This is a genomic window from Nocardia sp. NPDC059240, assembly GCF_042753865.1.
Classification (GTDB): Bacteria; Actinomycetota; Actinomycetes; order Mycobacteriales; family Mycobacteriaceae; genus Nocardia.
Genome location: NZ_JBHZAC010000001.1, coordinates 622,704 through 678,966 on the forward strand (window position 1 = coordinate 622,704; position 56,263 = coordinate 678,966).

The 56,263-nt window shown below is 66.8% G+C and carries 57 protein-coding genes and 1 pseudogene (2 of these 58 only partly in view); 24 read left to right on the forward strand and 34 right to left on the reverse strand.

Annotation, left to right across the window (positions count from 1 at the left end):
* The 3 genes from map to ACFXHA_RS03060 form a co-directional block, all read left to right on the forward strand.
* Positions 1-67, forward strand: partial view of a type I methionyl aminopeptidase gene (gene map / locus ACFXHA_RS03050; protein ID WP_379352339.1) — the 3' end only. It extends 701 nt beyond the left edge of the window; 67 of the gene's 768 nt are visible here — the last part of the coding sequence; its start codon lies beyond the left edge, outside the window; it ends in the stop codon at positions 65-67.
* 271 nt (positions 68-338) lie between these two features.
* Complete coding sequence (locus ACFXHA_RS03055; protein ID WP_379352340.1) at positions 339-1,037, forward strand: hypothetical protein; 699 nt, start codon at positions 339-341, stop codon at positions 1,035-1,037.
* Positions 1,038-1,181: 144 nt separating this feature from the next.
* Positions 1,182-1,844 carry a TetR/AcrR family transcriptional regulator gene (locus tag ACFXHA_RS03060; RefSeq protein WP_379352341.1) on the forward strand — a complete coding sequence of 221 codons (663 nt, stop codon included), beginning with the start codon at positions 1,182-1,184 and terminating at the stop codon, positions 1,842-1,844.
* A 6-nt stretch (positions 1,845-1,850) separates the two neighbouring features.
* Here ACFXHA_RS03060 and ACFXHA_RS03065 read toward each other — a convergent pair whose 3' ends face one another.
* On the reverse strand, positions 1,851-2,456 hold the full coding sequence (locus ACFXHA_RS03065; protein ID WP_379352342.1) for a glyoxalase: 606 nt from the start codon (positions 2,454-2,456) through the stop codon (positions 1,851-1,853).
* 113 nt (positions 2,457-2,569) lie between these two features.
* Between ACFXHA_RS03065 and ACFXHA_RS03070 the strand changes: the two genes are divergently transcribed.
* Complete coding sequence (locus ACFXHA_RS03070; protein ID WP_379352343.1) at positions 2,570-2,950, forward strand: PPOX class F420-dependent oxidoreductase; 381 nt, start codon at positions 2,570-2,572, stop codon at positions 2,948-2,950.
* A gap of 88 nt (positions 2,951-3,038) precedes the next feature.
* Here the strand turns inward: ACFXHA_RS03070 and ACFXHA_RS03075 are convergent, their stop codons facing one another.
* Positions 3,039-3,578: a hypothetical protein gene (locus ACFXHA_RS03075; RefSeq protein ID WP_379352344.1), complete on the reverse strand. Its 540-nt coding sequence runs from the start codon at positions 3,576-3,578 to the stop codon at positions 3,039-3,041.
* 339 nt (positions 3,579-3,917) lie between these two features.
* Entirely contained in the window at positions 3,918-7,553 is a 3,636-nt protein-coding gene (cobN, locus tag ACFXHA_RS03080; RefSeq protein ID WP_379352345.1) for a cobaltochelatase subunit CobN, read from the reverse strand.
* Between the two features lie 321 nt (positions 7,554-7,874).
* On the opposite strand from cobN, the gene ACFXHA_RS03085 reads away from it, so the two are divergent.
* The 3 genes from ACFXHA_RS03085 (at position 7,875) to ACFXHA_RS03095 (ending at position 10,602) form a co-directional block, all read left to right on the forward strand.
* A complete protein-coding gene (locus ACFXHA_RS03085; protein ID WP_379352346.1) occupies positions 7,875-8,105 on the forward strand; it encodes a hypothetical protein in 231 nt (76 codons plus the stop codon).
* A gap of 253 nt (positions 8,106-8,358) precedes the next feature.
* Positions 8,359-9,558 carry a precorrin-3B synthase gene (cobG, locus tag ACFXHA_RS03090; protein ID WP_379352347.1) on the forward strand — a complete coding sequence of 400 codons (1,200 nt, stop codon included), beginning with the start codon at positions 8,359-8,361 and terminating at the stop codon, positions 9,556-9,558.
* A gap of 492 nt (positions 9,559-10,050) precedes the next feature.
* Complete coding sequence (locus tag ACFXHA_RS03095; protein ID WP_379352348.1) at positions 10,051-10,602, forward strand: hypothetical protein; 552 nt, start codon at positions 10,051-10,053, stop codon at positions 10,600-10,602.
* Here ACFXHA_RS03095 and ddaH read toward each other — a convergent pair.
* Positions 10,571-11,443 (reverse strand): dimethylargininase, encoded by an 873-nt coding sequence (gene ddaH / locus ACFXHA_RS03100; RefSeq protein WP_379352349.1) that lies wholly within the window; start codon positions 11,441-11,443, stop codon positions 10,571-10,573. The genes ACFXHA_RS03095 and ddaH overlap by 32 nt on opposite strands.
* A gap of 156 nt (positions 11,444-11,599) precedes the next feature.
* Here ddaH and ACFXHA_RS03105 point away from each other — a divergent pair, with 156 nt between their 5' ends.
* From ACFXHA_RS03105 to ACFXHA_RS03120, 4 genes are all read left to right on the forward strand, one after another.
* Complete coding sequence (locus ACFXHA_RS03105; protein WP_379352350.1) at positions 11,600-12,037, forward strand: Lrp/AsnC family transcriptional regulator; 438 nt, start codon at positions 11,600-11,602, stop codon at positions 12,035-12,037.
* Positions 12,038-12,262: 225 nt separating this feature from the next.
* Entirely contained in the window at positions 12,263-12,898 is a 636-nt protein-coding gene (locus ACFXHA_RS03110) for a precorrin-8X methylmutase (RefSeq protein WP_379352351.1), read from the forward strand.
* On the forward strand, positions 12,895-14,610 hold the full coding sequence (gene cobJ / locus ACFXHA_RS03115; protein ID WP_379352352.1) for a precorrin-3B C(17)-methyltransferase: 1,716 nt from the start codon (positions 12,895-12,897) through the stop codon (positions 14,608-14,610). Before ACFXHA_RS03110 ends, cobJ begins: the two co-directional genes overlap by 4 nt.
* Positions 14,611-14,642: 32 nt before the next feature.
* On the forward strand, positions 14,643-15,191 hold the full coding sequence (locus ACFXHA_RS03120; RefSeq protein ID WP_379352353.1) for a PadR family transcriptional regulator: 549 nt from the start codon (positions 14,643-14,645) through the stop codon (positions 15,189-15,191).
* Positions 15,192-15,207: 16 nt separating this feature from the next.
* On the opposite strand, the gene ACFXHA_RS03125 is transcribed toward ACFXHA_RS03120, so the two are convergent.
* The 4 genes from ACFXHA_RS03125 to ACFXHA_RS03140 form a co-directional block, all read right to left on the reverse strand.
* Entirely contained in the window at positions 15,208-15,939 is a 732-nt protein-coding gene (locus ACFXHA_RS03125) for a cobalt-precorrin-6A reductase (protein WP_379353432.1), read from the reverse strand.
* On the reverse strand, positions 15,936-16,511 hold the full coding sequence (locus ACFXHA_RS03130) for a hypothetical protein (protein WP_379352354.1): 576 nt from the start codon (positions 16,509-16,511) through the stop codon (positions 15,936-15,938). Before ACFXHA_RS03130 ends, ACFXHA_RS03125 begins: the two co-directional genes overlap by 4 nt.
* A gap of 203 nt (positions 16,512-16,714) precedes the next feature.
* Positions 16,715-17,500 carry a GNAT family N-acetyltransferase gene (locus tag ACFXHA_RS03135; protein WP_379352355.1) on the reverse strand — a complete coding sequence of 262 codons (786 nt, stop codon included), beginning with the start codon at positions 17,498-17,500 and terminating at the stop codon, positions 16,715-16,717.
* A gap of 58 nt (positions 17,501-17,558) precedes the next feature.
* Complete coding sequence (locus ACFXHA_RS03140; protein ID WP_379352357.1) at positions 17,559-17,693, reverse strand: hypothetical protein; 135 nt, start codon at positions 17,691-17,693, stop codon at positions 17,559-17,561.
* A gap of 8 nt (positions 17,694-17,701) precedes the next feature.
* Here ACFXHA_RS03140 and ACFXHA_RS03145 point away from each other — a divergent pair.
* Positions 17,702-17,845 (forward strand): annotated as a pseudogene (locus ACFXHA_RS03145) (SDR family oxidoreductase); the annotation flags it as partial.
* A gap of 341 nt (positions 17,846-18,186) precedes the next feature.
* Positions 18,187-18,612 (forward strand): response regulator transcription factor, encoded by a 426-nt coding sequence (locus ACFXHA_RS03150; RefSeq protein ID WP_379352359.1) that lies wholly within the window; start codon positions 18,187-18,189, stop codon positions 18,610-18,612.
* 46 nt (positions 18,613-18,658) lie between these two features.
* On the opposite strand, the gene ACFXHA_RS03155 is transcribed toward ACFXHA_RS03150, so the two are convergent.
* Positions 18,659-19,336 carry an HD domain-containing protein gene (locus ACFXHA_RS03155; protein ID WP_379352361.1) on the reverse strand — a complete coding sequence of 226 codons (678 nt, stop codon included), beginning with the start codon at positions 19,334-19,336 and terminating at the stop codon, positions 18,659-18,661.
* A gap of 152 nt (positions 19,337-19,488) precedes the next feature.
* Between ACFXHA_RS03155 and ACFXHA_RS03160 the strand changes: the two genes are divergently transcribed.
* A complete protein-coding gene (locus tag ACFXHA_RS03160) occupies positions 19,489-20,559 on the forward strand; it encodes a GlxA family transcriptional regulator (RefSeq protein ID WP_379352363.1) in 1,071 nt (356 codons plus the stop codon).
* Positions 20,560-20,577: 18 nt separating this feature from the next.
* Here ACFXHA_RS03160 and ACFXHA_RS03165 read toward each other — a convergent pair whose 3' ends face one another.
* From ACFXHA_RS03165 to ACFXHA_RS03180, 4 genes are all read right to left on the reverse strand, one after another.
* On the reverse strand, positions 20,578-21,387 hold the full coding sequence (locus ACFXHA_RS03165) for an SDR family oxidoreductase (RefSeq protein ID WP_379352365.1): 810 nt from the start codon (positions 21,385-21,387) through the stop codon (positions 20,578-20,580).
* Complete coding sequence (locus ACFXHA_RS03170) at positions 21,387-21,812, reverse strand: heme-binding protein (protein ID WP_379352367.1); 426 nt, start codon at positions 21,810-21,812, stop codon at positions 21,387-21,389. Before ACFXHA_RS03170 ends, ACFXHA_RS03165 begins: the two co-directional genes overlap by 1 nt.
* A 142-nt stretch (positions 21,813-21,954) precedes the next feature.
* Positions 21,955-22,587 carry a VOC family protein gene (locus ACFXHA_RS03175; protein ID WP_379352369.1) on the reverse strand — a complete coding sequence of 211 codons (633 nt, stop codon included), beginning with the start codon at positions 22,585-22,587 and terminating at the stop codon, positions 21,955-21,957.
* A gap of 174 nt (positions 22,588-22,761) precedes the next feature.
* Entirely contained in the window at positions 22,762-23,229 is a 468-nt protein-coding gene (locus ACFXHA_RS03180; protein ID WP_379352371.1) for a VOC family protein, read from the reverse strand.
* A 111-nt stretch (positions 23,230-23,340) separates the two neighbouring features.
* Here ACFXHA_RS03180 and ACFXHA_RS03185 point away from each other — a divergent pair, with 111 nt between their 5' ends.
* A complete protein-coding gene (locus tag ACFXHA_RS03185) occupies positions 23,341-24,330 on the forward strand; it encodes a helix-turn-helix transcriptional regulator (protein WP_379352373.1) in 990 nt (329 codons plus the stop codon).
* Between the two features lie 17 nt (positions 24,331-24,347).
* On the opposite strand, the gene ACFXHA_RS03190 is transcribed toward ACFXHA_RS03185, so the two are convergent.
* The 5 genes from ACFXHA_RS03190 to ACFXHA_RS03210 form a co-directional block, all read right to left on the reverse strand.
* Complete coding sequence (locus tag ACFXHA_RS03190) at positions 24,348-24,773, reverse strand: hypothetical protein (protein ID WP_379352375.1); 426 nt, start codon at positions 24,771-24,773, stop codon at positions 24,348-24,350.
* A gap of 139 nt (positions 24,774-24,912) precedes the next feature.
* Positions 24,913-25,578 carry a sigma-70 family RNA polymerase sigma factor gene (locus ACFXHA_RS03195; protein WP_379352377.1) on the reverse strand — a complete coding sequence of 222 codons (666 nt, stop codon included), beginning with the start codon at positions 25,576-25,578 and terminating at the stop codon, positions 24,913-24,915.
* Between the two features lie 378 nt (positions 25,579-25,956).
* Positions 25,957-26,244: a hypothetical protein gene (locus ACFXHA_RS03200; protein ID WP_379352379.1), complete on the reverse strand. Its 288-nt coding sequence runs from the start codon at positions 26,242-26,244 to the stop codon at positions 25,957-25,959.
* Between the two features lie 67 nt (positions 26,245-26,311).
* Complete coding sequence (locus ACFXHA_RS03205) at positions 26,312-27,034, reverse strand: YitT family protein (protein ID WP_379352381.1); 723 nt, start codon at positions 27,032-27,034, stop codon at positions 26,312-26,314.
* 30 nt (positions 27,035-27,064) lie between these two features.
* Positions 27,065-28,822 (reverse strand): amidohydrolase family protein, encoded by a 1,758-nt coding sequence (locus ACFXHA_RS03210; RefSeq protein ID WP_379352383.1) that lies wholly within the window; start codon positions 28,820-28,822, stop codon positions 27,065-27,067.
* Between the two features lie 152 nt (positions 28,823-28,974).
* Between ACFXHA_RS03210 and ACFXHA_RS03215 the strand changes: the two genes are divergently transcribed.
* Complete coding sequence (locus ACFXHA_RS03215) at positions 28,975-29,874, forward strand: LysR family transcriptional regulator (RefSeq protein WP_379352385.1); 900 nt, start codon at positions 28,975-28,977, stop codon at positions 29,872-29,874.
* Between the two features lie 17 nt (positions 29,875-29,891).
* On the opposite strand, the gene ACFXHA_RS03220 is transcribed toward ACFXHA_RS03215, so the two are convergent.
* The 4 genes from ACFXHA_RS03220 to ACFXHA_RS03235 are packed head-to-tail and all read right to left on the reverse strand — an operon-like array spanning position 29,892 to position 35,255.
* The gene (locus ACFXHA_RS03220; protein ID WP_379352387.1) at positions 29,892-30,818 is read right to left on the reverse strand and encodes a glucosyl-3-phosphoglycerate synthase; all 927 of its coding nucleotides are present in this window, start codon (positions 30,816-30,818) and stop codon (positions 29,892-29,894) included.
* On the reverse strand, positions 30,815-32,368 hold the full coding sequence (locus ACFXHA_RS03225; RefSeq protein WP_379352389.1) for an ArnT family glycosyltransferase: 1,554 nt from the start codon (positions 32,366-32,368) through the stop codon (positions 30,815-30,817). Before ACFXHA_RS03225 ends, ACFXHA_RS03220 begins: the two co-directional genes overlap by 4 nt.
* Entirely contained in the window at positions 32,365-33,852 is a 1,488-nt protein-coding gene (locus ACFXHA_RS03230; RefSeq protein ID WP_379352391.1) for an MFS transporter, read from the reverse strand. The genes ACFXHA_RS03225 and ACFXHA_RS03230 overlap by 4 nt, the downstream gene beginning before the upstream one ends.
* Positions 33,849-35,255 carry a condensation domain-containing protein gene (locus ACFXHA_RS03235; RefSeq protein WP_379352393.1) on the reverse strand — a complete coding sequence of 469 codons (1,407 nt, stop codon included), beginning with the start codon at positions 35,253-35,255 and terminating at the stop codon, positions 33,849-33,851. The genes ACFXHA_RS03230 and ACFXHA_RS03235 overlap by 4 nt, the downstream gene beginning before the upstream one ends.
* A 256-nt stretch (positions 35,256-35,511) precedes the next feature.
* Here ACFXHA_RS03235 and ACFXHA_RS03240 point away from each other — a divergent pair, with 256 nt between their 5' ends.
* Entirely contained in the window at positions 35,512-36,543 is a 1,032-nt protein-coding gene (locus ACFXHA_RS03240; protein ID WP_379352395.1) for an alpha/beta hydrolase, read from the forward strand.
* 16 nt (positions 36,544-36,559) lie between these two features.
* On the opposite strand, the gene ACFXHA_RS03245 is transcribed toward ACFXHA_RS03240, so the two are convergent.
* Complete coding sequence (locus tag ACFXHA_RS03245) at positions 36,560-37,177, reverse strand: TetR/AcrR family transcriptional regulator (RefSeq protein WP_379352397.1); 618 nt, start codon at positions 37,175-37,177, stop codon at positions 36,560-36,562.
* A gap of 145 nt (positions 37,178-37,322) precedes the next feature.
* Here ACFXHA_RS03245 and ACFXHA_RS03250 point away from each other — a divergent pair, with 145 nt between their 5' ends.
* The 3 genes from ACFXHA_RS03250 (at position 37,323) to ACFXHA_RS03260 (ending at position 40,538) form a co-directional block, all read left to right on the forward strand.
* A complete protein-coding gene (locus ACFXHA_RS03250; RefSeq protein WP_379352399.1) occupies positions 37,323-38,213 on the forward strand; it encodes an SDR family NAD(P)-dependent oxidoreductase in 891 nt (296 codons plus the stop codon).
* Between the two features lie 140 nt (positions 38,214-38,353).
* A complete protein-coding gene (locus tag ACFXHA_RS03255; RefSeq protein WP_379352401.1) occupies positions 38,354-39,574 on the forward strand; it encodes a PucR family transcriptional regulator in 1,221 nt (406 codons plus the stop codon).
* Positions 39,575-39,674: 100 nt separating this feature from the next.
* Positions 39,675-40,538 carry a MerR family transcriptional regulator gene (locus tag ACFXHA_RS03260; protein ID WP_379352403.1) on the forward strand — a complete coding sequence of 288 codons (864 nt, stop codon included), beginning with the start codon at positions 39,675-39,677 and terminating at the stop codon, positions 40,536-40,538.
* A 175-nt stretch (positions 40,539-40,713) separates the two neighbouring features.
* Here the strand turns inward: ACFXHA_RS03260 and ACFXHA_RS03265 are convergent, their stop codons facing one another.
* Together ACFXHA_RS03265 and ACFXHA_RS03270 are read right to left on the reverse strand one after the other, a co-directional pair.
* Positions 40,714-42,039 carry a cryptochrome/photolyase family protein gene (locus ACFXHA_RS03265; RefSeq protein WP_379352405.1) on the reverse strand — a complete coding sequence of 442 codons (1,326 nt, stop codon included), beginning with the start codon at positions 42,037-42,039 and terminating at the stop codon, positions 40,714-40,716.
* A gap of 89 nt (positions 42,040-42,128) precedes the next feature.
* A complete protein-coding gene (locus tag ACFXHA_RS03270) occupies positions 42,129-43,583 on the reverse strand; it encodes an aldehyde dehydrogenase family protein (protein ID WP_379352407.1) in 1,455 nt (484 codons plus the stop codon).
* A gap of 301 nt (positions 43,584-43,884) precedes the next feature.
* Between ACFXHA_RS03270 and ACFXHA_RS03275 the strand changes: the two genes are divergently transcribed.
* The gene (locus ACFXHA_RS03275; RefSeq protein WP_379352409.1) at positions 43,885-44,199 is read left to right on the forward strand and encodes a hypothetical protein; all 315 of its coding nucleotides are present in this window, start codon (positions 43,885-43,887) and stop codon (positions 44,197-44,199) included.
* 341 nt (positions 44,200-44,540) lie between these two features.
* Here ACFXHA_RS03275 and ACFXHA_RS03280 read toward each other — a convergent pair whose 3' ends face one another.
* Together ACFXHA_RS03280 and ACFXHA_RS03285 are read right to left on the reverse strand one after the other, a co-directional pair.
* Positions 44,541-45,119 (reverse strand): pyridoxamine 5'-phosphate oxidase family protein, encoded by a 579-nt coding sequence (locus ACFXHA_RS03280; protein ID WP_379352411.1) that lies wholly within the window; start codon positions 45,117-45,119, stop codon positions 44,541-44,543.
* A gap of 206 nt (positions 45,120-45,325) precedes the next feature.
* Complete coding sequence (locus ACFXHA_RS03285) at positions 45,326-45,724, reverse strand: hypothetical protein (protein WP_379352413.1); 399 nt, start codon at positions 45,722-45,724, stop codon at positions 45,326-45,328.
* 251 nt (positions 45,725-45,975) lie between these two features.
* Here ACFXHA_RS03285 and ACFXHA_RS03290 point away from each other — a divergent pair, with 251 nt between their 5' ends.
* Positions 45,976-46,212 (forward strand): hypothetical protein, encoded by a 237-nt coding sequence (locus tag ACFXHA_RS03290; protein WP_379352415.1) that lies wholly within the window; start codon positions 45,976-45,978, stop codon positions 46,210-46,212.
* A 331-nt stretch (positions 46,213-46,543) separates the two neighbouring features.
* On the opposite strand, the gene ACFXHA_RS03295 is transcribed toward ACFXHA_RS03290, so the two are convergent.
* From ACFXHA_RS03295 to ACFXHA_RS03320, 6 genes are all read right to left on the reverse strand, one after another.
* On the reverse strand, positions 46,544-47,215 hold the full coding sequence (locus tag ACFXHA_RS03295) for an alpha/beta fold hydrolase (protein WP_379352417.1): 672 nt from the start codon (positions 47,213-47,215) through the stop codon (positions 46,544-46,546).
* Between the two features lie 405 nt (positions 47,216-47,620).
* On the reverse strand, positions 47,621-48,676 hold the full coding sequence (locus ACFXHA_RS03300) for a DegT/DnrJ/EryC1/StrS family aminotransferase (protein ID WP_379352419.1): 1,056 nt from the start codon (positions 48,674-48,676) through the stop codon (positions 47,621-47,623).
* Positions 48,663-50,390: an ATP-binding protein gene (locus ACFXHA_RS03305; protein WP_379352421.1), complete on the reverse strand. Its 1,728-nt coding sequence runs from the start codon at positions 50,388-50,390 to the stop codon at positions 48,663-48,665. Before ACFXHA_RS03305 ends, ACFXHA_RS03300 begins: the two co-directional genes overlap by 14 nt.
* A complete protein-coding gene (locus tag ACFXHA_RS03310) occupies positions 50,387-51,199 on the reverse strand; it encodes a hypothetical protein (protein ID WP_379352423.1) in 813 nt (270 codons plus the stop codon). Before ACFXHA_RS03310 ends, ACFXHA_RS03305 begins: the two co-directional genes overlap by 4 nt.
* The gene (locus ACFXHA_RS03315; protein WP_379352425.1) at positions 51,196-52,488 is read right to left on the reverse strand and encodes a hypothetical protein; all 1,293 of its coding nucleotides are present in this window, start codon (positions 52,486-52,488) and stop codon (positions 51,196-51,198) included. The genes ACFXHA_RS03310 and ACFXHA_RS03315 overlap by 4 nt, the downstream gene beginning before the upstream one ends.
* The gene (locus ACFXHA_RS03320; protein WP_379352427.1) at positions 52,485-53,438 is read right to left on the reverse strand and encodes a hypothetical protein; all 954 of its coding nucleotides are present in this window, start codon (positions 53,436-53,438) and stop codon (positions 52,485-52,487) included. The genes ACFXHA_RS03315 and ACFXHA_RS03320 overlap by 4 nt, the downstream gene beginning before the upstream one ends.
* Positions 53,439-53,904: 466 nt before the next feature.
* Here ACFXHA_RS03320 and ACFXHA_RS03325 point away from each other — a divergent pair, with 466 nt between their 5' ends.
* On the forward strand, positions 53,905-55,320 hold the full coding sequence (locus tag ACFXHA_RS03325) for a hypothetical protein (RefSeq protein ID WP_379352429.1): 1,416 nt from the start codon (positions 53,905-53,907) through the stop codon (positions 55,318-55,320).
* The gene (locus tag ACFXHA_RS03330; RefSeq protein WP_379352431.1) at positions 55,317-55,715 is read left to right on the forward strand and encodes a hypothetical protein; all 399 of its coding nucleotides are present in this window, start codon (positions 55,317-55,319) and stop codon (positions 55,713-55,715) included. The genes ACFXHA_RS03325 and ACFXHA_RS03330 overlap by 4 nt, the downstream gene beginning before the upstream one ends.
* A gap of 21 nt (positions 55,716-55,736) precedes the next feature.
* Here the strand turns inward: ACFXHA_RS03330 and ACFXHA_RS03335 are convergent, their stop codons facing one another.
* Positions 55,737-56,263, reverse strand: partial view of a hypothetical protein gene (locus tag ACFXHA_RS03335; protein WP_379352433.1) — the 3' portion only. The gene runs 433 nt beyond the window's last position; only the last 527 of its 960 coding nucleotides appear in the window; the start codon falls outside the window, past its right edge — the gene reads right to left on this strand; it ends in the stop codon at positions 55,737-55,739.

Sequence of the window (56,263 nt, forward strand, 5' to 3'; positions counted from 1 at the left end):
GGCCCATTCCGAGCACACCGTCGCCATCACCGACACCGAGCCGCTGGTGCTGACCCGCGCCTCCTGACGCGTTCGCAGTTCTCCCGGAACCGAGTACTGCCCTCGGTTCCGGCTCTCGAGCGCGTCTTCGCGCCGGTTTCTCGTCATCGATCCCCTCGGTGAGCGGCCGCTTAGCAATGTGGGCTTGACCACACCGCTGTGATCCAGCTAACGTCTCGCCGCGAACTAAGCGCCCGCTTAGTTTACCTGTGACCGGGACCACGTCCACTCCGACGGAATCCCGACCGGCTCTGCTGTCCACCTGGTCCGGCCAGGTGCCTGCTCGTGAAGGAACGCTGATGAAGATCGCCGCCACCTCCGCCCTGCTGATCGGCTCCGCCGTGCTCGGCTGCGGTACCGCCCACGCCGCCCCCGCCGACGCCGCGCCCGTGCACTTCACCGCGGGCGCGACCCAGGACGGCACCGCGGTGATCCACACCGACGCGGGCTCGATGCGCGTCGACAACGGTGTCTTCAAGATCGAGGGCGCCGACGGCAGCCTGCTCGCCGGGACCCAGTTGTCGTTCCGCGTGGACGATTTCGTCTTCCCGATCACCGCGGACATCGCCGACCACACCGCCACCCTGACCCCGCAGTTCGACGTCGCGCACGCGGTCTACCAGCCGGTGGCCCAGGCCGTCGCCCTCGACGACGGTTCGCAGCGCGAGGCCCTGGCCTGGCAGAAACTGACCAGCACCATCCTCACCGGCGGCGCGCTGGGCACCGCGACCGGCGCGGTCGGCGGCGCGGCCATCGGTTGCCTGGCGGGCGGCATCATCGCCGGCGGCGGTGCGACCCTGGCCACCGGCATCATCGGCGGCATCTTCTCGTTCCTGCCCGCGGCCGCGGTCGGCTGCCTCGCGGGTGCGGCGGCCATGTCCGCGCTCGGCACCGTCGGTGGCGCGCTACTGGTGACCATCCCCGTCGCGATCGGCGCGGCGATCCAGTACTACTCCACGATCAACGCCCCGCTGCCCCCGGCCAAGCCCGCCAACTGACCCCCGACCCGCGCCGGATCCCCCGCGCCAACAGCGGATCCGGCGCTCCTCGCACCGGCCGGGCGTCCCTCGCGCCCGGCCGGTGGCCGGACCGGATACACAGCCGGTGACCGGATGAAATACTCACTGGGAGATACTCATTCGATGGGTAACGACGACGTAGCGCCGAACGCCGAAAGCGGCAGCCGCGACACCGCCTCGGTGGCGCATCTCGAGCTGTCCCAGCGCCGCTTTCCCGAAGGCCAGCGCCGGATCTTCCTCGCCGCCATCGACGCCTTCTCCGAGCGCGGCTTCCACGCCACCACCACGCGCGATATCGCCGCCCGCGCCGGGCTCAGCCCCGCCGGGCTGTATGTGCACTTCGGTTCCAAAGAGGAAGTGCTCTACCGCATTTCGCTGTCGTCGATGCGCCTGACCCACCAGGTGGCCACCGCCGCGGCGGCCGGTTCGGGCAGCGCCGCCGAGCATCTGACCGCCGTGGTCCGTGATCTGACCGTGTGGCACGCCGAGCACGCCGCCTCGGTGAAGGTCGTGCTGCACCACCTCACCGACCTCACCGCCGAGCACCGCAACGAGGTCATCGAACTCCAGATCGCCATCCACCGCCTGGTCCGCGACCTGGTCGCCCAGGGCGTCGCCGACGGTGTCTTCGACGTCCCGGACTCCCACGCCATCACCCTCGCCCTGATGTCGCTGTGCGTGGACACCTCGCGCTGGTACCAGCCCGACTACCGCCGCACCCCCGACCAGATCGGCGCGGACTACGCCGTCCTCGCCCTCCGGATGGTGGGCGCGAACCCCGCCTGACCCGGGTCAGGCTTCGCCGGAATCGCCTGCCGCAGCGGATAACTCGGCGAGCATAGCCAGGGCGCGAGCTTTGTCTTCGGCGGACGCGTCGGCACCGAACCGCCGCAGACCGGTCTCGAGCGCCCGGACCGCCGCCTTGTCGTCACTCTTCATCACGCTGAGGATGCGGGCGTTGTCGAGCACGCGGGCCAGGCCCTCGAGCTGTTTCGAGCCGCCGTATTCGACATCGGGTTCGTCTCGCTGGATATAGATGATGGTGTTGCCGACCGGGTCGACCACGGTGAAGCGGGTCTGGCCGGGCCGGAATCGCGTGATGCGCGGCGCGCCCTTGTCCGGGATCCGGCCGTAGCGGGCGCGCAGCGCGGTCTTGAACTCGGTGTGCCAGCCCTCGACCTCGTCGACCAGCACCAGGCAGCAGACGTGGGCTTCCTCGGCGGACGGCAGGTCCTTCGGGGTCGGCCCGAAGTGCAACTCGAAGCCGTCGCGTTCGACCACTCCATAGGTATAGGGCCGGGTCATCTCACTGGTGACCTGGTAGCCCAGGGTGCGGTAGAAGTCCAAGGTCTCGGGGAGATTCCCGCCCCAGAGCACCGGAATCGAAACTGCCACCATCGTTCCTCCTCGCCGATCGGGTTCGAAATCCAAGCTAGCGATCGAGAGGGGGTACGCGCCTATGGCTCGGCGCGTGATCCACGTCGCGCCCGCACAGCGACTAGGCTGCGCACGTGGACAACACGTTCGAGCCATTGGGCAAGGCGAACTATGTACAGCTGACCACCTTCAAGAAGGACGGGACGCCGGTCGGGACGCCGGTGTGGGCGGTCCTCGACGGTGCCAAACTCTATGTCTGGACGGTCACCGACAGCTGGAAGGTCAAGCGCATCCGGCGCAATCCGCAAGTCACGGTGCAACCGTGCGATGTCCGAGGCAACACTCGCGGCGAGGTGCTGAAGGGTTCGGCGCAGATCCTCGACGCTCCCGGCAGCGCGCGGGTGCGAGATCTGATCAAGCGCCGCTACGGAATTCAAGGTTGGCTGGTCCTCCTCGGCAGTAAGCTCCGGCGCGGCGACAGCGGCACCATCGGCATCGAAATCACTCCCGCATAACAGTTTTCACGCACGACCCAGCCGCCGAACCGACGGGGACCGGTCCGGCGGCGGTCGTGCCCACTATCGGGTTTGGGACGAATCGGGCCTAGGGCTGATCTCCTGCGATGATCGCACCGAGCAGGCCGCCGACACCGCAGCCGATGATCGCGCCGACCAGGAAGAACCAGATCCCGATCACGATGCCGACGATGCAGCCGATGAGCGCACCGGCCACGATCGACCCGGCATTGGCCACATTCTGCAGCGCCGCGACATCACCGTTGGGTGCGGCGATATCGGCCGGATTCGACGGTCGCACCGTCAGTTCGGTGGCGGCCGCGTTCACCTCCGGGACGACGGTCAGTGTGCGGTCGGCGGCTTGATAGGTGAGCGGTAGCGAGGCGATGACCTCGCCGGAGGGCGCGATGATGTTCACCGCGCCGGGTGCGAGTTCGAAGTGTCCCGCCGTGAGCGTGGTGGTGACCGCGGAGCGGTCGGGGGCCAACGCGACGGAGTAGTCGACACCCCGATCCACCCCGTTGATCCCCGGTTGCGCGACGGCGGGTTCACCGTGTGCGGTCACCGAGGCGATGCACAACGCGGCGACGGAAAGTAAAGCGGTAGCGGCAATCTTGGCAATTCTCATGATTTTTCCCTGCCATCGAAGAGCCGATTCACCGCAGGGTCGAGCAGGCGAATCCCGAGAGATCCGCCCGAACACTGCAACTCGAATTCGCGGACGCGAGGGCACGGCGAATCGGGGAATTCCCACATCGAATTATCGGTCCCGATAACGTCATCGGACGTTCACGGGTGACCCCGCGCCGTAAAAACCTGTGATGGTCTCCCCGAGTACGACGCCGGGACATTCTTATGATGCTCTCAGAATCCTGAACAGGGAAGACCCAGGTGCCGGGGTTGTCCGCCTTTGTCCTGCGCGTCACCCCGACACGCCGCCACCACCCGGTGGACCGGTCGAATTCGATTACTCCAGTTCGCCTTCGGTCTCCAGATACACCTGCCGCAGCCGATCCAGGGTTTCGGCTTCGGGCGCTTCCCAGAGTTTCCGCTCCGCCGCCTCCAGCAAACGCTCCGCAATACCGTGCAGCGCCCACGGATTCGACTGCTCCATGAACTTCCGATTGGTCTCGTCGAAAACATAGGACTCGGCGAGCTTTTCGTACATCCAGTCCGCCACCACATTGGTGGTGGCGTCGTAGCCGAACAAATAGTCCACGGTGGCGGCCATTTCGAACGCGCCCTTGTAGCCGTGCCGGCGCATGGCCTCGAGCCAGCGCGGGTTGATCACGCGCGCCCGGAACACCCGGGTGGTCTCCTCGGAGAGCGTGCGGGTGCGCACCGCGTCCGGGCGGGTGCTGTCACCGATATAGGCCTCGGGGTTCTTGCCGGTGAGCGCGCGCACCGCGGCCACCATGCCGCCGTGGTACTGGAAATAGTCGTCGGAGTCGGCGATGTCGTGTTCGCGGGTGTCGGTGTTCTTGGCCGCCACCGCGATTCGCCGGTAGGCGGTGCGCATATCGTCGGCCGCGGGCGCGCCGTCGAGATCGCGGCCGTAGGCGAAACCACCCCAGGCGGTGTACACCTGGGCCAGATCGTCGTCGGTGCGCCAGCTCTTGGAGTCGATGAGCTGCAGCAGGCCCGCCCCGTAAGTACCCGGCTTGGAGCCGAAAATCCTTGTGGTGGCACGACGTTCGTCACCGTGCTCAGCCAGGTCGGCCTGCGCGTGGGCGCGCACATAGTTGGATTCGGCGGGTTCGTCGAGCTCGGCGACCAAGCGGACGGCGTCATCGAGCAGCGCCAGCACGTGCGGGAAAGCGTCCCGGAAGAAGCCGCTGATGCGCACGGTGACATCGATGCGCGGACGGCCCAACTCGTCGAGACCGATGGCCTCGAGCCGGGTCACGCGGCGACTGGCCTCATCCCACACCGGCCGCACACCCAACAGCGCGAACACCTCGGCGATATCGTCGCCGGAGGTCCGCATGGCCGAGGTGCCCCACACCGACAGACCCACCGAGCGCGGGTACTCGCCGTGGTCGGCCAGATACCGCTCCAGCAGCGAATCCGCCATGGCCTGACCGGTTTCCCAGGCCAGCCGCGACGGCACCGCCTTGGGATCGACGGAGTAGAAATTCCGCCCGGTCGGCAGCACATTGATCAGCCCGCGCAGCGGCGACCCGCTGGGCCCGGCCGGAATGAATCCGCCGTTGAGCGCGTGCAGGATTCGCGCGATCTCGACGCCGGTCTGCCGCAGTCGCGGCACCACCTCGGTGGCCGCGAAGCCCAGCACCCGGCGCACCTCGGTCAGCGGGCCGGCGATGTCGGTGAGTCCGGCGGCCTCGGCGAGTTCCCCGCCGAGCATGGTCTCGGTGACCGCGTCGATGGAGTCGACATCCCAGTCGACCTCCTGCATGGTCAGCACCAGTTCGCGGGCCAGCTTCTCGAAGGCGTCGACCCGCTCGCGCGACTCGTCCCCGGCCTCACTGAGCCCCAGCGCTTCTCGCAGTCCCGGCACATTGACCTCGCCGCCCCACAGCTGCCGGGCACGCAGCATGGCCAGCACCAGATCGACTTCGGCCTCCCCCGCCGGGGCCTGCCCCAGCACGTGCAGGCCGTCGCGGATCTGCACGTCCTTGATCTCGCACAGCCAGCCGTCGACGTGCAGCAGCATGTCGTCGAACACGTCCTCGTCGGGCCGCTCGGCCAGGCCCAGATCGTGGTCCATCTTGGCCGCGCGCATGAGCGTCCAGATCTGCTGGCGGATGGCGGGCAGCTTGGCCGGGTCGAGCGCGGAGATATTGGCGTGCTCGTCGAGCAGCTGCTCCAATCGCGAGATGTCGCCGTAGGTTTCGGCGCGCGCCATCGGCGGGATCAGATGGTCGACCAGGGTGGCGTGGGCGCGGCGCTTGGCCTGGGTGCCCTCGCCCGGATCGTTGACCAGGAACGGGTAGATCAACGGCAGATCACCCAGCGCGGCATCGGTGCCACAGGACGCCGACATGCCGAGCGTCTTGCCCGGCAGCCACTCCAGGTTGCCGTGCTTGCCCAGGTGCACCACCGCGTCGGCGGCGAAGCCCTCGGGTGCGGCCAGCCAGCGGTAGGCGGCCAGATAGTGGTGACTCGGCGGCAGATCCGGGTCGTGGTAGATGGCGACCGGGTTCTCGCCGAACCCGCGCGGCGGCTGCACGATCAGCACCACATTGCCGAAACGCAGTGCGGCGATGACGATTTCGCCTTCAGGATCGGAGGAGCGATCCACGTAGAGCTCGCCCGGGGCCGCGCCCCACGCCTCGGTAACGCCGTCACGCAGATCCTCCGGCAGGGTGTCGAACCACCGCCGGTAGAGGTCCGCGCCGATACGAATCGGGTTGCCCTCCAGCTGTTCGGCGCTCAACCAGTCCGGATCCTGGCCGCCCGCGGCGATCAGCGCGTGGATCAGCGCGTCGCCGTCACCCTGCTCCAGGCCGGGGATCTCCCCCTCCGCGCCGAGATCGTAACCGGCAGCACGCATCTCGGTGAGCAGCCGGATCGCACTGGCAGGAGTATCCAGACCGACCGCGTTGCCGATGCGGGCATGCTTGGTCGGGTACGCCGACAGCATGATCGCGATCTTCTTGCGCTCGACCGGAATATGGCGCAGCCGCGCGTACCGCACCGCGATGCCCGCCACCCGGGCCGCGCGCTCGGCGTCGGGCACATAGGTCGACAGTCCGTCGGCGTCGAACTCCTTGAACGAGAACGGCACCGTGATGATGCGGCCGTCGAATTCCGGCACCGCCACCTGGGTCGCCACATCCAGCGGCGAGAGGCCGTCGTCATTGGCCTCCCACTGCTCGCGGCCACTGGTCAGGCAGAGTCCTTGCAGGATCGGCACATCCAGGTCCGCGAGCGCTCCCACATCCCACGCCTCGTCGTCGCCACCGGCCGAGGCGGTCGCGGGCTTGGTGCCACCGGCGGCCAGCACGGTGACCACCAGCGCGTCGGCGGTACGCAGCGCGGCGAGCAGGTCCGGTTCGGCCGTGCGCAGCGAGGCGCAGTACAGCGGCAGGGCGCGTGCGCCCTTGTCCTCGATCGCCTTGCACAGCCCGTCGATGTAGCCGGTGTTCCCCGCCAGGTGCTGGGCGCGGTAGTAGACGACCGCCACGGTCGGGGCGTCGGCGGCGACCGCCCGCGAATCCCGTTCCAGTTCACCCCAGCTCGGCATCTCCACCGGCGGCTCGAATCCGTGCCCGGTCAGCAGCACCGTGTCGGAGAGGAAGTTGTGTAGCTGCAGCAGGTTTCGCGGCCCGCCCGCGGCCAGGTAGTTGTGCGCGTCGGCGGCCACGCCGCCCGGCACCGTCGAGCACTCCATGAGCTCGGCGTCCGGCGCGATCTCGCCGCCGAGCGCGACCAGCGGAATCCCGCTGGCGCGCACCGTCTCCAGCCCGGTCTCCCAGGCGCGCTTGCCGCCGAGAATGCGCACGATCACCAGCTCGACGCCGTCGAGCAGGCCGGTCAGATCCTCCGGCAGCAGGCGCGCGGGATTGGCGAGCCGATACTCGCCGCCGCTGGCTCGCGCGCTCAGCAGATCGGTATCGGACGTGGACAGCAGCAGAATCACAGGTTTCGGCCTTCCTCGGGTGACGCGCCCAGCACGGTATGGCGCTCATCGGAAGGTCTGACTGTCACAGTGGCGCGACCGCACCGGAATTGCACCGGTTTCTTCCGTTCGACGAGCTCGCCGATGCTATCGCGCCCGCCGCAAGGCCCCCGCAACCCGCCCGGATCACAGTGCGGCAAAGGCTCGTCCGAGAACCTGGGAGACCGACCGGTCCGCCCGTAAGCTGCGGGTATGCCAACCACTCCAGGATGGGTCAGGCGGAACCGCTTTGCTGCCTGGTCGGGATACTTTTGCGCACTGGTTGCCTTCGCAACGCTGGCCATGGCCCTCACGGCCGCCGGCTCCGGTCATACGCAGTGGGCCATGCTCTCCGGCATCATCTGCGCCGCCACCGTCCTCTTCGGCATCACGATCATGACCACCACCATCCACCGCGACCACGTCGAACACCACAATGTCCCCAGCCTCATGAACGACACCTGGGAGGTGTCCCCCGCCTTCGCCCGCCGCCGCGGCGCCCCGAAGTCCATCGAACCCCACCAGGCAGGCTGACCCCCGGCCTGGCCGGAATCACCAACCGCTTCGCGGATTCACCCAACCCATCAGAATTCACCCAACCCACCACAACCTGTGCCGAATAGATTCCGGGGCTCGATGCCCCGGAATCTTTTTGTCTCCCACCATCCCGCGCAATCAATGCATAGATTGCAATATCTCTAGATTTGGATATCGGACACAAGCCATTCCGCTGCACTCACGGCCCGCGCATGCCCGACCTCGGCATCCTCCGTAGGCTGGGGACGTCATGACGCGATCCGATCCCGATTCCTGCCCGGGCGTGCTGCGCCTGCACGAAGCAGCCGACGGTCCCCTCGCCCGCATCCGCGTACCCGGCGGCCGCCTCTCCCCCGAACAGTTGCAGTCCCTCGCCGCCGCGGCGGTCGACCTCGGCGACGGCAACATCGAACTCACCTCGCGCGGAAACGTTCAGCTACGCCAGGTCCGCGACGCCGCCGCGCTCACCGATCGACTCACCGAGGCCGGGCTGCTGCCCAGCGCCACCCACGAGCGGGTCCGCAACATCATCGCGTCTCCCCTCTCGGGCCGGCTCGGCGGCTGGACCGATGTGCATCCCCTGGTCCCCGCCCTGGATGAGGGCCTGCGCGCACATCCACGCCTGGCCGAACTGCCCGGCCGCGTGCTGTTCACCCTCGACGACGGCCGCGGCGACGTCAGCGGCCTCGGCGGCGACATCGGCGTGCACGCCCTGGACGCGAACACCTACGCACTCCTGTTGGCGGGCAAGGATACCGGCGTCCGCGTGCCCGCCGCCGAGGTGGTGGATCTCATGCTCGCCGCCGCCCACGGCTTCCTGGAATTGCGCGACGGCCAGTGGCGGCTGCACGAAATCCCGGACGGCACCACCCGATTGACCGAGCATCTCCTGACCGCTCGCAACGACCTGGACGCGTCCGGCGAACCCCTCGAAGTGGCTCCGCGCCAGGACATTCCGATCGGCTGGCTCACCCAGGATGACGAAAAGGTGGCCCTCGGCGCAGGCGTGCGCCTGGGCTCGCTGCCCGCCCGCACCGCGGAATTCATCGCCGCCGTCGAGCGCCCGGTCTTCCTGACCCCGTGGCGCAGCCTGGTGATCACCGACCTCGACGACTGGACCGCCGAGCAGGTAGTCCGCGTACTCGCCCCCATGGGCCTGATCTTCGACGCCAACTCCCCCTGGCTGCTGGTCAGCGCCTGTGCGGGCATGCCCGGCTGCGCGAAGTCACTGACCGACGTCCGCGCCGACGTCGCCGAGGCGGTCGACACCGGCCGCGTGGTCCCCTCCGGCGCACCGCAATTCGCCCGTGAGGGCCTCGACCCGGCAGAGATCGTCGCGACGGGCCGCCAGCACTGGTCCGGCTGCGACCGCCGCTGCGGCCGCCCCAAGGGGGCGGTCACCGACGTCATCGCCACCACCGACGGCTACCGGGTCATCCCCACCGACTGACCACCCCGACACGGGGGAAGGGGAGGCCACCGCGGTGCACCCTCCACCTCGGGACCACGTCGCGCTACCGCAGACGCATCCCTCGGTTGCCCGCCCCCCGAACCATGCACCCGAACAAAACCAAGATCAGGGTGCAATCAGCGCGGGGAATCGGACAAATTTCCGCAGTGAGTACACCTTGATCTTGGTCGAGTTGGGGCTGCACCGGTGACGGTCCAGGTTGCGGCGATGGACATTCCGGCCAGCGGCTGGAAACCAGATTCCACCGTCGACGGCGACTCCGAGGCACGGGGACATCTCGTCGACGCGCGGCGGTTATCGTGCTGACCGGCTATCCGACCCCGTCCGCACTCATGAGGACGGGCTCGATCAACCCGAGCGCGCGACATTCCGGCGACTGCCGGTGCGCTGACCACCCGACTCGGTGCAGAGTGGGTTTATCCAGCGCGGTGGCCGACATCGCGGTGGCGAGTTCACATCCGGGAGGCGGCCATGACGTTCGCAAAGCTCAGTGATGAGGAGATCGCGGCGATGTCCGATGAGGACCGCCGGGCACTGATCCGCCGCCTGCAACTGCCGCCGGAACGGGTGCTGCCACGTCCGGAGGTGGTCCGGGTGCATCGACGAGTCCGCCTGGCGTTCATGGTCGGCGGCTGTATCGCCTTGATTCCGTGGATGGTCTATCTCGGTCTCACGCTGCCCGACGACTACCATGCGCGCAATTGGTCGCTGGCCTGGATCGGCTTCGACGTCGGCCTGGTCCTGATGATGGCGACCACCGCTTATCTGGGCTGGAAACGTCGAATCGTACTGATCCTCCCGGCCTTCGGCACGGGCCTGCTGCTCCTCGTCGATGCCTGGTTCGACATCGTGACCGCCGAGCCGGGCGATATCTGGGTGTCGACGGGGACCGCCCTGCTCGCCGAGATCCCGCTGGCGCTGCTCCAGATCACCGGCGGGATCCTCCTCCTGCGCTTCCTGATCCTCGCGCATCCGCTGCACGATCCGGCGGTCAGTCCTTTCCGGACCCGACTGCCGTTCTGACCTGGTGCAATTCGAGCGTGCAGCATTTCACGCTGCCGCCGGCTTTCAGCAGCTCCGACAGTTCGATACCGACCGGTTCGTAGCCGCGCTCGCGCAGCTGTCCGGCCAGCGCGGTCGCCTTGTCGGTAAGGAAGACGTGGTAGCCGTCGCTGACCCCGTTGAGGCCCAGCACTTCCGCGTCCGCATCGGTGGCGATGACGGCGTCCGGGTAGAGGCTGGCGAGCAGCCGCGCGCTGGGTCCGCTGAAGGCGGCCGGGTAGTAGGCGATGGTGTCGTCGAGCACCATGAGCGCGGTATCGAGGTGGTAGAAGCGCGGATCGACGAGATCCAGTGAGACGACCGGCATTCCGAAGAACTCGGCCACCTCCTCGTGCGCGCCGCGCGCACTGCGGAACCCGGTGCCCGCCAGGATCCGCTCCCCGGCGATGGCGAAATCGCCTTCGCCCTCATTGGTTTCGCGGGCGGCCAGCACGTCGGCGAAGCCTTGCGCGGCCATCCAGTCGTGATAGGCCGGACCTTCTTGGGCGCGTTCGGAATTGGCGAATCGGGCCGAGAGCGCTCGGTCACCGATGACCAGTCCGCCGTTGGCGGCGAACACCATATCCGGCAGTCCGGCAACGGGTTCGATGACCTCGACCCGGTGGCCGTGCGCCTCGTAGGCGGCGCGCAGGCCGTCCCATTGCGCGAGGGCGAGCGCGCGGTCGACGGGGTCCGCGGTATTCATCCACGGATTGATGGCGTAGGTGACCTCGAAGTGCTCGGGTCGGCACATCAGATAGCGGCGGGGTATCGGCCGACGGGCGGCATCATCGCGGGCGGGCAGGGTGGCTACGGATGTCAACGAGACTCCCTCGGAAGTGGCGCGGACCGGGCTGAACCGAAGGTATGTGGCGTACCGTTGCGCAGGAAATAGCGAATCATTGCGTTGATCATGGACTCAGCGGCGATTCGTTGCGTCAGAGCGGTGCGAGTGCACGATTGCGAAAGGAAACGGCTCGTGGACGATCTCGACCGGCGGATCCTGGCCCACCTGCTCGACCACGCCCGCGCCTCGTTCCAGGAGATCGGCGCGGTGATCGGCCTGTCCGCGCCCGCGGTCAAACGCCGGGTCGACAAGATGGTGGCGGGCGGGCAGATCACCGGATTCACCGCGGTGGTGAATCCGGCCGCGCTGGGCTGGCGCACCGAGGCGTACGTCGAAGTCTTCTACCGCGACAACATCTCTCCGAACGAGCTACGCCGCAGCCTCGAACCCATCCCGCAGGTGGTGGGCGTGTGGACGATCGCCGGGGAAGCCGACGCGTTAGTCCACGTGATGGCCACCGACATGGCCGAGATCGAGGCCACCGTCGAGCGCATCCGCGAGAACGCCCGGGTCGGGCGCACCCGCAGCAACATCGTCATGTCCCGCCTCCTGGAACGTCCCCGCACCTGACCGGACCCCTGAGGCACTTGACCGCAGCCGGACCATGCCCGGCCGCAGCCCCACGATTCCCGGCCGAAGCCCCCACAGTGCCACGCCGCAACCCATGTTCTGGCCAATCGCAGCCCGTGCCATGGCCGATTACAGCCGCTGGCTGTGGCCGACGGCTGCCCCTGCTGTGGCCGGGCGCACTACCCGCCCATGGCCGGTGCGACGGCGAAATCTAAGGTGGGAGCCATGTCCGACGTACGTGCCAGCTACCTCACCGACGGGGCCGAGATCTATCGGCGCTCGTTCGCGACCATTCGGGAGGAGGCCGATCTGGCCCGGTTCCCGGCGGACGTGTCGCAGGTGGTGGTTCGGATGATCCACGCCTGCGGGCAGGTGGATCTGGCCGGGGACGTGGAATTCAGCACGGACGTGGTGGCGAAGGCGCGGGCCGCGATGCGGGCCGGTGCGCCGATCCTGTGCGACGCCAATATGGTGGCGTCGGGTGTCACGCGCAAGCGGTTGCCCGCCGCCAACGAGGTGCTGTGCCTGCTCGGCGATCCGCGGGTGCCGGAGCTGGCGACATCCATCGGCAACACCAGATCCGCTGCGGCGCTGGAACTTTGGCGCGATCGCCTGGAAGGCGCGGTGGTCGCGATCGGCAATGCCCCGACGGCACTGTTCCACCTGCTCGACATGCTGGATGCGGGCGCCCCCCGCCCGGCGGCGATCCTCGGCATCCCGGTCGGCTTCATCGGGGCCGCCGAATCCAAGCAGGCGCTGGCCGAATACGGCGATATCGAGTTCCTGACCGTGCGTGGCCGGCGCGGCGGTAGCGCCATCACCGCCGCCGCCCTCAATGCGATTGCGAGCGAACAAGAATGAGCAAGCTCTGGGGTGTCGGGCTGGGTCCCGGCGATCCGGAACTGGTGACGGTCAAGGCCGCCCGCGTCATCGGCGAGGCCGATGTCATCGCCTTCCACAGTGCCCGGCACGGGCGCAGCATCTCGCGCGCCATCGCCGCCCCGTACATGCGCGCCGACCAGCTCGAAGAGCACCTGGTCTATCCGGTGACCACCGAGACCACCGACCACCCGGGCGGCTACCAAGGCGCGATCGACGAGTTCTACGAGCACGCCGCCGCCGTCCTCGCCGAACATCTCGCGGCGGGCCGCACCGTGGCCCTGCTCGCGGCCGGTGACCCGCTGTTCTACAGCTCGTTCATGCACATGCACCGCCGCCTGGCCGACCGCTTCGACACCGAGATCATCCCCGGCGTCACCTCGGTCAGCGCCGCCTCCGCCGCCCTGGCCACCCCTCTGGTCGAGGACAAGCAGGTCCTCACCATCCTCCCCGGCACCCTCCCCACCGAGGAACTCACCCGCCGCCTGCGCGAAACCGACGCGGCCGCCATCATGAAGCTCGGCCGCACCTACCCCGGTGTCCGCCAAGCCCTTTCCGACTCCGGCCGCCTCGACGACGCCTTCTATGTCGAACGCGCCAGCTCGACTCGCCAGCGGGTACTACGCGCCGCCGACGTCGACGAAGCAAGCGTCCCGTACTTCGCGATCGCCATCGTTCCGGGCCCACAGCCCGCCACGCGAATCCCGTTGACCGAGCAGGGCGCAACCACCACAGCCACCGCGAGCGAACGCAAAGCGCAGACAGCCGCCAGCGAAATCACCCGTGTCGCAGCCACTCCCGGCACTGACGTCGCGGTGGGCACGCAGGCGGCCATGGCCGGTGTCGACGCGGAAACCTCCGCCGTCCCCCGGGTCACTGATGTCGCGCGGGGCGGGGCGGGCATCGCCAGCGCTGCCGGGAGCAAGCCGGTTGCGGCGCAGGCGGAATCCGTCGGCGAGGTCGTGGTGGTGGGCCTGGGCCCCGGCGCCGAGGGCTGGACCACGCCGGAGGTGGCGCGGGCGCTGGCCGAGGCGACCGACATCGTCGGGTACACCACCTATGTGAACCGGGTGCCGGTGCGGGCCGGGCAGCGGCGGCACGCCAGCGACAACAAGGTCGAATCCGAGCGGGCCGGAATGGCTTTGGATATGGCCAAGGCCGGGGCGAAGGTGGTCGTGGTTTCCTCCGGGGATCCCGGGGTATTCGCCATGGCGGCCGCGGTGATCGAGGAGTCGGCGGATCCGCAGTGGCGTGATGTGCCGGTGCGGGTGCTGCCGGGGGTGACCGCGGCGAGCGCGGTGGCCAGCCGGATGGGTGCGCCGCTGGGGCACGATTTCGCCATGATCTCGCTCTCGGATCGGCTCAAGCCGTGGGAGACGGTGGCGCAACGGATTTCGGCGGTGGCGTCGGCGGATATGGCGTTCGCCGTCTACAACCCGGCGTCGTCGCAGCGGCAGTGGCAGGTGGCCGCTATGCGCGAGCTGGTGCTCGAGCATCGCAAGGCGGAGACGCCGGTGGTGATCGGCCGCGATGTGGGCGGGCCGACCGAGTCGGTGCGGGTGGTGACGCTCGGTGAGCTGGATCCGGCCGAGGTGGATATGCGCACGCTGCTGATCGTCGGCGCGTCCACCACCACGGTGTTCGACGCGGCCGGTGGACCCCGGGTGTTCACATCGCGCCGATACGGTGACTAATATTCCACAGTAGAACGTAGCTGGAAGGGGTAGTGGTGCCAGAAGACAAAGCTCGACGGCCGCTCAACTCGACGGCAGCGTCCCTACTCGGGTTCCTACACCGGGGCGAAATGTCCGGGTGGGATCTGGTGGCGCAGGCCCAGGACCGCATCGGCGACTTCTGGACCATCACCCAGAGCCAGGTGTACCGGGAGCTCGCCGCAATGCACCAGCTCGGCCTGGTCGAGAAGGGCGAGTCCGGCGCCCGCGACCGCACCCCCTACCGCATCACCGAGGACGGCCGGGAGGCGTTCGCGGAGTGGATCGCCCGCGACCCGGGCGCGGAAACCATCCGCGTCCCACTGCTGCTGACGCTGTCCTTCGGCGAATTCGTCGACCCGCTCCGCCTCGAACGCATCGTCGCCGCCAATCGCGGCGTCCACGAGCAACGCCTCTCGGGCTACCTCTCCGGCCAGGACGAACAGCGCATGTCCCCATTCGAGCGCGCCACCCTCGACTTCGGCATCCGCTACGAACGAGCGGTCCTGGACTGGTTCGACCGGCTCCCCGAACTCCTGGACCGCACCAGCCGCCTGTCCTGAGACGGTCGGTTACCGGTCAGCGGGAGCGCAGCCAATCCCAGGCCGCCGCAACGGTTTCCACCTGTACCGCGCCGTCCGGTAGCGCGGGCCGATCGATCATCACGACCGGGATGCCAAGCTCACGCGCCGCGGTGAGCTTGGCCTCGGTCAGCGCTCCCCCGCTGTCCTTGGTCACCACGACATCGATCCGCCGTTTCCGCAGCAGCGCGATCTCCTCGGCAACACTGAAAGGCCCACGCGCGAGCAATAATTCGTGCCGCTTCGGCAACGCTCCCTCGGGTGGATCAATAGCCCGGATCAGGAACCAAGCGCCCGAGTCCGCGAACGCCGCCACACCCTGTCGACCGATCGTCAGGAACACGTGATCACCAAGCCCCGCAAGGGCTTCCGCCGCCGCCCCCAAATCAGGCACGCGGACCCAACGATCCCCGTCGCGCTCATGCCACCCCGGCCGCCGCACGTGCAGCACCGGCAATCCCAGACTCGCGGCAGCCACCGCCGCGTTGGCGGTAATCCCCTCGGCGAACGGGTGCGTGGCATCCACCACGGCTTCGATCCGGTTCCCTACCAGCCACTCCCGCAGCCCGTCGACTCCCCCGAATCCCCCCACCCGCACGTCCCCGACCGGCAGGACGGGTTCGCGCACGCGCCCGGCGAGCGAGGAGACGATCTCGAATCCCCGCTCACCGGAAGCGATATCGGCCAGGTCCCGGGCTTCCCGGGTCCCGCCGAGAATCAGCGTTTTCAGTTCTGCCCGCTGAGCATGGCCGAACCCGAATCGATCAGCGGCTGCCCGCCGACGACCAGTAGTCCGATGATCGCGCCCGGAATCGCGCCGATCCCGAACAGGAACGCGCCCAGGATGCCGCCGATGATGCCGCCGATCGCGGCATGCTGCAGCTGCCCGAAGAAGTCGCCCGACGCATCGATGTCCTTGGCCGAGGCCAGCGGCGCCGACACCGAGGTCAGCGTCAACCGGGAGCCGGCGGTATCGATGGCGGCGGTCAGCCCGTACTGCTTGCCCGCGAGCACCCCGTTCAACGGCACCCGCGTCACCACGTCACCGGCCTGGTTCTTCAACAGCACGGTCTGTGCCGCCGAATCCAGGCTGAACTGTCCACCACTCACCTGAGTGACGATAGCGTTCGCATCGTTCACCACCACGCTGTAGTCGACACCCTGCTCACTACCGCGCAGCGTCGAATCCGCCGGCTGCACCGCCGGAGCCGGATCCACCGGAGCCGCATAACCCGTGCCCGCGGCAATCCCGGTAGCCGCCGCAGCGATAAATGCAGTGGCGACAAACTTCGTGTAACTCATGAATCTCCCAATAGCGCTCGAACCGAACCCGACAACATTCGGATTCCAGCAGGTCACCCTACCGTTGACGCAACGATGTTTCAGTCTGAATGACTCACTGGCGCCACCCATTCCATTCCGGCCTCCCACAACAGCGCCCCAACGCCACCTGCCCACCATCGGAATGACCCAATTGCGCACCGGCACGCCGCTTATCACCTGCCTTACCTGCGACATGGGTCGCCACCGCCCGGTCGAGCGTCGAGCTCGCCGCTGGTCATCTGATGCGTGGTCGTGTAGCCCAACCGCAGGTAGAGCCGCCGCGCAGGCTCGTTGGGGTGCCAGTGATGCAACGCGCAGAGCCGGTCACCCGCCGAGATCGAGCGACGCGTCAGTCGGGCACCGACCGCCGCACCGATGCCCCGCCCGCGTGCCGTCGGCAGGGTCGCGATGGAGCCCAACCAGCCCACACCGCCGGCGCGCCTGCAGTACGCCCCGCACCCGACAAGGGCACCCGCGGAGTCACGGACAACGGCCCAGACGTCGATCCCCGGGTCCCCGGGATGCAGCGAGTACGTCGGGTTCGCGAGTGCCAGCAGATCACGAATTTCGTCGTCCGCCAATGTATTCGGCGCTATCTCGACAACGCACTCGTCACCGGGCACGAGGGGCTCGGCCCCCACAGTCCGGGCCCTCACCATTTGATCCCATTGCTCGAGGCAGGTCACACGAAGGCCACTCAGATCCGTGCCCCTCGGAACCGATATTCCTTGCGGCACAGTGGGAATGTCCGCCAAAACATGCCGCAGCAACTCCGATGCGTGCGGCCCGATCACCGTCAGCCAATCGACGAGACCGGGACCCCGATCAGATCCGCCGAAAGCAGCAGTGCCATCAGCTCCCACCCAGGCGGCGACATCCCCGTACGGCTCGACGCTCGACAACAGCAGATGATCCGCGGTCGCTGCCGCCGACAGACCTGCCAGGGATTCCAGACGCCGCACCCACATCGCTTCAGTGTTGCGCCGACCGTCAGCTCGAGCCAGTCATCCCAGCGGTGGCCGCGCGTTACAGTCCGAGCAGGGTCGACAGCGTGGCGACCGCCAGTTCCTCCGGCGCGGCGTCCAGTCCGAACCGCTTGTTCGGTTGACGCAGCATGAGTTCGGCGATGCCGTGTAGCGCGGCCCAGATCGATCGGGCCATCAATTCGGCGCGCCGCGGCAGGATCGGTCACCGGCAGATTCACCCGCCCCGACGAGATCGCTGACCTCGCAGTCTTCCTCGCCAGCCCCCGTGCCGCGAACATCACCGGGTCGGATTTCGTCATAGACGGAGGACTGCTCGCAACAACCTGACGTTCGCCCCGATGAGCTCAGGATTGGACACGACGAATCCATGACGCCGCCAACGGGTCTCGTCGGCAACAACTCGTTTCGCCGTTCGATCGTGCAGGTCGCGGGTGGGTCGCGGTGTGGTCACGTCGATGTGTTGAGGTCTCGAAGCGGTCTCGCAGCAGTGAACAGCGGCCGACGTGTGCGGGACAATTCCAACATTCTGATTGCCGATCGATTGCTGTCGGCTTAGTCTCAAGGCCCGGTTTTAGCGCACAGACCAGTCGGTTCTTGATTGACCTGCGGAGGCGTTGGAAGCGGGACGACACAACGGGTCGGGGGATCCGGTCGATAGGGGTTAACCCATGAACACTCATCAGCTCTCGATCACGCGTGCCCCGCACCCGCCGATCCCGCCGTCCCCGCCTGTACCGACTTCCAGGGTGCTCGTGGTCGAGCAGCACGCCACGACCGCCGAGATGGCCCTCCTCGTGCTGGCGGCCGCGGGGTACGACGCCCTCCACGCCGGCTCCGGCACCCAAGCGCTGGCCCTCAACTCACGGTGGCATCCCGACCTGATCCTGCTCGAGATTCTGCTCCCCGACCTCTCCGGCATCGAGGTCTGCTTGCGGCTGCGCGAGAGCTCCTCGGCCCCGGTCATGATCGTGTCCGCCGAAACCGAGCCCGCCGTCATCGATCTCGCCTTGACCGCAGGCGCATGCGACTACCTGCCCAAGCCCTTCCGCACCGCCGAACTGATGACCCGCATCCAAGCCTGTCTCACTCGATAACCGAGATCGATTTCAATCATTCTGGCGCGGAAGACAATTGCCACGTTCAGCCTCTCGGTTTGTCGGCCCATCCCGAGGCGTCGAGGATGTCGTGCCAGGTGAGCGTGGGGGCATGGTCGGGGTACTGCAGTTGGTACACGTGGGCGGGGAAGCTCATCGGGGAGGCCATCTTGGCGGGGTTCGCGTGGATCTGGTCGGCGATCGTCTCGGAGAGGGCGTAGCCGAGGTTGTAGCGGGGATACGCCGTGTGGACCCGGTCGGCGAATTCCGGTGGGAGCTTGTCGCGGAAGCGGCCGATGATGTCGGCTCCGATACCCATTTGGGTCACGGCTTCGGTGGGCCCGAAACGATGACACAGGCCGTCGCTGGTGTGCAGTGCGATCGCATTCCACACCGGCTTCACGCGGTCGGGATCAACTCCTCGGCTGTCGAGGAATTCCGCAGCGGCGTCAGCGCCGTCCACCTCGAAACGTTGGTTACCGTTGGCGTGCTCCGTGGCTCCGAGGTCGTGCAGGATGGACGCGACGAAGACAAGTTCGTCGTCGTAGTCGGCTCCGGCGCGCATGCCCATCGCGGCCGCGATCTCGCGTCCGAACAGGTAGCCGCGCATTGCGTGGTTGTAGATGAACTCCGGCGACACCGACAGAGCCAGTTCGTCGGCGGCGATCGCCAATTCCGTTGTCGGCACGTGGAATTCCAATCGTGCACCAGCATCGATGGTCATGTTTCTCCTCGAGTGTCAGTGGTTGAAGAACGGGTGGTCGATGGCGTAGCGCCATCGGCCGTCGGGTTGGCGGCGTTCGGCGCCTTCGATTCTGGTGGGGTCGCCCATACCTCGACAGTGGCCAGAAAGACTAATGTCGCTATGATCTGGCCATGAAGATCGTGGCGGTTCTCGCGCTCGACAACGTGGTCGCCTTCGAGCTCGCAGTCCCCGGCCAGGTGTTCGGCGCGGCCAACCTCCTCGCAGCCACGCCAACCTACGAAATCCGCATCGTCGCCCCCGGACGCCGGGCACGCACCGATTCTGTTTTCGGCGCAGTCGATTTGCGCACCGACTGGGACCTGGACGCGCTCACCGAGGCACATACCATCGTCGTTCCCGGCCGCGCGCCCACCCACGCCGATCCACCGGCCAAAGTGCTGAACGCGCTATGCGATGCGCACGCGCGCGGCGCACGCATCGCGTCGGTGTGCACCGGGGCTTTCATCCTGGCCGCCGCCGGTCTGCTCGACGGCCGCCGGGCCACCACGCATTGGGAGCACGCCGACCTCTTGGCGCAGCGGTATCCGCAGGTCGAGGTGGATCCCGCTGTGCTGTACGTGGAAGACGGCACGGTGTGCACGTCCGCGGGTGTGGCTGCCGGACTCGACCTGTGTCTGCAACTGGTGCGCCGCGATCTGGGTGCCGCGACCGCCACCGACACCGCACGCCACACCGTGATGCCACCGCAGCGTCAAGGCGGGCAGGCCCAGTTCATCGCCCACCCCGCCCCGGCCGATACCGATGTTCTGCTCGGCGACACCTTGCAATGGATGAATGCCAATCTGCACCGTCCGTTGACACTCGCTGATATCGCCGAGCATGCGTCGCTGAGCGTGCGAAGCCTCAACCGGCACTTCCGATCCCACTTCGGGACCACTCCGTTGCAGTGGCTGCTCAACGCGCGGGTCCGCTATGCCCGCGAGCTGCTCGAAACCACCGACACCACCGTCGAAATCGTCGCTCGCCATGCGGGATTCGCCAATGCCACCGCGATGCGCCCGCAGTTCGTCCGCCAGACCGGCGTGCCACCGCTGACCTATCGGGCGAACTTCCGGGCCGCGCACCCACCGGCTCCAATATCAGCACAGAACCCAGCCGCCCTGTCCTCGACCGCCACCGACTCAACGTGGACCCAGCGGGGCAGCCGTACGGGAAGACTCCGACTTCCCTTGCGCCCCTGAGTGATAGCGGTGTCGGCGCTACTCCGAGATGACTTGGCGAGTCCAGGCGTCCTGTTGGACCTGCTTGACGAGCTCCTCGGTCGCCAAGGGCCACACGGTGCGGTAGTTGCCCTTGTCCGCGCCGATGACTTCGACCATCTTGTCGATCATGTCCTGCGGATCGTATTGCCGCTGCATGATCTCGGAGAACACCTTCTCGATCGAGGACCTCGAGGTGAAGTTCACCGCGTCGTCCTGCCAGTGAAAGGTGCTGTCGCCCAGTCGATCGTTGAATCCGGTGTCGTAGGCCCCCGGGTTGATGGTCTGCACCGTGATCCCGGTTCCACCCTGCGCCAGTTCATCACGCAAGGTCGCCGCGATCCCTTCGATGGCATGCTTGCTCGAGCAATAGGCACCGAGCCCGTACGCAGTAAGCATGCCACCCATCGAACTCACGATCACGAGGCGGCCGCGGGTACCCGCATCGACGAACTTGCGGATCGCCCGCTGCATCAGATTCAGATTCGAGAACACATTGGTTTCGAATGTCTCCCGCACCAATTCGACCGGAATCTCGGCCAGCGGGCCACCGAAACCGGTACCGGCGTTACTGACGAGGGTATCGAAGTCGTACCGCATGGCACTGTCGACATCGCGCTGGTCGAGGATGTCCAGCTTGTCCACGGTGACACGGTCGGCCAGACCGAGTTCCTCGACCTGCGCGCGCAACTCGGAGACCTGTGGCCAGATCTGCGTGGTCGCGATCACCGCATGGCCCGCCCGTGCAAGCCCGATCGCTGTCCCTTTGCCCAAACCGCTGCCCGCACCGGTGATCAGAACCTTCTTCATCACTTGGCCTCCTGGAACAGCTGGGCGACACCGGCCCTGGCGACGTCACCGTCTTGTACCGGCAGACCGCCGGACACCCCGATCGCGCCGAGCAAGCTACCGTCTTCGTCATTGATCGCCACACCACCGGCATACGGGATCAAGCCTCCGTTGGTGAGCTCCGTGGCTGGTGCGGGCCCACCCGGTTTGCAGAATTCCCACAGGTTCTCACTGGGGCCGTTGAACAGAACCGATGTCTTCGCTTTCGCCAGCGCGATATCGATCGAACCGAGGATCGCACGGTCCATGCGGGCGAACGCGAGCAGATGACCGCCGCCATCCATCACCGCGATATTCATCGGCACACCGATCTGCCGCGCCCGCTCCTCGGCAGCGGCGACAATAGCCTGCGCCTGCTGGAGTCCAATAGACACCTCATCCTCCAAATCGCCTCGCGCCCAATATCTTCAACCGGGATCGATTCGATTCTGCGGAAGATTCCATCCGCCGAGAAGCGCCTGCAGGGACCCATATCGCTAGGTTCTGGCCAGCCGAGAGTCCGGATGACCATGTGCACGATGTAATTGGCTACCGCGCCGTGTTCCAGGCTTTGCAGACGAACTCGAGGCGGTTGCCGTCGCTATCGCGCACGTTGGCGGCGTAATAGCCGGACGCGAAGTAGGTCCGGTCGGCCGGTACGCCCTCGTCGATTCCACCTGCCTTGATGGCAGCGGCATACGCTGCGTCGACCATTTCGTTGCTGTTGCACACGATGCCGAGGTAGAGGCCCGTCTCGCCGGGTTCGCGCCGGCGCAGCCAGATGCTCGAGCCGACCTTCGTGCCGGAGATGTAATCGGCGTCGCCGAGACCGAAGAGGTCGGGCACAGTGTCCGGCCCGGACGTGGCGCTGTAGTTCCCGAATGCGCTCCAGCCCACGGGGGCAAGGGCTTCGAGGTAGAACGTGAGCGCCTTGTCGATATCGGTGACGGAGATGTAGACGTGGTCGATCACTGTGCGTCCTCTTTCCACGCGGAGGTGTTGGCCTGGTCGAAGGTTCGTGCCCGACGCCACTGTTTCGGTGAGTCGGCGCAGCACAGCACCGTACTCGGCGGGGTTGCCGGTGGCCAGCACACCGGCAACCCCTGTGTCGCGGTCAAGATCCTGGTGAACGATCGGCTGGCCGGTGGCTCGGCAGATACCGTGCGCGCTCAGGAACGACACATGCTCTCATTCATGTGATGCCGTCCTTTGCACTTGGTACCAGCGTGTACATTGAGCCGAGATGGTCTCTGCCCGTTGATGCGTCGATTCAACCCTTCGGCGGCGGGCAACTTCGGGTCGTCTCGCTGAACGATCCCGAAAGAGACTTTCTCATTGTGCGCCAAGAGGTTCAGCTCAGGACGGGGCGTATTCGGTTGCGACGTCGAGGATCCAGGTGATGTGGAAGCGGTCGCGGAGCATTCCGAAGCCGGGTGCCCATTGGGCCGGGCCGAATTTTTCGATGATGGTCGCGCCGTCCGAGAGGCGGTCCCACAGTGTGGCGATTTCCTCGACGGTGTCGCCGCGCACCGAGAGGAAGAAGGGTTCGGTGGTGACGGTGGTGCCGTGCTCGCGGCGGGTGAGGGGCGTGTCGTGGGGGCTCGGGGCATTTGCGCCCGGTACGTCGTAGGCCATGACCCGGAAACCGTTGTCGGCGATGATCTGCCCGAATACCACCTTCGTGGCGTCGGGCAACTCCGCGGGCATTCCGAAGTCTCCGTACGTGGCGATGATGAGCTGTCCTCCGAACACCGACTGGTAGAACTCGAGGGCTGCGCGGGCCTGACCGTGGAAGTTCAAGTGGGTGACAGTGTTTACCGACATGGTGATCCGGTTCCTTCGCGGTGATTGGTGGCCGGAGGGTTCCGGCGACGAATTCACCTTCGCAGCGGTACAGGTCAGGGAATGTCCGCTTCTTCTGGCAGTCTGGCCACTATGCCGATCGCGTCGTCGAAGGTGACCTCCCGCCGTTTGCTCTCGTTGTTGTCGCTGTTGCAGGTTCGTCGGGACTGGCCGGGCATGCTGCTCGCGCAGCGGCTGGCTGTCAGTGAACGCACTGTTCGCCGTGACATCGATCGGCTGCGCGAGCTCGGTTATCCGGTTCACGCGGTGAAGGGACCGGAGGGTGGTTATCGGCTCGAGGCCGGTAGCGAGCTGCCGCCGCTGCTGTTCGATGACGAACAGGCGGTCGCGCTCGCGGTGGCATTGCGGATAGCGGTCGGGACGGGAGCGGGTATCGAGGAGGCGGCGGCCCGCGCTTTGGCGACCGTGCGGCAGGTGCTGCCGTCGCGGCTGCGGCAGCGCGTCGACGCGCTCGAGGTGACCGCCGTCGAATCGCGCGGCACCGATTCCCAGGCCGACACCGCGGTGCTGCTGGCGTTGAGCGCCGCGGTCCGGTCCGCGGAGGAGGTGCGATTCGATTACCGGTCGGCAGGCGGTTCGGATGACCTCGGGTCGCGCCCGGCCCGGCGGGTGCAACCGCATCACCTCGTGGCCCGGGGTGGACGCTGGTATCTGATCGGCTGGGATCCCGGGCAGCAGGATTGGCGGATCTACCGCGCCGATCGGATGGCGCTGCGCGTCCCCAACGGGCCGCGCTTCACTCCCCGGCCGGTACCGAACGACGATGTCGCCGAATTCCTTTCGGCCCGGTTCAAAGGCTCCGAGCGGGTGAACACCTGGCCCTGTCGCGGCGAAGTGGTTCTCGATCTCCCCGCCGCACAGGTTGCCGCGTTCGCCGGCGACGCGGTGGTGGAGGAACTCGGCCCGACCCGAACCAGGCTGCTGACCGGTTCCTGGTCCTGGGCCGCGCTCGCCGCGACGCTGGCCCGTTTCGACACCGAGATCGAGGTCATCGGCCCGGAAGCGCTGCGGGATGCCTTCGCCGCGTTGTCCCGTCGCGCCGCACGCGCCGCCGGAGCGTAGTGCTTGCTGGCCGAGCCCTATCGATCGAGGACGGCGACGGCGGCGGCCACGATCGGGCCGGGATCGACTGCACGGTCGTAGATCAGGTACGTGCTCGTGCTCAGGATGATCAGCACGCTCGCGATCGCGCACAGCCAGCCCAGCGGTGCTGCGCCGTCCGACGGATCATCTCTTTCCGTGGCCTGCGCGGTGTCGTGCCGATCGAGTGCGCGCAGCACCCGATCCTCCAATTCGGGTGGCGGAGGGCAGGAGTCGAACCGGACGACCATGGCGAGCGCCACGCGGACCCGCGTCACGATTTCGTCGAATGCCGCGGCGGTTGCCCGGTCGGCCCGCTGCCGCCGCTGCTCGATGACGGCCCGTTCCAATTCGGTGACGGCGTCCATCGCATAGAGGTAGGCGAGCTCGAGCAGATCTTCGTTCGACGGCCCGTCGGCGGTCATTGTCGGTCACTTCCTGTTGAGCGGAGCGTAGGCGAGGGGGCGGCTACAACGCGGAACACAGGCGGAATGCCCAGACAATACAAGACCGGCGGTCGCGAACACGGTGATCTCGCCACGTGCCGAACAGGAGTCGTGGTGGCTACTTCGGTCCGCTCCCCAGCAGGCAGTCGGCCAGGCGTTTGAGTCCGTCCCGGATCCGTGACTTCACGGTGGGCACGGGGGTGCCGAGGTGTTCGGCCACCTCGGTATACGTTCTGCCCCCGTAGTACGCGAGCGCGATCGTCTCGCGCTGCAGCGCGGTCAGCGCGTCGAGGCACTGCGACACGGCCTGCTCATCCTGAATCTGCTCGACTTCTTCGAGTACGACATCGCGGTCCTGGCCCAGATGCAAATGCCCGAAGGCGATTTCGCGATGCGTGGACGAACGATCGATCCGAATCCGGTCCACCGCGCGCCGATGGGCCAGCATCATCAGCCATCCGATCGGGCTGGAAATCGTCGCGTCGTAGCGGCCGGCGAGCACCCAGATCTGCAGGTAGACCTCCTGCGTGACCTCCTCCGCGGTCGCCCGATTGCCGAGCATGCGCAGCGCCAGCCCGAACACCCGGTGGCTGGTGAGCCGGTACAGCTCGGTGAACGCGGCCCGATCACCGCCGCCGATGGACACGACGAGTTCGATGAGCCGGCGGGTCAGTTCATCGTCGGGAGTCGGCCGTTCGACGGGGCAGGAGGGGAACTCGGCCCGCTCCCCCGCGCCGAGGTCTCCGAACAGCGGGATGATGCGCCCGAACTCCTCGTCCGTCACGCCGGCACCCGCTGACCTGTATGGATGGCTGCCATCTCCGCGGGGATCAGGCCGACCACATCACGAAGGCCACCGTGATCGAGCTGTGCAGCATGTTCATGATCGCGTTCCTCCGTGATACGTACGCCATACCGAAGGCGCGGGCGGACAATGACCAATGGGTTTCGCCCAACCCCGGCGATCGGATTGGTCGACGGCCAGGCAGTTTCCGAATACGACATCCCCCATGACTGGGACGCTACCCATAGCCATCGGCTACCGGGTGAACCGGGACGCGGCGTGTTCACGCAAACTCGGCCATCGCACCCGCCGCATCATGTTTTCTCAAAACACCTTGCGCGCCAACCAATCCAACCGCACGGTCTACACGAACCGACGTCACAGCGTTCCGCTGAAGGATGCCGCTCCCGAAATCCCGCCCGGGTTGTCGGGTCTGACCCAATCCGATCCCCGCCGATACTCGCGGAGGTACTCGCTGTGCCATCGCGGCCAGTCCACATAGGTCGTGCCGGCGTCCCGCCGATAGCGCCGGTATTGGCCGCCTGCCGTACGCAGCGTTTTAAGGGCTTGCCGGGCAGCTCGCCGGGCGCCCGCCAGCCCCGAGCGCAATTCGGCGGCCGTCAACGCTACGGGTGGATCGGTGAAGATCCCGGATCTCCTGAACATGGGCGTTCCTCCACGACGGAATCCCGTGCCGGGCGACGCGATGGTTCCCCGACCGGCGCGATCCATATCATTCTTCGCCGCCGCGAACAGCGCTGCCAGCCACCGGTTTCGGTGGCTCGCTCGAGCGACGCCGGACCGTGTACCTGCGGTACAGGAAGAAATAGATCTTCACGTACTGGCCGACGAGGATCGCGTTGAGGATCGTGCCCTCGCGGATGAAATGCGGTGCGCCCAGGAAGATCACGCCGATGCTTGCCGAAAGGGCGAGCAACGTGCAGTCGAAGACTGTCTTGATGTTTCCCCATTTGCGGCCCGTGACCCGTTGGACGGTATTGACGAACATGTCGATGGGCATCAGCACCAGGTTGGCGCGGATCATCAGGAACAGCCCGAAGGCCAGCATGGCGTCGGCGGCGAACAGCAGCGCAACCTTGGCGGGGTACGCGCCGAGAGTGAGCCAGGCGGTGTGCCGCAGGTTGAAGTCGAGCAGTACGGCCAGGATCAGCGCGGGGACCAGCGAGAGCAGATTGCCCGCCTTGAACTCTCGCGGCCTGACCGCGAAGGTCGCGAGCAGCGCGATGACCTCGAGCATGAGATTGAAGTTGCCCTGGCTGAGTCTGGGCACCACCAATGTCATCGTGCGGGTGAGACTGCTCTGCGGCGAGATGCCGATGCCCGCTCGGACGGCCAGGCTGAGACCCATTGTCAGGATGTAGATCCCGGCTATATAGGTGATCCAGCGGCGCACTGTGTTTCCGGTGTCGATGACTCCCGCGTCTTTGTCGTGCATGACGGTCGAATCCTTGTCTCTCGCGCCGGGCTACTGCATGAACCCGAAGCGGTCGAGCGAGATGAACAGTGTCAGCAGCTTGTTGACGACGGGTTCGCCCTCGTTGTGATTGCCGAGTTTCAGCAGTGCGTCGTCGATCGATCGGGTGGCGTCGACGAGGTCGGTCAGGTTCATGTCCGCCATCACGCCGTAGAAGTCCAGTGGCAGTAGGGCTTTCGTCTCCCCGTCCGCGGTGACCAGGCAACCGCCCACATGCCCGTCCAACTGCCGGAGATTGTCGTGCATCTCGGCGCTGTCGGTGCCGACGACGACGAAGTAGGCCGACGGTGCCGGCCAAAAGGTGGAGACCGCGCCGGTGTCGATCGAGACGCCTTTGAACAGCCCGTTCACGGTGTGCCGTGCCCCGTCGGCGTATCGCTGCACGAGGGAGATCCGATTGAGCGGCGCCCCTTCGTATTCGGGGACGACCACGCCGTCGCGATACGGCACCCAGACCTCCTGGGCGAACTTCAGATGCCCCCGCCCGTACACATCGAACAACAGCACCTTCGCCCGGCTGCCGTCGGCCGAGATCTCGATCGGGACGAGGTCGAGTTGGTCGGCGCGCAGGTCGCCGAGCCCGCGCTCGGGCATCGTGGCGAGGGCCGAATAGTCGATGTCGACCGGCTCGAGCAGCACGCGGTCCTGCGCGACGAGCTTGCCGCCCTTGAACACATAGCGGGGGTTGATCTTCGAGAGGCTGTCGGTCAGCACGATGTCGGCGAATCGTCCCGGGCTCAGCGAGCCGAGGTCGCGATCCTTGTGGAAGGACCGTGCGGTGTAGAGCGTGCCCATCTTGATCGCCTGGATCGGCGGCATCCCCATCTCGACGGCCAGGGAGATGACCCAGTCGATATGCCCGTGCCGCAGCACGCGATCCACCGAGATATTGTCCGCGCAGAGTTGGAAGTTCTCGGCGGGCCAGCGGCGTTTCACGATGGCGCGCAACATGGTTCGAATGACCTCGGGGCTGCCGACGCCGAATTTGATCTGCGTGTTGAGGCCGTATCGGATGCTTTTCTCGATATCGTCCTCGTTCCAGACGTCGTGATTGTTGTCGACGCCGATCGCGGGCATGTAGTTCAGCAGCGTGTCCGACAGTGACGTCACGCCCCAGTGACAGTTCACGACTCCCGCGTTCGCCCGTCCGAGCGCGGACTTGCGGAAGTCGTCGGCGTTGCCGGTCATGTAGGACAGGTGGGCCAATTCGCCCAGCCCGATGACCGGATCCATCGCCAGCATCGCCTCGGTGACCTCGGGCGTGGTCTTCTTGCCCGGCGCGAAGGCATACAGGCGATACGGCAGTGCCTCGTGGTCGGCGAACAGCGCCCGGGCGGCCTCGACCGCCTCATCGCCTGCCGCGCTGGCGAAGTCGAGGGTCTCGCCGAAGACCGTGGTCGTGCCGCTGGGCACGATCGCCTCCCCGAATGCCGCCGGGTGCGCGAGCTGGGATTCGAAATGCAGGTGCGCGTCGATGAGGCCCGGAATCGCGTACAGGCCCTGGCCGTCGAAGACTTCCCGGAAACGCACGATCGATTCGTCCGGGCTCAGCGCGATGATCCGTCCGCCGTGGACCAGAAGGGTTCCGGGATAAACGCTTTCGCTGTGCACATCGAGAATATTCAGATTGCGCAGCAGCAGGTCGGCTTCCCGCTCGCCTTCCAGGATGCTGAAAATCGTTCGTACGTAGTCGTCTTGGGCGGAGACCTCCGAGGCCGGGACGTCGGTTGTCGACAGGTGTTGGTGCATTGCGATCCTCACGCTGGTGTTTCGGCGTATGTGCCTGGTACCGATGAAACGCGAAGGCACTGTTGCCGACAAGCATCCGTTTTCGCGCGAGGTGTACACATTTTTCGTACGATGTGGCCGAGTTTTCGTTCGAGCGGCGCAGGAGGCACGCCATGCTCCATTCCCGGTTGCTGCAGTACGTCGACGAGGTGGCGCGTCTCGGTTCCATCCGGGCGGCGGGCGCGAAGTTGCACGTCGCGCCCTCCGCGATCAACCGGCAGATCCTGCTGCTCGAAGCCGAACTCGATCAGCAGCTCTTCGAGCGCCTGCCGCGCGGTATGCGCCCCACCCCGGCCGGTGAGGCGCTGCTCACGCACATCCGCCTGACACTGCGGCAGTATCGCGAGACGGTCGCCGATATCCGCGATCTGCATGCGCTCGGCAGCGGGGAGGTGGTGATCGCGACGATGACCGGTCTGGCCAGCAGCGTGGTCGCCACCGCCGCGGCGACCTTCCACGCCCGTCATCCCCGGATCCGGATTGCGATCCGCACCATGGCGACCCTGGATATCCTGCGGGCGGTCGAGAACAGCGAGGCCGATCTGGGGCTCGGCTTCAATATCCCGTCCTCGACCCAGGTCGAGGTCCGCTGGCGGATGAACACCCGGCTCGGAGCCGTGGTCTCCACGAGTCATCCACTGGCCCATATGGATACGATTCCGCTCGCCCAGTGCACGGCGTATCCGACGATCCTCGCCGACCGCTCGATGGTGATTCACGGCATCGTCGCCGAAGCCTTCGCCAAGGCCGGCCTCGACGTCGAGCCCGCCTTCCACACCAACTCGATCGAGACGATGAAGCGGCTCGCCATGTCCGGCGAGGCCATCGCCTTCCTCAGTGAGTTCGATGTCGCCGAGGAGGTGCACGACGGCCGCCTCGCCTTCCGGCCGGTGCGAGATGCCTTCAGCAACAACGTCATCTCGCTCGTGCACCGCAACAAGCACGGCCACGGCCTGGCTCCTTTTCTGCTCGCCGACGAGATCGTGGCCGCCTTGCAGCCCGCGGAGCCGTGATCGGCCGGCCGTCGGGGTTATCGTCCGTCGAGCAGTTGCAGGCTCGCCATGGGTGGCCGATCGTCGGTCGATACCGGGCTGACCGTGCGCTGCCAGGATGTCGCGCCGGGCCGGTACTGCGCCAGGCCGATGCCCGAGTCACGAATGCCGAGCCGGTCGAGCAGGGTGGCGACGAGTTGACGGCTCATGACCGCCAGTTCGTGGGTCGGCCGGTTGCGGTGGGCCCGGGTGCCCAGATCGACCTGGGCTATCGCCCGCGCACCGTATCGCTGCCAGGTATCGAGGAGAATGCCGATCTCGACGCCGTAGCCGGGCGCGAAGGGGATGCTGGTCAACAGTTTTCGCGTGGCGGCGTACTCTCCGCCGAGGGGTTGCAGTACCTCACCGAGTTCCGGGACGAGCGCGGTCAGCAGGGGGCGGGCGAGCAGTTGGGTGACACGCCCGCCACCGTCGGCCTCGCCCGGGAAGCCCGCCGCCAAGGGGCGCTGATAGTAGCCCTTCACCAACTCGATTCCGTCCTGAAACAGCAACGGGGCCAGCAATGCCGGTACGAAGCGCGGGCTCGGCGCGAGCAGATCCGAGTCGACGAAGACGATGAGGTCGCCGGTGGTCACGGCCAGCGAGCGCCACAGCACCTCGCCCTTGCCCGGCCGGGCCGGGAGGCTCGGGAGCGCCTCCTCACGGGTGTAAACCGCCGTCGCCCCGGCGGTTTCGGCGATGCCGATGGTGTTGTCGGTGGAGCCGGAGTCCACGACCACGAGTTCGTCCACCAGCGTGCCCACCAGATCGCGGATCGACTCGAGCACGCCGGCGATGGTGTCCTGCTCATCGAGCGCGGGCAGCACCACCGAGACGGTTCGTCCGGCTTTGCGTTCGATCAGCTCCGGCAGCGTCCACTCTTGCTGGAACCAGGTCACTTCGGCGGCGGTTCCGCGGTAGATCACCGGTCTCTCCCTTCGCCCGAGTCGAGAACATTGGTGTGCCAGTCGGCCCAGATGTCGGACCACCGGCGACGAGGTTGATCACAGCGCCAGATGACGACGTGGCGGGTGATCCCCGCGAGGCCGAGCCGGTCATCCAGCCGCGCCACCGGCCGCACCTCGGAAAAGGTCTGGCGCAGCGCTGATTCCATGGCGTCCGAACCGACGTAGAGCACCGTGTTCGTCGGCTCGGGCGGGGTACCGAAGTAGGCGAACCCGCGGTTCGCGCTGTACACCGGTGGAACAGCGGTACCGGCGCGGTCGAGAGCCGCTGCCTGCCAATAGTTCTGGGCGATGACGGCGGTGATCGGACTCGCCCGTGGATTCGATTCCTGGGCCGAACGCTGCACGGCGGCAACCAGTTCACCCCAGTCGCCCGGCCCGAACAGTCGCATCCGCGTCGATATCGCGTGCGGCGTATCGGCGGGCTCGCGCAGTGACGATGCGGGCAGTGGCAGTACGAGGACGACGGCCAGCGCAATGGCGATCGAGCCGGCACCGGCGACCGTGAGCCAGGCTCGGTGTGTCCGATCCGTCCACCACCAGGCACCCGCCGCGAACAGCACTGGGAACACATCGGCCAGGTAGTAGGGCCGCGACCCGGTCAGCACGACGAAGCATGCTTGCACCGACACGGCCACGGCCGCGAATCGAGAGGTGCGCAACAGCGGCGACCGGAACAACGCCCACAGCCCGGCGGCCGCCACCGGACAACCGAGCAGACCGAGCAGCAGTCCGAGCTGGATCGGCAAGCCGCCGACCCCGCCGCTCGCCGCGCGCTCTTCGGCCGCGATGACCGTGCCCATCGCCAGCTGAGGCCAGCCGTGGCGCGCCTGCCACACCAGACTCGGGAGCACGGTGAGGCCCACGGCCGCTAGCGCCGCCCACAGCATCGGTCGACGCAACAGTGTCCGAGGGCCGAAAGCGAGTACGCCCAGCCCGATTCCGGCGCCGAGCACCGGCAGCAGCAGCTTCACCTGCAAGTCAACCCCGGCCACCGCCGCAGCTCCGAGGATCAGGCGGTCGTCGTGAGTTCGCGTCCAGCGCACCAGCATCCACAGCAGTGCCGCCGAGAGTGTGGCGTCCACCGCGAACGTCGACAGGGTCGCGGCCGAGGTGATCAGGAACGGACTCGTGGCATACGCGAGGGCGGCGAGGCGCTGTGCGCCGTGATCACCCCCGAATTCACGGGCCAGTGCCGCACACAGCCAGACCGTCGCCACCGCGCACCCGATCGCCGGAATCCGCAGCACGACAAGCGATTCCGGCGCTATCCAGTCCGCCACCCGCGCCGCCACCGGCACCAGCGGGCCCTGATCGGCATACCCCACCGCCAAGCGTCGCCCGGCGGCGAGAAAATACAGCTCATCGCCGAAGTACCCGTAGCGCCCGGCGCGCAGGCACAGCACCACCGCCGCCGCGCACGCGATCACGCCGACGGAGCGAGTGGCGAACGGCGGCGGTAGTTCCCCTGCCGCCGGCGATGATCGGCGCGGCAGGGATCGGGTGTTCACGGCCGCCGCCGGGGCAGGGCGAGAGTGAGCACGGCGAGCAGCGCGGACAGCCCGGCCATCAGCCAGAGCACGGTGATGATCGCGTCCAGGTAGGACCGCGCGTCCACCCTGGCGAAGAACACCATGCCCAGCGCCGCCACGCCGACGGAGCTACCGACCTGCTGCAGCGTCGGCACGATTCCCGACGCCGACCCGGTGGCAGGCTCGGCCACCGCGGACATCATCACGGCGGGCAGCGGCGCGGCGAACCAGCCCATGCCCGCGCCCGCCGCGTACACCGGCCACGCCAGATCGCGAAGGTCGAGGCCGGACAGGTCCGTATGGATGGTGTCCGCCGTCGCCCCCAACGCGACAGCGAACACCAGCGCGCCGACGGTCAGCGCCCGGGATCCCCACAGCGACACCAGCACCGGCGAGGACAGCGCGCCGGCCACCGCGCCGACCGCGAACGGCAGCATGACCAGCCCGGTGCGCGACGCCGACCACCCCAGCCCCGACTGCGCCGCCACCGACACCGTGAACAACAGCGCCGTGAACACGCCGTAGAACATCGGGGTGAGTACCGCACCCACCGCAAATCCGCGCTCGCCGAACAACTCCACCCGCACCAGCGGCTCGGCGCCGCGCTTCGCCCGTCGGCGCTGCTGCCACCCGAACACCGCCAGGGTCGGAACCGACAGCGCCAGGAGGACGAACATGACTGGTGGCCAACCTTTTTCACGCCCGACAGCCAGGGGATACACCAGCAACCCCAACCCGGTAGCCGAGAGCGTCACTCCCGGTAGGTCGAGCCGCCGCAGCATCCGCCCGGGATTCCCCACGTGGCGTGCGTCGTTCGCCGGCTGCGCGCGCCAGGTTGCCGGGCGGCGCGAGGCCTCCGGATGCCGATTCGCCAGTGCCACCGCGACTGCGGCGAGCGGAACATTGATCAGGAAGACGGCTCGCCAGCCCAGTCCCAGCGGGTCGCCGTCCACCAGCGCGCCACCCAGCATCGGTCCGGCCATCCCGGCGAGGGCGGCCACCGCGCTGTAGACGCCGAAGGCCCGAGCCCGCCCGCGTTCGGGAAACGCCCCGGTGATGATCGCGATGGTCTGCGCGGACGCCAGCGCCGCCGCGACACCCGCCGCGCCTCGCGCCAGCACCAATTCGGTTGCGCCGGAGGACAGGCCGCACAGGACCGAAGCCGCGGCGAAGGCCGCCAGCGCGATCGGGAACACGACGTGTCGCCCGAACAGGTCACCGATCCGGGCGGCGGTCGGCAGGGTGCAGGCGAAGGCCAGCCCGTAGACGCTCACGATCGACAACTCCGCCGAACCGCTCGCATGCAGCTCCCGGGCCAGCGCGGGCATGGCGGTATGCACGATGGTCAGGTCCAGCATCTGCATGAACACCGCGATCAGGCAGGCCGCCAACGCGATCCAGGCGCCGGCGGGCCGCGCGGTGGAATCCGCGTCCTCGGCCAGACCGGGGGTGCGGACCGTCACGAGACCGCCGGGATCGCGGCCGCGTAGTCGCCGTCGGTGGCCACCGCGGTGATGATGGCGACCAGCGTCTTCACATACCGTTCGACGGCCGCGTGCGCCTGCGGGGTGTCCGGGAACAACAGGCTCAGCGTGGTGACCTCACGGAATCGATTGACCCACAGGAAAACCTCACCGGAGCTGGCGTTGCTCCCGTACAACCCGCCCTTGATCGCGTCGAACATCTCCGCACCGGCCATTTTCCGGACATCGACGTACGACACCATCGGCGCCGTCCAGCCGCGGATCCCGAGTTCGGGCGCGATCAGTTCGAGTACCCGGTGCAGCGACACGTCGGTCAGGTCCTTGGCCTGGTCGGCCGCCTGCTGCGCCGCCCCCACCAGCGCGGTAAAGGTGTCCTCGGCACGCACGGGGAACGCCACCGGAATGAGATTGGTGTACCAGCCGACCGAGCCCATCTCCCCCGGCAGGAATCGGGTGTTCGCCGGGGTGAGGCCGAAATACCGTTCCCGGTCGTCCAATTCGCACTCCGCCAGCGCGACCGCCGTGAACAACCCGCCCAGGAACCGGCCGCCGTGTTTCTCGCAGACCTGCTCGAAGCGCAGCGTATCGGCCTCCCACAGCAGGGGCAGGGTGAGTTGCGCTCCCCGGGCATAGCCGCCCGCGCCGAGCTCGAGCGGGAAGCTCGGCAGGTCACCGTCGTTGCCCTGCAACAGCTCCGCCCATCGACGGACCGAACTCGACTCCGCGGTGAGTTGCTCATTGAGGCGGCGCTCGCGCTCGCAGTAGCCGATATGGCCGTCGACCGGGGCCAGAGTCATTTCACCGCCGGACAATTCGGTGCCGTAGAGCAGCAGCAGTTCCACACACGACAGGGCCTGGGCGACACCGTCGGTATGCAGGTGATCGACGGCGGCGTACACGGTGAACGATCCCGGGCGTTCGATGACGCCGAAGGAGAAGCAATCCCATTCGAACGGGCCCGGCGTCTCGGCCTGCACCCGCTCGCGCAGCAGGTCGAGGTCGGTGAACTCGCCGTAGGTGTTGGGGGTGAACTCGATGTCGGCCGGGTCCCCGACATGGCGCACGAACCCGGTTTCCGGCGCTGGCTCGAACCAGCTGTGGAAGGTGTCATGCCGGCGTAGGAACGCCTGCACCGTCGCGGTCATCGCCCGCTGGTCCAGGGTGTCGGGGATGTCGAAGGAGATCATGCACAGTCGCGAAACCCGCAATCCCACACCGGAGTTGCGTTGTGCCGCACGCAGGTACGCCTCCTGCTGGTAGGACGGCGCGACGTCATGCGCCGGCGCGCCCCGCATCCTCGCCCGGGACGCCGGCGATGCCGTCCAGACGGTGAGCACGCCCGGCTCCGGACGCCAATCGTCGAACAAGCCGAATGTGACCATGAATGACCCTCGTTTCCCAATGCTGAGAACCACATGCCCGCACCGAGGCACTGGAGCCCGGCGGAAACAGGATTTCGAGTGAACGGCATGCGAGGGCACGCCCACCAGCACCGCGGCGAAAGTCTGTGATCGCTCCCAACGCGGCGCGCCGACGTCCGGACGGCGTCCAAAGTGTCGCGACAGGCATTGTCCCGGTGCGGCTTTCGCCCTAGCGTCACCAGCCGATCGGCCCGGTCGAGACATTCGGAGGTCACGGGTGAAGGCAGCAGGCCCGCTCTCGGCGCTCGCCCTGGCGGCGACGCTGCTCTGGCTCGGCGTCGCGATTCCCGCCCGCGCCGAACCCGCGACCGCGGCGGCGCTGGCGTCGGCACGGTCCGCGCCGGACGGATCCGCCTTGATCGCGGTCACCGAGGACGCCGGCGGTCTGCTCGACCTGCGGGTGCACTCGGCCGCCACGGACACCGACATCACCCTGAAAGTGCTTCCCGCGCCGGACAGTTCAATTCCCGCTCCAACCCTCTATCTGCTCAATGGGGCGAATGGCGGTTCCGATGCCAGCAGTTGGCCGGAGCAGACCGATATCGTCGATTTCTTCCGCGACAAGCAGGTCACGGTGGTGGTGCCCATGGGCGGCAACGGCAGCTACTTCACCGATTGGCGGACCGACGACCCGGTCTTGGGGCGGATGCGCTGGACCACCCTGCTGACCCGGGAACTCCCGCCGATCATCGATTCGGCGCTGAACGGCGACGGCGCGAACGCCATTGCCGGTATCTCCATGGCCGGAACCTCCGTCTTCCAACTCGCGCTGGCCGCGCCCGGCCTGTATCGCGCGGTCGGGTCCTACAGCGGTTGCGCCCGCACCAGTGATCCGGTGGGCCGGCTGTTCGTGGATGCGGTGGTGCTGCGCTGGCGCGGCGACCCTGCCAATATGTGGGGTCTGCCCGAGGATCCCGCCTGGCTTGCCAACGATCCCTATCTGCACGCCGAGAGCCTCCGCGGCACCGCGGTCTACGTCTCCACCGGTACCGGCCTACCCGGCCCGCTCGATACGCTCGACGGCCCGGGCATCCACGGCAATGCGGGCAAACTCCTGGCTCAGCTCACCAGCGGCGCTTTCCTCGAGGCGATCACCGATCAATGCGCGCTCGCCCTGCGCGACCGCCTCCGAAGCCTCGGCATCCCGGCCACTTTCAATCTCCGCGCGGCCGGAACACACTCGTGGGGCTATTGGCAGCAGGACCTGCACGACTCGTGGCCCCTGTTCGCGCGGGCTTTGCGGCAATGATCGGCAGCCGACAGTGTCAATCGGACGGGTTCTCCGACAGCATGGCGAGCAGTGGATTCAGTAGGTCGAACAGTTCCCGCAGCCAGGTCGGCGGTCCCGCCGAATCGATGAGACTGTCGATGGCGATGCCCTTGCCCAGTGCCATCAGCAGACCCGCGACGACCGAGGGTTGAGCGGGGACGGCCAGGCCGAGGTCGGCACCGACCTGTTCGACCAGTGCGGTGATCTCGCTGCGCGCCTGCTCATCTCGGGCCGCGAGTTGCGCACGCAATGACGGACTGCGCCGCGACACCAATGCCAGCTCGGTCTTGAACCACGCCCACCGTGGATCGCCGCTGGCCGCCATCGCCCAGGCCTGGAACGCGTCGATCCGGTCCTGGGCGCTGCCCGCGGTCAGTATGCGCACCAACTCGGCGAATTCCTCGGTGGTGTGCTTGTCCAGCACCGACAGTGCCAGCTCTTCCTTGCTGGCGAAATTCGAATACACCGCGCCGCGACTGTATCCGGCGGCCTCGGCGACCTGATTGTTGGAGGTCGCGGTGAAGCCGTCCCGCAGATACAGCTCGGTTGCCGACGCGACCAACCTGGCACGTGTTCGTGCCTGTGATTCGGGACGGCTCAACCGGTTGGACATCCGGGCAGTTTAGCGGGGCCCACCTTGCGGTTCCCGCGCTCCTTGACAACCGCCGAGCGGGACCTACTCTGATTTCAGATGTCAGTGACATTCGAATGTCAGCGACAGCCCAGGCCGAAAGCCGTAGCAACGCAAGGAGTACCGCGTGCCCACCTACCCAGAGCGCCCGATCTCGGGACAGCGCATCGTGATCACCGGCGCGACCAACGGAATCGGCAAGGAGATGGCCCGGGCACTCGCCAGGCGCGGCGCCGCCCTGACGTTGGTGGCCCGCAACGAAACCAAGGCCCGGGATACCGTCACCGAACTCGCCGCGGAACCGGGCGTCGTAACCGCACCCGAGTACGTGGTCGCGGACCTGGCCGAGCTGTCCTCGATCCGCAGCGCCGCCGCCGAGATCACCGCGCGCTATCCGGTGATCGACACCTTGCTCAACAATGCCGGCATCCACAGCTTCAGCGCCGGAGTCACGGCGGACGGATACGAGGTGATGGCGGGCACCAACCACCTCGGCCCGTTCCTGCTGACCCACCTGCTGCTGGACCGGGTAATCGCCTCCGGCACAGCGCGAATCGTGGTGACCGCGTCGGAGGCGCACCGCAGCGCGGCACGCCTGGACCTCGACACCTTCGCCGACCCGGTCCCGCACGGCGCGATCGGATCCGAACCGATCTACGGACGCTCGAAGCTGCTCAACATTCTGTTCACCGAGGAGCTGGCGCGGCGACTCGACGGCACCGGTGTCACGGTCAACTGCTTCTGCCCCGGCATCGTGGCCTCCGGTTTGGTGCGCGGTAGCCGGTTGCTGACCGGCACCGCGCGGGCGGCGTCCCGCACTCCCCTGGTCCGCACGCCTCGGCAAGGCGCCGAGATGGGGATCCGGCTGGTGCTCGACGAGAGCCTCGGCACGACGAGCGGGGAGTTCTTCACCTCGACTCCCGGCCTGCGGTTCCTGCCCGCCGTCTCGGCCCGCCGCGATGGTGCGCTGCGACAGCGCCTGTTCGACCGCAGCGCCGAACTGGTTGGCGCGCACTGACGCTGTGCGATGCCACAGAAATCGCCGGAGCAGTTCGTGGTGTTGCTCAGAGGACGCCGAGTGTGCTCCGGCTCCGCAATCGCGCGGCTAGTGTCGGGCCGGAAAGGACGCTTTGCCTTGCCAGAGAATGGGAGTCGCCGATGACCGTCGACCATCCGGAGCTGACCGGGCTCACCGCGGCGGGCAAGCCGATGTCGTCCCCACTGCGGGATGTCCGGGCCCTGTCACGCCGGATGGTCGGCCATTTTCTGGATCATGTGATCCCCTGCGCGACCTTGCCCGGGGACGCGGTCCGCGGCGATGTCACCGCGGTCACCAGGGTCTGCCTGGAGTTGGCGGTCGGCACGCTCGACGGTCAGGACATCCCGGGCAAGATCGACCGATTGCACGCCGCAGCGGCGGGCTGGGCACGCGAGGGCATTCCGATCGACACCATCCATCACGCCCTGCACGCCGGTTTCCGCATGGGGTTCGGTCTCGTGGTGGCGAATCTGACGACCGAGGACTTCGACAAAGTGGTGGCGGGGGTGACCATGATGGTCGACATTCTCGACACCATGACCTCCACGGTCTCCCGCGCCTACCTCAGCGAATACCGGGCGGTCGTGAGCGAGCACCACAATGCGGTGCACACGCTGGTCTCGGCGTTGCTGGGCGGGCATCCGAGCTCGACCATGGCTCGCGAATGCGGTATCACCATCGCGGAAGGCTATGCCGTGCTGGCGTTGTCGATTCCGGCCCACCCCGATGAACACAATCCCTATCTGGACGGTCAGGTCGTGGCGCGCCGCAAACTGCGCCGCGTGCAAGCCGTGCTGGCGTCACGCTGCCGCGGACAAGCGTTGTCGCTGTTGTCGATCGACGGCGGGACGATTCTGATCCCCGACACCTTCGATCACGACGCCGGCCTCGACGATCTGGTCACGACCGTCTCCGAGGCCGCACAGGTCGGTGTCACCGCGGCGCTGGTCGATGCCACGACGGCGCAGATCCCGGACGCCGCCGATCAAGCCCACGAGATGCTGGACATGCTCGCCCGGCTGCGCGCACTGCCCGGACTCTATCGTTTCGACGAACTCGCCTTGGAATACCAGCTCACCCGTCCCGGCCCCGGCCGCGAAGTCCTCGGGGCCCTGCTCGCCCCGCTCGACGAACACCCGGAACTGCTGGAAACGCTGCAGCGGCACATCTCCCACGACCTCAATCGCCAGCGCACCGCCCGCACGCTGCATATCCACGCCAATACCGTGGACTATCGGCTCAAGCGGGTCGGTCAGCTCACGGGGCTCGATCCCGCCCAGCCCGCCGACCTGTGGTATCTGCGTTCGGCGCTGATCGCTCGCACCTACCGGCCGCAGTGACCGGCAAGGGACGGAGTACGAATTCGGCGTTGCCGTCGAGAAATTCACGCGATGCGCAAGGCATGAACGGAACTCGGGGACGAACCGGCACAATCAGTTCATGCCGCGCAAACCGTCACCCAACCAGGATCGGGCAGGTTATCCGGTCCGCGTGGTAGCCGAACAGCTCGGCATTCCGACGGCCACCCTGCGCAGTTGGAATCGCCGGTACGGGATCGGCCCGCAACAGGATCAGCCGGGTCGGCACCGCCTCTACGGCGACGCGGATATCGACGTGCTCACCCGCATGCTGGAACTCGTCCGTGCCGGGGCCAGTCCGGGCGGCGCGGCGGCCACCGTGCGGGGCCCGGCGCTCTCGTTCGGCGATGAGACCGCGCTGCTGGCAGCCGCGTTCGCACTCGACACCGGGGTGGTCTGCGATCTGCTCGACAAGCATGTGCGCGCCTACGGTGTCGTGGACACGTGGGATCGCTTGTGCCGCCCGGCTTTCGCGACCGTCGTCGGTCGGCAGCTCGGCGGCGAGGGGTGTGTGGACGTCGAGCACCTGCTGTCGTGGTGCATCACCGCGACGCTGCATCGGTCCGTGCCGCCGCCCCCGGCCCGCGAGACCGCCGCCCCGCTCCTCGCCTGCACCAGCGGCGAAACCCATTCGCTGCCACTGGAAGTGCTGCGTGCGGCGCTGGCCGAATGCGGTACGGACACGCGCATGCTCGGCCCGGATGTCCCGACCGCCGCGCTGGCCGACACCCTGGCGCGCATTGCCGCGCCCGCGACGGTCGTGCTCTGGTCACAGCAGGAGCCCACGGCGCTGACCTCGGCGGTCCGCGCTTGTATCGGTGCGGGAGCCCGAACCTGTGTCGGCGGGCCGGGGTGGGACACCGTGATCCTGCCCGAGGGCGTGGTGCGGCTGTCCGGACTGGCCGAGTCCGTCGAGTACCTCGGCCCAGCGCGTCGGGAGCTGTGAACGGCACTCGGCCAGGAATGCACATAGCGGGCAGCCGTACGACATATCGATCCATAATCGATGCAAAATGTTGCGACGGCTGGGCGTACTGCGGCTCACGGATTCGGACATGGTCGGCAGCACTGCGCTGTCCGCATTTCCGAGCGGGTGACCGCGGCGGTCGGGCGAATCGTGTTCACATGCCGTTGAACTCGACGATCGGTGGCGGATAGTCCGCGGCGAGTACACCTGCCCGCCAGGGCCGATGCACCTCCGCGCCCGGCAGTTGCGCCAGTTCGGGCAGCCAGCGACGGGCGTAGTCGCCGTCCGGATCGAAACGCTCGGCCTGCCGCAGCGGATTGAGCACCCGGCTGGATCGGGTATCGGTGCCGGTGCCCGCCATCCACTGCCAGTTGAGCCGATTGTTCGCCACATCGGCATCGACCAGCCAGCGCTCGAAATGCCTTGCCCCGATGCGCCAATCCACCCGCAAGGTCTTGACCAGGAAGCTCGCGGCGACCAACCGCGCCCGGCCCGGCATCCAGCCCTGAGCCAGCAGCTGTCGCATCCCGGCGTCGACCATCGGATATCCGGTGCGGCCGGCGCACCAGGCGGCGACCCCGGCGGTATCGGTCCGCCACGGGTGCGATGCGGGCTTGTAGTCGGCGGTGGCGACATCGCCACGAGCGGCCAGTACTTGATGGTAGAAGTCCCGCCACGCCAGTTGCCGGACGAAGGCGTATCCGCCGGCGTCGGCGGTGTCGGTCCGGAACACCAGTTCCGCCGGGGACAGGCAGCCGAAATGCAGATACGGCGACAGGCCCGACGTGCCGTCCACGGCGGGCAGATCCTTGAGCTCGGCATACCGGGTGACAGGTCCGGACAGCCAGTGCTCGAACAACTTCCGTGCCGTCGTCTCACCGCCGACCACCAGCAGCGGCGAACCCTGCCCCGCCCGCTCCGCGATCGCGCCCGGAGTCACACCGGCGGCGACGGACGGCACCGACAACGCCTCCGGCGCGGGCAGGGGTCGCCGCATCGGGGTGTCCAGCCAGCGCCGCAGGTAGGGGGTGAACACCGCGTAGTGGTCGCGGCCGGTATCGGGCCGCACCGCACCGGGATCCACCGCGGTGATCGACGCCGCGTGCACATGCAACTCGCAGCCGGCACTCGAAAGACTTTCCCGCAAAGCCGATTCCCGCTCCCGGCCGTAAACCGTGGCCTCGGCCGCGATGTGCACGCTGCGCGCGCCGACCTCGTGCGACATCCGGGCGACCTCGTCGATCACCCGGCCCGACCGGATGACGAGCCGCCCGCCCCGCGCCCGCAGCTCCGCGTCGAGCTCCCCCAATGCCGCCCCCAGGAAGCGCACCCGATTGGGTGCGCTCCCCACCTTCACCAGCAGCTCGCTGTCCAGCACGAACAGCGGCACCACCGTTTCCGCTTCGCGGCAGGCAGCGGTCAGCGCCGGATTGTCATGCACGCGCAGATCTCTGGTGAAGAGCACGAGGGCGACAGTCATACACCGAACTCTAGACGCATTCGATTCATAATCGATGCACTTGCCTGTCGTGCGGGCGTCCGCAGGCGGCCGGCCTCACCTCGCGACGTTCAGCCCCCGAGTGCGGCCGTGACGACCGCCTGCGCGAGGTCTCCGTAGGGCGGATACAGCGCGCCGATGAGGTCGCCTTCGCCGCGGGTGACCACGCCTCGGGGGTTGGAGAATTCGCGGAAGCCCTCGATGCCGTGGTGTCGGCCGGTCCCGCTGGTGCCGATGCCGCCGAAGCCGAGGGCGGGTAGGGCGCCCTGCACCGCGCAGGTGTTGACGCACGCGCCGCCGGAGGAGGTGCGGGTGAGGACCTGGTCGGCGATAGTGGCGTCCTTGGCGAAAACGTAGAGCCCGAGCGGCTTTTCGCCCGCGTTGACGTGGGTGATCGCGTCGTCGATGGTGTCGTAGGGTTTGACGACGAGGATCGGGCCGAAGATTTCCTCCCGCATCACACCGAGATCGTCGGCAGGATCGAGAACCAGCGAGAGCGGCATGCGTCGGCTCGCACGATCGACCTTGGCGGTGGGCTGCAGTTCGACGATGGCGCATCCCGCGTCCCGGGCCTCGTCCAGCAGGTCGATCAGCCGGTCCAGGTGCCGTTCGGTGATGATGCCGGTGCAGTCGTCGGTGTCGGTGAAGTTCGGCGCATGCTCGGCCATATGCGCCTGCGCCAAGGCGACGAAATCGTCGACGCCGTCGCGCGGCACCAGGCAATAGTCGACCGAGATACACATCTGGCCGTTCTTGATCAGCTTGGTGCCGAGCACCTGTTCGACCGATGCCGCGTCGATGCTGTCCGCGGCCAGGATGGCCGGGCACTTGCCGCCCAGCTCCAGCGTCACCGGCACCAGGTTCTTGGCGGCTTCGACGGCGATCAACCGCCCGACCTCCGGATTTCCGGTGTACAGCAGGTGATCCCAGCGCTGCTGGGAGAACGCACGCGCCAACTCGACGCCGCCGGTGACGACCGTGACATGGTCGGAATCGAAGGTGCCCGCGATCATTTCCTTCAGCAGTTCACCGCACGCCGGCGTGAACTCCGAAGGCTTCAAAATCACCCGATTGCCCGCAGCCAACATCTCCACCAGCGGACCGACCGACAGGTCGAACGGAAAGTTCCACGGCACGATATTCCCGACCACACCCTTGGGCTGGTACCGAATCGCGGCCTGCGCCGACCCGTACAACCCCGGATCGGTGAACCGCGCCTCCGCCGCCATCCACGAGCTCAACTGCTCGGCCGCGTAAACCGCCCGCCCCACCACCCCGAGCACCTCGACCAGATCGGTGAACAGCTCCGGATGCACCGAAAAGTCCTCCGACACAGCCCGTCTGATCCGCTCCCGACTGCCCAGCATCATCCCCGCAAGCGCCCCCAAATGATCCTGCCGTACCTCCAGACTCGGATACGGATCCCGAGCAAACGCGGCCCGCTGCCTCCCGAAGGACTCCTGAAGTTCATTGATCGCCCCACTGTCATCGGTGGACGGTGCCATGGGGCGATGAGTGGCGGTCATAATCCGGACCTTCCGTCGAAACTATCTCCACCCCTCACGATCCCAGCCTCCCCACCCACCGGTACGCCAATTCACAAAATCCCTCGCGCACAATCTATTTGCGACCCCCCATCCGCCCACGTCCATCCCCAACCGCCTCAGCCCGCCGCCGAGTGGCACATTCCAGAGGCCTTTCGCCCGGTTTGTCCTCCAATTTGTGCCACTCGCCACGCGGCGATAGCGGATGTTCGGCATGTGAGGAGTCCGGATACGCTGGCCGATGACAAGAACGGGATCGCTATCGCAGCTGAGGAGGTTGATCGTGGGATCAGGCCCGCTCAGAAAAACCGTCGTCAACGAGCTGCGCACACGCGCCCAGCGAGGAGACGCTCCGGCTGAAATAGCGACCTGGTTGATCCAGGAACTCGAGAGCCCAACGCCCTTCCAGCTCATCATCTACTGGCGCGAAGCGTTCGATACCCCTATACCAGTTCTCAAAAACGCCTACAACTGGGTGGGGCTCGGAGACGGCGGAACACTGTCCGATGACGAACTGAACCAGATGCTAACCCCACTCGTGGTCCGTCCTCACGGCAGAGAATGGGTGCTGCACCCGGATGGTTCCTGGCGCGCCTGACAACGCTGGGCTCGGTCCGGACATTGACGCCTTGACGTCGAATTCCGTCCAGTAAGGTCGCGCCGGTGGGCAGCGATAGCCGTTACGAGGCATATGAATTCGACCTATGGGAGCGATTAGCCGCACTGCCGCCCTCAATCGAGGACGCCAACACCTTCAGGGACTGCCGCGAGATCGGCCACCACGAGCCAGCCTGTGGCTACTGACGCAGCACCTGATCGAGCACCCCGCGCCGATCAGTGGGCTCCTAATTTTCGGCTGCCCGCCGTTGTAATCGGTGTGTCACTCTAATGGCTTGCCTCCCAACAGATCAGCGGCAGGAGAATGTGTTCTGGCAGCTTCTAGCGGGGCACATGGGATGGTACCGGGTGGTCTGGATCCAGTGCGGGGAGGCCGTCGATGCTGTGCCCGTTGTCTCCGGCGATCCGGCCCGCGAATTTCTCTTCCGGCTGCCTGGCATGGTGAGCGTCGAGGACCGGCCGTTCGCCGATGAGTTCGTAATAGGGGACGGAGTATCCACACGCGTCGGCGATGCGCTCGAGATGGACGACGATGACTGCGCGGATACCCGGATGCGCGAGTCCGAAATTCGCTCGCAGCTCTACGAATTCGGGGTCGTCCGGTCGTACGACGCGCCCTGAGCCGAACAGTCGCAGGATCCGGGAGTTGCGGGTGAACGAGCAGAACATGATCGTGATCCGGCCGTTCTCACGCAAGTGCGAGATCGTCTCCACGCCGCTACCGAACAGATCGAGGTAGGCGACGGTGTGATCGTCGAGCACGGCGAAAGTATCCTGATACCCCTTGGGCGACAAATTGACTCGTCCCCCTTGCGACGGCGCGGTGGCAACGAAGAACACCGCTTGCGCCTCGATGAACTGCCGTAGCGACCCATCCAGATGCGAGAACTGCTTGGCCATGGGCTCCCCTTCCCCGTCGCGTTAGTTACTCAGCCTAACGGCGTCATGGCTTCCGACCAGAGCTAAAACTCACCCTGATGTGAGTATGCGGAACGCGGCGAGAGACCCCCTCCCGCCCCTTCTGCCGGAGCGTAGTTTGCCGCCCGTAGTCGCCTCAATCCGAGCGGTCAGCGGCATGACTGTGCATTCCCCTGGGTGGTGCGATGTCAATCCTCGTCGTCTGTCCGAAGGAGGACGCCGGTGATCGTGGACGGGAATTCCAGCCTCTTCGTCCGAGGGAGCGGAATCTCGGTGAGCTTGCCGTCGTAGATCATCCACAGACCGAAGCAGCTGTCTTCCTCGTCGTGGACGAGAACTTGTACCGAGTTCGGATCGGGCCACTCGAGAGATTCCAGGTGTGCCAAGAGGCCAGTCCAGGTGCGGCGGCGGAACTGGATTACCCATGCGTAGCACTCGTCTGTCGCGCGATTGGCGCCCTCGAACATTGCATCGCCGATAGGGGTGAAGCATTGATGCCACTCGCGGTTGTCATCGTGAACGGTCAAGTGGTGCATGACGTGTTCGGCATCTCGGGCAAGAACGATGATCTCAGCGAATCTGCTCACTTGCCCGATTCTCCATCACGATTCCCGCTGGGTACGTGCCGGTGGTCCCAGCCTCAACCGCACTCAACTCGGCAATGGCGTGTACTCGTATCGACGAGCCGGCACCCCCGCAGCGGTTCGCCGGACCAGCCGTCGAGTGGAGTCCCAGCCGGTCGCACGGTCCAGCGGAAGGGTGAACCGATCGACCGCAGCCGTAGTATTGACCCTGGCTACCACGGCGTGGCCGAACAAACGAACGGCGGAGGCGAAGTATGACGGACGAGGAGATCGTCGTCGCGTTTGCGCTGACCAGACTGGAGAACGCGAACAGCGAACTCGATCTGGAGGATGTTGCCGCCCTGGTAGTGCGCCGTCTGACCCCCGATCAGGTGCTCGACCTCGCCACCCGCAATCTCGCTGTTCGAAATGAGCTACGGGGAGCATTGTTCGAGTCTGCGGTCGAGCATGTGCTCAGGATCGTCCTGTCGGCCCGAGGGCCTGTCGACTAACGAATCGACGCAACAATAGAGCGTCAGTGGCGACGGTCACCTGAATGGCCTTGCGTTGGAGAACGATGGCGCTTTCGGGCCGGTCGGCGAACGCATGGAGCCCGTACCGCCAATCCGACGTCCCCCACGCGTGCGCCATTGAACATCAGGGAGTACTCACTGCGGAATTTTGTCCAGTTCCCCTCGCTGACAACTCCCTGATCTTGTCGCTGACGGCGCGCCGTCGCAGTGCACTATCGGATACACCGCCGGCAGTCCCGCCGTTCGCCAGATTGGTCACTGACACAAGCAGATTGCTGTACTCAGTGATGACCCCCGTCCGGCGGCCGTTTCACTCGGTGGCATGTAGTACGAGCTTCAGAACCTCGTCGGGCATCTCGGCCATCACGTTGTGACCGAACGGACGCGTGTGGACCGTCCACGACGGATCCAGCCGCAGCCGATCGTAGAACTGGGTGAATGGAGTCTGCGGGTACTCGGTCATGAAAACGTAGTGCTTGCTATCGATTCCGTCTGCGGCACCGGTGAGCCGGATGCGCTGCAGCATCGAGGCCAGCGGCTGCGCGGTAACCCGGGCTTCGGTGAGGAAAGCCGGTGGCCGCATCGAGTAGCCGTCGCCACCGACATCGGCCAGATAGCGGTCCCGCCACACCTGGGTGCTCAGACCCCACACCGAATCGCCGTCTCGCGGAACGAAGGCGTCCAAATATATCAGCGCCCGAATCCGTTGCGGCACAATCTCAGCCGCGCCGGTAATCGACATGCCGCCCGAGCTGTGGCCGACCAGCACCACATCAGCCAGGTCGTTGCCTTCGAGCACGCCGACCACATCCGCGATATGGGTATCCAGATTCACCCCGCCGCTCGCCAGATGCGCTCGACCCCCAAGCCCGGTCAAGGTCACCGGATACGCCTCGTGGCCGAGGTCCCGCAGCCGCCGGGCCAGCGGCTCGAACCACCAACCCCCGTGGAACGCACCGGGAACCAGAACAAATCTCGCCACAGCTATCTCCTCCAAACCCTCACAGCGCTTCGCCCCCAAATCTACGAGCGCACAGGCAACGTCCCCGGAACCGAACGCGCCGCGCAGGAGACCGCGCATGCCATCGTTCGGAATTCGAGGCCGCGGGCTTCGGATACGAGGCTCCGATGCCCGTTACGTCACAAACTTCGCACTGCATTCGACCTGAGCGCACACTGCCGGCGACCGTGAGACGCTCCGTCCGTTGCTCTTCCGCCTTCTCGTGCCGTCTGCCCCGATCAACGCGAGAAGCAGCAGATCAGTGCGTTCATGACCGGTCTCGACGAAGTCTTCGCAACGATGCCCCGGCTCAAGGCTGCCGCATTCCTTGCCGCACTCACCGAACTGACCGACCAAGGTCGGGCACATACGGCCACGGCGCACGAATCACCCCACCCGACAACCTGATTCCTCGCCAGAGTTCGGCTTCCCGGTTGTAGGTAGTAGCCGCAATCGATCCGCGAGGTCGTGCAGCATGGTCTCGTTGTTGCTGCCGGGGAGGACCACCGCATTCGTTTTCCCGTGCAGGGCAAGCTGTTTACCTGTGGCGAGGATGGGGATCGTGGGACCGGCGTTGGTTCGCCGGCTGTCGTGGCCCACCAATTCGACCGCCGGTCCTTCGCTCAGCTCGCGTGCCGTGTCCCTGTGGGCCTTCTCGTCTGCGCGTGGATCCCATTGGGCCAGAGCATCGAGAGCGAGCATCGCGGTGAGTGGATGCGGGCGCATGATTGTCGAGCGATGGTCTGCCTCGAGACCCAGCAGGGTTGCGCGCAAGGGGTGAACGCAGGCGGACAGGGCGCGACGGTGATGCTGTGGGTCGCGGACCAACAGGACGCCACCTTCGCCTGCGTCGATTCGTTTGCCTGGGCCGAAACTGATTACCGCGAGGTCGCCCATCGTGCCGGTGCGGAGACCGTCGATACTGCTGCCGAGAGCGGCTGCGCAGTCTTCGATGACCGGTAGGTGTGGGGCGGCGGCGCGGATGGCGGGGATGTCCGCGCAGACGCCGTGGAGGTGGCTGGCGATAATGGCGGCGGTACGAGGGGTGACGACCGCGGCGCAGGCGTTCGGGTCGATGGTCAAGGTCGCGGGATCGACGGCGATCGGGATGGCTTGTGCGCCCAAGTTCGCCACTGCGGCGAAGCTTGCTGGCCAGTCGAGTGCCGGCAGTAGGACCTCGTCGCCCGCGCCGACACCGATCGCGGATAGCGCGATGCCGAGCGCATAACTTGCGGACGGCAGCAAGATCGCTGGAATATCGTTGTGGTGGGCCGACATTGCGGCCTCGACCGCGGCGATCGCGCCGGTGCCGAGGATCGAACTGGTGGGAGCCACCGCGGCCGGGTGGCCACCCCAGCGGTCCAATGCCGAACGCACTCGCGCCATCAAACGCTCGTCGGGATGGGTTGCGGCCGTTCGGCGATCGTCTTCAGCGGTAGACACTGGCCTTCTCCAGTGCGGTGATGCGATCGGCGATCATCGCCGTGTCGATTTTGCCGTCGGAGCGGAGGTACATGCTCAGCGCGCTCGGGGTGTCGTAGGTCTCGCCCAGTCGCTGGGCCGCGACCCAGGGCCACGCGTCGGCGCTGTCGACGGCCGATACCGAAGTGAGCGTGCTGTATTCGGCCGCAGGCGTCCAGTCGTCGCCGACGAAGTCCGACAGCGCCTGCGCGACGTCGTCGTCGGTCACCTCGTCGCGGCGAGCCCCGCGGGCTCGAATCCAGGCCTTGGTCAACACCTTCGGCGCCGAGCGGCCCGATAGCGCGTGGCCGTCGGCCATGTACCCGCACATGCGGTCGGTCAGATCAACGGTCACCGGAATCCCATTGCGGCGCGCGTGAATCGCCATGATCTGCGCCAATTCCGGCCCCGAGGGGAACAAGACGGGCAGCACCGTGAACCGCGAACGGACGGCTTCGTCGAGCCGAGCGGGGACGTTGGTAGTGGCGACCACCGAGATGCCGTTGTCCGCGCCGGTGTCGCCGAGGAACTCGAACAGCATGGCGCGCAGGTTCTGATAGGTCTCATGGGTTTCGGTGGTGTGGCCACGATTGCCGAGTCCGCGTTGGTCGGCTTCATCGATGAACAACACCAGCGGCGCGAGCTCACGCAGGACGTGCAGCGCGCGATCCATATTGCTCTCCGAAACGCCCAGGAACTGGTTGAGCACCGAGCCGAATCGCACCACCGGAACCTGCAGCAGGGATCCGATCGCGGTGGCGCACAGCGTCTTTCCTGTACCGGGCGGACCACTGAGCAGCACTCGGACGGTCTTCTGACCGATCAGCTGCATCTCCTGCAGGTGCAAGCGGACGCTCGGCAGTCCAGCCACGTCCGCGCCGAAGGCCAAACGGTCCGGCATCAATTCCAGGGCCCCCTGGCTGAGCTGGCGAATCGCCTCGGACTTCACCTCCGTGATCTGTGCGGCGCTGAGCGGATTCTCGGCCGAACTGATCAGACGGCGCTCGTGGACAGTGAGATTGAGCAACCCGCGCGTGAGGCGACCGGCGTCGGCGACACTGAGATCACGGTGCAGGTAGAGCCGCTCGCCACTTTGCGCATTGGCCGATTTGCTGATGAACAGCGTGCTCTCGTCCTGGTCGGGAGCCCCGAGATGCACCGGCCGGATACCGGGTTGCGCCGCCAGCCGCGGACTCACGCCACCCCCGCGATCGACGATAACAAGCTGCATCCCGCGCCGTTGCCATCTGCTGACATCCTGGGTGACCGCGCGAAGGTGTTCGACCAGCAGCGAAACCTCGAACGACAGCGTCTGCGCCGGGGGAATGAGCGAATCGGCGAAATCAAAAACAAAGACCGAGGGGATGGGCAATTCCCGCAGCTGCTCCAGAATCTGGGCGACCGCGGCTGCCGGTCCATCAGCGGCACCCGGCAACTGCAAGGTGATGGCGGTTCCGTCGGGAAGCGTCTGCAACGCGACCGCCCCCGAGCCGAACCGATACACCACCAGCCCGAGTGAGCGATACGCACAGTAGCTGTGCAAGGCGCCCTGCAGCCGCAACGCGCGTCCGTCGCGGTCGATCAGGATGTCGTTGACACCGGCTCCCGTGACGAGAACCTGGGTGTGTGCCGCCCGCGCACTGTCGAGGTCGGCCTCGAAGCGCAGGGTGCGGCGCAACGGATTCGGGGCCGTCATGCCTGGATCCTCGGGCCGTCGAGATCGTCACCGATGTCGTTGGGGCGGATGGCCGGTGGTGGGGCCGTCTTGTGCTCGTGCTGACGAGCCGCGGTCTGCGCGAACGCGCCCGGATCGCTCAGCAGGCTCGATTGACCCGCGACGGCCGCGCGGATGAGTTTGCCGCCGCCATCGTCTCGATGGTCGTCACGCTCGCCTTCCGCCAGTTCGATTCCGCGCGAACGGATCTCCTCGACCAGGTCTTGTTGGCGTTGCAGACATGAGGAGTCGGACAAACCGGCGTGATCGATCGCAACGGTCTCCCCACGCACCACCGCCAGCACGATCTCGTGGTCGCGCCGCATGTCGATGGCGGTGGTGTCGCCCTCCTTGCGACGCGTCACCCGGTACCCCAGTTCTTGAGCACTCGTGACCATGGCCTGTGCCGTCGTCTCGGCGATCGCGTTGTCGATGCGGCGCTGCGCCAGCTGCAAGGCCTGCGCGAGTTCAGCTTTGGCGTCCGCGATCTGTCTGGCGATCTCAGCACGGGCAGTGTTCGCCTGCTGGCTGCTGAGCGCCCTCGCCTGCGCGACGGCTTCTCGAGCCCGCTTGTGTTCGGCCGGCGACAGTATCGCAACCGCGGTCCGCAACTCGGGAGTCCACGCGTTCGTGCATTCCTCGAGGGCGGCCAGATCATCGGCGGTCACGGTCAGGTCGGCCTGCGCCGCACGGACCAGGGTGCTGTTCTCCAGTGCGATGCGCAGTTGCTTGGCGACCTGTGTAGAGCGGTTGGCGCTGAGCTTGACGCTGCGGGTGTTGTAGCTGCTCATGAATTCGGCTCCGAGCTGTGCGGATGGTTGTTCATCTCGTCCAAGCCGTCGAGGATGTCTGTCCGGGGCGACGCGGGTTTGGGCGGCGGAACCGCCCCGTCTGGTTCGCCCTCGGCGTTCCCCTCAGCGGGCGCAGTAGTTTCCGAGGCCGCAGCAGGTTCCGGCGCGGCCCGACCGTTCGGGTTCTGCTCGTCGAGCATTTGCCTGGTGATCTTGTCTTGTTGCCACCGAATCTTCGCCGCCCGCAACTGTTCACTACCGTGCCCGTAGCCGGCGAGCAACTCGAGCAGGTCCGCGTCCAGTCGCGACTCGGCCCGTTCGAACGCGTTGACGGCCTCTTGATGGCGCCGTCGAGCCTCGTCTCGACGCTGCTGCGCTCGAAAAGCCAGCAAAACTTGAACGCCGAACAGCATCCCCTCGGTCAACGGGATCTCGAGAAAGGTGATCCCGCCGACGCTGACTCGGTCGACCGCAGCGGCCAGCGTCTTGTCGGATTTCGCCTTGTCCACGGCCTGGCGTGCGGTCGTGGCCGCCGCACGCGTCTGGTCGGTCTGCGGTCGGGTGTTCTCGGCTTGCGCCAGAATCGAGGTCTGACGTTTCACCTCGGCGTCGTGAAACCCGGAGGTGCGATTGGGTGCGATCCACACCATGGCGGCCAGACCCGCGACCGCGAAAACGACTCCGGCCCTGGCGATCATGCCGCGGCGGGACCGTGACCACTCCGCACCCGCCAGTCCCTTGTGCCAGCCCATGCCGAGCCCGATCAGGACCGAGGACACCGTCATGATGAGCACGGTGAGCACCGAGAGCAGGATGGGAAGGGTGAGACCGCCGCTGAAGCCGCGGAAGGTCATGAAGTCCAGCACGCCCGCGACGAGAGATCCGAGAACGAACAGCGGCACCGCAGCCAGGATCGCGTACCGCGTGGTGCCGGGTTTCAGCAGCGACTGAGGTAGCTGCTCCGACTCCTCTTTGTACTCCTGGTCCCGGGCAGCGCGTACCACGTTCGCCGCGTCGACAGCGGCAGCGCGCGGGATGCGCACCTGCTCGTCGTAACGCGCCAGCGTGGCGACGAGGACGGGAACGGGATCCGTCCGCATCTGCGCATCGGCTGCCGCACGGCGACTCTCGATATCTGCTTCCCGGGCCGCCGTCTGGGCCTGCTGTTCCTGGAGTGCGATCGCTTTGCTGCTGGCCCGGTTCTCGATCCAGGGACGGATGCCCGCCAACGCCCCACCGGCGAGCACGAACAGCACGGCCACGATGATCGCGGCAATTAGTAGCGTCACGACTGCAAACTCCCGTTCTGAATCCACTTCGCGATCGCGTCGGGTGCCTGATCCTCGGGAATCTGGATGATCTGGCCGACGTGTAGTTGATGCATGCGGTCACTGAATTGCTGGAAGTAGCGCGAACACTCGTCGGCAATGCCGCTCACGCAGCTCTGGATGACGTAGAGCGTCGCGCCGTTGAAACTTCCCTTCAATTGCGGCGCCACGGGTTCGTTGCAGTCGGTCGCGATCAGGAACGAGCGCGGCGAGGCGCTGTGAGTGTGCTCGTCGGTGACGTCCGGGACGTCGTCGAGCAGTGCCGAGATGCAGCCGCTGATGCCGGAGAACGTCGAATCGTGCGGCGGGAACTGCAGTGCGCCCAAGGCATCCGCGCCTTTGCTCGCTTCGGTGATCGCGGCCTTCCGGTCGGCTTTGGTCTGCTCGAAGGCGCTGTTCCACCGTTGGTAGAGGGCGTCGCCGGGGTCGGCGTTCGTCGGTAGCGGTGTCTTCAACGCGGACACCGACCTGATCGCGGCATGTGCCGTGAACTGGGGGTTATCAGTCGACAGCGAGTTAGTGTAAACCGCCTTCATCCAGAGATTCAGACCGGCGTGAGGTTGCTCGGTGCCGGTGTTGGGCGGGTTTTCCGGATCGGTGTCCCATGCCTCCAGGTTGGCGACCGCGGTCTTGATCTGGGCAGCGAAACCCTGTGCCCAACCATCCGGCGTCGGCTGCAGGCCGTCGAGGCATACGCCTTGCTGACGAACCGGATCGAAGGACAGATCCGCGGCGGGATCGCTGTTCGCAGCCGGGCCGGATGATTGTCCCGTCGCGGGTCGCAGCGTGATCGCGAGTACCACGACGAGCACGCCCGCGACGACCGCTCCCCCGACCAGCCACCCTCGCCGTGCCCGGCGCGGTGGCGGCGGGGGGTTGTTGTCATAGGCGTTGAAGTTGATCAATGACATGTCCACTCCTCCGCGAGCGGCAGTGTTGCCGTCGCCCCTGCTGGCAACCTATCAACGCGCCAAATCCACTGTTGTCCAATTGGATCCGATTTCGTAACGGCCGACAACCGGTGGCGGTTCCGGGTGCGGAGAATGACCTGGTCACCGAGTCTCCCCCGGATTTCCGGACCGGAAGATCAGGCGGCGATTTCGGTGGGCCCGGCACCGCCTCACCCGAAACGGCTTGTGTGCCTTTCAATTACCTCAGGAAAGCACTACGGAGACCGATACCTCTATGAGGCTGGAAAACGCTGAAATCGACTGGACGTCGAACCCGCACCCACACGGCAATCGGTGAGCCTATCCTGATAGTCGAGAGGCAGTGCGCACAGCAGGGGTGCAGAGTGCCGGACGAGGAATCATTCAGTGACACAACGCCGGTCGAGACGAAGCGCATGCGTTCGATGACGGCTGGAGTGTGGCAGCCGTGACGTGGTTGATCGTAGCGATCGTGGTGGCGGTGGTCCTGGTCCTGGCCGGTGGGACATTGGCCGGCATCCGTCCTTATCTCGAGAATCGCGCCAGCCGCCAAGCGATCGCACTCCAGGAACAGCAGGCCCAGACGGCGGCCCGGGAAGCAGAAGTCGAGAGTCGGCGAGCGGCAGCCGATGCGCAGATGCGCACGGATCCCGTTCCCATCCTCGTCGCCACGCTGGCCCGTTACGACGAGCAGGTGCGCATCCCGCGCAGTGCCGCCGTCAACGCGGCCAACGTGATTCGGCTCGAACGGGCGCGGGAGTACGCCGAGGCGTCGCTACAGCTCCCCCCGGTTCTGCATCGGAGTGGCATCGCTCGTTTTGCGGCGCTGGCCGCGGTGCCGCTGTTCATCGCGGCGTCTGTCGCGGCGGGAGTCCTGGACTTCGTGACGTTTAGTCACCTCGGTGGGAGCGGCGCGCTCGCGGTCACGCTTTCCGCATTGATGGTGCTGTTCATGACGACGTCGGCGGCCATCATCGGACTGGGTTCGGGCTGGTTGAAAGGCCTGACTGGCCCGGACTGGCCTCGACCCCGCCGTCGTGTGATCACAAGGGCCGGAATCGTTCTCGCGCTCGTCGGCACGGTCTCGATGACATGGATTGCGTCCGGGGAGTTCGCCGCAGCATCTGGTCGATGGCCGGCCGTCCTCGACCGAATCAGCATGGGCGCGATCACTCTCGTCCAGGTACCACTCACGATAGGCGTCGTGTTCGGCGTTCAAGTATTGATGCTCGCGCGAGCGCGCCGACGTCGAGACGAGGCTCAACAGCACTATCGAGCAGCCGTCGACGCTGCCGAGCAAGCAGACGCGAGGCTGTACGCGGACCTTTTCGATCTGCTCGCCCCCTACGGGCACGGCGGCGAAAAACTGCGCCAGGCGTTGAATCAGCTGCAGGAGTTCGGCATCCCGTGGACGGGATTACTCGACGAACCGCCCACACCGGACACCGTCGAATCCGATTCGTACGAATTGTCGTTCACTCCGGGCAACATATCGCCGACCAGCCTGGATGAACTCGACGAACTCTCCTTCTCCCCGGCCGACTTCGACGAACTCCTCCGTCTCCCGGACACGGCCGAACCCGCGCCCGCCGCCCCTGCCGAGCCTCAACCAACTCCGACGACGACAGGTCCCGACCCCAGCCCGGCCACACCACCCGAATATCCGGTGACCGCACCTCGAACACGATGGATCCGCGCGTTGGGTGACGGCTTCGCCTCCACCTTCACCTTCGGCGGGACCACCCACACCCGCGTCGCCAGGACCGACCATGCCGCACGCATCCAGCGACTGCTCGAGACCCGATACGCCCGACTCGAATCCCTCGACCGCCCCGATCCTTCGAGTGCAGGACCAACGACGTGACACCACCACCGGACGAACCTTCACTCCCGCCGGCCCCGCCGAGCAATCCGCCGACCCTGCCCAACAAGATGGCCGCCGCGCTCAGCCCGGCCGACGCCCAGAGGTGGGAAAAGATCAAACCTGGCACCGTCGACCGCATCCTGGCAACCGTCGAGAAGGCCGAAGCGCACGATCGGCGCATGGACTGGGCCGAGATCGGGTTGCGGGCACTCGGTGCGATCTGCGGCGTCCTCACGGTGTCGATCCTGGCACTGATCTCGAAATACTGTGTCGACCACAATGCCGCGACGGCGGGTGCGGGCATCTTCGGCGCCGGCGCAGCCACCATCGTCACCGCGTTCATCACCACTACCCGAGGCAAGGGCGGCAACCCCGACCGCGATCGAAAGGACTGAGCAAGACGAGGTTTCGGAGCGCTAGCCGCCGTGGGCCCGCCGCACGGCAGATTCCAGCCGAGACCGCTCCGGGGTGTTCAGATCCCAGGTGATCGGCATGGCCACGACGCTGCTGCCGGTCTGTATCAGTACCGTCGGCGCTTGGAACGGATACGTCGGCGAGAACAGCAGCCGTAGTTCGAAGGTGTTGAACCGCAGGGCAGCTGCCACGAACACCGTGCCCTCGACATCCACCGTGTGCAACCCCGAGGCCGTGCCGCCGAGACCCTTGACGAGGCGATCGAGATCGCGGCCGATCGGCAGCACATACACTGCGGCCGGGCGCGTATCCAACTCGTCACCTGTTCCGGGCTCCGAGACATACACCGACATGATGCCGGACGGCAGCAACAGTTCGTGCCGCTCCGGACGTCGATATTGCCGTGTCACAATAGAACTCACTGCCGTTCCGGCCGGCCAAGGCCCCAACTCCCCGCCGCCCTCAGCCGCTTCGGCAGAGCCGTTGGGGCGATCGGCCGGGGGACGCATGCGCAGCACACCCTTGATCT

What these genes read in the sequence shown, in the direction of transcription:
- ACFXHA_RS03055 (WP_379352340.1), top strand. Translation starts at nt 339, where the DNA reads ATGAAGATCGCCGCCACCTCCGCCCTGCTGATCGGCTCCGCCGTGCTC.
- ACFXHA_RS03245 (WP_379352397.1), bottom strand. Translation starts at nt 37,177, where the DNA reads ATGTCCAACCGGTTGAGCCGTCCCGAATCACAGGCACGAACACGTGCC.
- ACFXHA_RS03190 (WP_379352375.1), bottom strand. Translation starts at nt 24,773, where the DNA reads ATGACCGCCGACGGGCCGTCGAACGAAGATCTGCTCGAGCTCGCCTAC.
- ACFXHA_RS03280 (WP_379352411.1), bottom strand. Translation starts at nt 45,119, where the DNA reads ATGGCCAAGCAGTTCTCGCATCTGGATGGGTCGCTACGGCAGTTCATC.
- ACFXHA_RS03210 (WP_379352383.1), bottom strand. Translation starts at nt 28,822, where the DNA reads ATGCACCAACACCTGTCGACAACCGACGTCCCGGCCTCGGAGGTCTCC.
- ACFXHA_RS03110 (WP_379352351.1), top strand. Translation starts at nt 12,263, where the DNA reads ATGTCCGACGTACGTGCCAGCTACCTCACCGACGGGGCCGAGATCTAT.
- ACFXHA_RS03235 (WP_379352393.1), bottom strand. Translation starts at nt 35,255, where the DNA reads ATGGTCACATTCGGCTTGTTCGACGATTGGCGTCCGGAGCCGGGCGTG.
- cobG (WP_379352347.1), top strand. Translation starts at nt 8,359, where the DNA reads ATGACGCGATCCGATCCCGATTCCTGCCCGGGCGTGCTGCGCCTGCAC.
- ACFXHA_RS03135 (WP_379352355.1), bottom strand. Translation starts at nt 17,500, where the DNA reads ATGTGGGTGCGGCGTCTGGAATCCCTGGCAGGTCTGTCGGCGGCAGCG.
- ACFXHA_RS03160 (WP_379352363.1), top strand. Translation starts at nt 19,489, where the DNA reads ATGAAGATCGTGGCGGTTCTCGCGCTCGACAACGTGGTCGCCTTCGAG.
- ACFXHA_RS03165 (WP_379352365.1), bottom strand. Translation starts at nt 21,387, where the DNA reads ATGAAGAAGGTTCTGATCACCGGTGCGGGCAGCGGTTTGGGCAAAGGG.
- ACFXHA_RS03320 (WP_379352427.1), bottom strand. Translation starts at nt 53,438, where the DNA reads ATGTCATTGATCAACTTCAACGCCTATGACAACAACCCCCCGCCGCCA.
- ACFXHA_RS03270 (WP_379352407.1), bottom strand. Translation starts at nt 43,583, where the DNA reads ATGACCGCCACTCATCGCCCCATGGCACCGTCCACCGATGACAGTGGG.
- cobJ (WP_379352352.1), top strand. Translation starts at nt 12,895, where the DNA reads ATGAGCAAGCTCTGGGGTGTCGGGCTGGGTCCCGGCGATCCGGAACTG.
- ACFXHA_RS03255 (WP_379352401.1), top strand. Translation starts at nt 38,354, where the DNA reads ATGACCGTCGACCATCCGGAGCTGACCGGGCTCACCGCGGCGGGCAAG.
- ACFXHA_RS03205 (WP_379352381.1), bottom strand. Translation starts at nt 27,034, where the DNA reads ATGCACGACAAAGACGCGGGAGTCATCGACACCGGAAACACAGTGCGC.
- ACFXHA_RS03155 (WP_379352361.1), bottom strand. Translation starts at nt 19,336, where the DNA reads ATGACCATCGATGCTGGTGCACGATTGGAATTCCACGTGCCGACAACG.
- ACFXHA_RS03200 (WP_379352379.1), bottom strand. Translation starts at nt 26,244, where the DNA reads ATGTTCAGGAGATCCGGGATCTTCACCGATCCACCCGTAGCGTTGACG.
- ACFXHA_RS03075 (WP_379352344.1), bottom strand. Translation starts at nt 3,578, where the DNA reads ATGAGAATTGCCAAGATTGCCGCTACCGCTTTACTTTCCGTCGCCGCG.
- ACFXHA_RS03095 (WP_379352348.1), top strand. Translation starts at nt 10,051, where the DNA reads ATGACGTTCGCAAAGCTCAGTGATGAGGAGATCGCGGCGATGTCCGAT.
- ACFXHA_RS03260 (WP_379352403.1), top strand. Translation starts at nt 39,675, where the DNA reads ATGCCGCGCAAACCGTCACCCAACCAGGATCGGGCAGGTTATCCGGTC.
- ACFXHA_RS03060 (WP_379352341.1), top strand. Translation starts at nt 1,182, where the DNA reads ATGGGTAACGACGACGTAGCGCCGAACGCCGAAAGCGGCAGCCGCGAC.
- ACFXHA_RS03150 (WP_379352359.1), top strand. Translation starts at nt 18,187, where the DNA reads ATGAACACTCATCAGCTCTCGATCACGCGTGCCCCGCACCCGCCGATC.
- ACFXHA_RS03310 (WP_379352423.1), bottom strand. Translation starts at nt 51,199, where the DNA reads ATGAGCAGCTACAACACCCGCAGCGTCAAGCTCAGCGCCAACCGCTCT.
- ACFXHA_RS03085 (WP_379352346.1), top strand. Translation starts at nt 7,875, where the DNA reads ATGGCCCTCACGGCCGCCGGCTCCGGTCATACGCAGTGGGCCATGCTC.
- ACFXHA_RS03065 (WP_379352342.1), bottom strand. Translation starts at nt 2,456, where the DNA reads ATGGTGGCAGTTTCGATTCCGGTGCTCTGGGGCGGGAATCTCCCCGAG.
- ACFXHA_RS03305 (WP_379352421.1), bottom strand. Translation starts at nt 50,390, where the DNA reads ATGACGGCCCCGAATCCGTTGCGCCGCACCCTGCGCTTCGAGGCCGAC.
- ACFXHA_RS03180 (WP_379352371.1), bottom strand. Translation starts at nt 23,229, where the DNA reads ATGTCGGTAAACACTGTCACCCACTTGAACTTCCACGGTCAGGCCCGC.
- ACFXHA_RS03185 (WP_379352373.1), top strand. Translation starts at nt 23,341, where the DNA reads ATGCCGATCGCGTCGTCGAAGGTGACCTCCCGCCGTTTGCTCTCGTTG.
- ACFXHA_RS03140 (WP_379352357.1), bottom strand. Translation starts at nt 17,693, where the DNA reads ATGGCCCGATCGATCTGGGCCGCGCTACACGGCATCGCCGAACTCATG.
- ACFXHA_RS03290 (WP_379352415.1), top strand. Translation starts at nt 45,976, where the DNA reads ATGACGGACGAGGAGATCGTCGTCGCGTTTGCGCTGACCAGACTGGAG.
- ACFXHA_RS03130 (WP_379352354.1), bottom strand. Translation starts at nt 16,511, where the DNA reads ATGAGTTACACGAAGTTTGTCGCCACTGCATTTATCGCTGCGGCGGCT.
- ACFXHA_RS03215 (WP_379352385.1), top strand. Translation starts at nt 28,975, where the DNA reads ATGCTCCATTCCCGGTTGCTGCAGTACGTCGACGAGGTGGCGCGTCTC.
- ACFXHA_RS03265 (WP_379352405.1), bottom strand. Translation starts at nt 42,039, where the DNA reads ATGACTGTCGCCCTCGTGCTCTTCACCAGAGATCTGCGCGTGCATGAC.